The 55,719-nt window shown below is 63.4% G+C and carries 58 protein-coding genes (2 of these 58 only partly in view); 40 read left to right on the top strand and 18 right to left on the bottom strand.

Features of this window, described 5'->3' with window-relative positions; genetic code table 11:
- From NKI85_RS16300 to NKI85_RS16280, 5 genes are all read left to right on the top strand, one after another.
- Window positions 1–94: the 3' portion of an urease accessory protein UreE gene (locus NKI85_RS16300; protein ID WP_352525814.1), read on the top strand. 491 nt of this gene lie to the left of the window's left edge; the window shows 94 of its 585 coding nt (coding positions 492–585); its start codon lies beyond the left edge, outside the window; its stop codon occupies window positions 92–94.
- Window positions 81–779 (top strand): urease accessory protein UreF, encoded by a 699-nt coding sequence (locus tag NKI85_RS16295; RefSeq protein WP_502896037.1) that lies wholly within the window; start codon window positions 81–83, stop codon window positions 777–779. The genes NKI85_RS16300 and NKI85_RS16295 overlap by 14 nt, the downstream gene beginning before the upstream one ends.
- Window positions 776–1,216, top strand: coding sequence for a DUF3995 domain-containing protein (locus NKI85_RS16290; protein WP_352525817.1), 441 nt, complete (start codon window positions 776–778; stop codon window positions 1,214–1,216). Before NKI85_RS16295 ends, NKI85_RS16290 begins: the two co-directional genes overlap by 4 nt.
- Window positions 1,213–1,854 carry an urease accessory protein UreG gene (gene ureG / locus NKI85_RS16285; RefSeq protein ID WP_352525818.1) on the top strand — a complete coding sequence of 214 codons (642 nt, stop codon included), beginning with the start codon at window positions 1,213–1,215 and terminating at the stop codon, window positions 1,852–1,854. The genes NKI85_RS16290 and ureG overlap by 4 nt, the downstream gene beginning before the upstream one ends.
- Before the next feature lie 84 nt (window positions 1,855–1,938).
- Window positions 1,939–2,706: a class II aldolase and adducin N-terminal domain-containing protein gene (locus tag NKI85_RS16280; RefSeq protein ID WP_352525819.1), complete on the top strand. Its 768-nt coding sequence runs from the start codon at window positions 1,939–1,941 to the stop codon at window positions 2,704–2,706.
- Between the two features lie 21 nt (window positions 2,707–2,727).
- On the opposite strand, the gene NKI85_RS16275 is transcribed toward NKI85_RS16280, so the two are convergent.
- Complete coding sequence (locus NKI85_RS16275; RefSeq protein WP_352525820.1) at window positions 2,728–3,360, bottom strand: HAD family hydrolase; 633 nt, start codon at window positions 3,358–3,360, stop codon at window positions 2,728–2,730.
- A gap of 258 nt (window positions 3,361–3,618) precedes the next feature.
- Between NKI85_RS16275 and NKI85_RS16270 the strand changes: the two genes are divergently transcribed.
- Entirely contained in the window at window positions 3,619–4,578 is a 960-nt protein-coding gene (locus NKI85_RS16270; RefSeq protein ID WP_352525822.1) for a sugar-binding transcriptional regulator, read from the top strand.
- A gap of 106 nt (window positions 4,579–4,684) precedes the next feature.
- On the opposite strand, the gene NKI85_RS16265 is transcribed toward NKI85_RS16270, so the two are convergent.
- Entirely contained in the window at window positions 4,685–4,870 is a 186-nt protein-coding gene (locus NKI85_RS16265) for a hypothetical protein (RefSeq protein ID WP_352525824.1), read from the bottom strand.
- Between the two features lie 110 nt (window positions 4,871–4,980).
- Between NKI85_RS16265 and gcvA (NKI85_RS16260) the strand changes: the two genes are divergently transcribed.
- From gcvA (NKI85_RS16260) to NKI85_RS16220, 9 genes are all read left to right on the top strand, one after another.
- Entirely contained in the window at window positions 4,981–5,892 is a 912-nt protein-coding gene (gene gcvA, locus NKI85_RS16260; protein ID WP_352525826.1) for a transcriptional regulator GcvA, read from the top strand.
- A gap of 220 nt (window positions 5,893–6,112) precedes the next feature.
- Window positions 6,113–7,423, top strand: a complete 1,311-nt coding sequence (locus NKI85_RS16255) for an ABC transporter substrate-binding protein (RefSeq protein ID WP_352525828.1) — start codon at window positions 6,113–6,115, stop codon at window positions 7,421–7,423.
- Between the two features lie 113 nt (window positions 7,424–7,536).
- Entirely contained in the window at window positions 7,537–8,409 is an 873-nt protein-coding gene (locus tag NKI85_RS16250) for a carbohydrate ABC transporter permease (RefSeq protein WP_352525829.1), read from the top strand.
- Between the two features lie 11 nt (window positions 8,410–8,420).
- The gene (locus NKI85_RS16245; RefSeq protein ID WP_352525831.1) at window positions 8,421–9,245 is read left to right on the top strand and encodes a carbohydrate ABC transporter permease; all 825 of its coding nucleotides are present in this window, start codon (window positions 8,421–8,423) and stop codon (window positions 9,243–9,245) included.
- Window positions 9,246–9,310: 65 nt separating this feature from the next.
- Complete coding sequence (locus NKI85_RS16240; protein WP_352525832.1) at window positions 9,311–10,315, top strand: ABC transporter ATP-binding protein; 1,005 nt, start codon at window positions 9,311–9,313, stop codon at window positions 10,313–10,315.
- Window positions 10,312–11,082 carry an L-iditol 2-dehydrogenase gene (locus NKI85_RS16235; RefSeq protein ID WP_352525834.1) on the top strand — a complete coding sequence of 257 codons (771 nt, stop codon included), beginning with the start codon at window positions 10,312–10,314 and terminating at the stop codon, window positions 11,080–11,082. The genes NKI85_RS16240 and NKI85_RS16235 overlap by 4 nt, the downstream gene beginning before the upstream one ends.
- A gap of 71 nt (window positions 11,083–11,153) precedes the next feature.
- Window positions 11,154–12,632, top strand: coding sequence for a mannitol dehydrogenase family protein (locus tag NKI85_RS16230; RefSeq protein WP_352525835.1), 1,479 nt, complete (start codon window positions 11,154–11,156; stop codon window positions 12,630–12,632).
- Between the two features lie 15 nt (window positions 12,633–12,647).
- A complete protein-coding gene (locus NKI85_RS16225) occupies window positions 12,648–13,331 on the top strand; it encodes an HAD family hydrolase (RefSeq protein ID WP_352525837.1) in 684 nt (227 codons plus the stop codon).
- Window positions 13,328–14,914, top strand: a complete 1,587-nt coding sequence (locus NKI85_RS16220; protein ID WP_352525839.1) for an FGGY-family carbohydrate kinase — start codon at window positions 13,328–13,330, stop codon at window positions 14,912–14,914. Before NKI85_RS16225 ends, NKI85_RS16220 begins: the two co-directional genes overlap by 4 nt.
- Window positions 14,915–14,928: 14 nt before the next feature.
- Here the strand turns inward: NKI85_RS16220 and NKI85_RS16215 are convergent, their stop codons facing one another.
- Window positions 14,929–15,510, bottom strand: a complete 582-nt coding sequence (locus NKI85_RS16215; protein ID WP_352525963.1) for a histidine phosphatase family protein — start codon at window positions 15,508–15,510, stop codon at window positions 14,929–14,931.
- A 230-nt stretch (window positions 15,511–15,740) separates the two neighbouring features.
- On the opposite strand from NKI85_RS16215, the gene NKI85_RS16210 reads away from it, so the two are divergent.
- Complete coding sequence (locus NKI85_RS16210) at window positions 15,741–17,144, top strand: MATE family efflux transporter (RefSeq protein WP_352776963.1); 1,404 nt, start codon at window positions 15,741–15,743, stop codon at window positions 17,142–17,144.
- Between the two features lie 17 nt (window positions 17,145–17,161).
- Here NKI85_RS16210 and NKI85_RS16205 read toward each other — a convergent pair whose 3' ends face one another.
- The 4 genes from NKI85_RS16205 to speB all read right to left on the bottom strand — a co-directional run bounded on the left by NKI85_RS16205 (window position 17,162) and on the right by speB (window position 20,483).
- A complete protein-coding gene (locus tag NKI85_RS16205; RefSeq protein WP_352525843.1) occupies window positions 17,162–17,809 on the bottom strand; it encodes an amino acid ABC transporter permease in 648 nt (215 codons plus the stop codon).
- Window positions 17,806–18,474, bottom strand: coding sequence for an amino acid ABC transporter permease (locus tag NKI85_RS16200; RefSeq protein WP_352525845.1), 669 nt, complete (start codon window positions 18,472–18,474; stop codon window positions 17,806–17,808). Before NKI85_RS16200 ends, NKI85_RS16205 begins: the two co-directional genes overlap by 4 nt.
- 6 nt (window positions 18,475–18,480) lie before the next feature.
- Entirely contained in the window at window positions 18,481–19,284 is an 804-nt protein-coding gene (locus tag NKI85_RS16195) for a transporter substrate-binding domain-containing protein (protein ID WP_352525847.1), read from the bottom strand.
- A gap of 137 nt (window positions 19,285–19,421) precedes the next feature.
- Window positions 19,422–20,483, bottom strand: coding sequence for an agmatinase (gene speB / locus NKI85_RS16190; protein WP_352525965.1), 1,062 nt, complete (start codon window positions 20,481–20,483; stop codon window positions 19,422–19,424).
- A 179-nt stretch (window positions 20,484–20,662) separates the two neighbouring features.
- Between speB and gcvA (NKI85_RS16185) the strand changes: the two genes are divergently transcribed.
- From gcvA (NKI85_RS16185) to NKI85_RS16150, 8 genes are all read left to right on the top strand, one after another.
- Window positions 20,663–21,637, top strand: a complete 975-nt coding sequence (gcvA, locus tag NKI85_RS16185) for a transcriptional regulator GcvA (RefSeq protein WP_352525849.1) — start codon at window positions 20,663–20,665, stop codon at window positions 21,635–21,637.
- 131 nt (window positions 21,638–21,768) lie between these two features.
- Window positions 21,769–23,073 carry a nicotinate phosphoribosyltransferase gene (gene pncB / locus NKI85_RS16180; protein WP_352525851.1) on the top strand — a complete coding sequence of 435 codons (1,305 nt, stop codon included), beginning with the start codon at window positions 21,769–21,771 and terminating at the stop codon, window positions 23,071–23,073.
- A gap of 81 nt (window positions 23,074–23,154) precedes the next feature.
- Complete coding sequence (locus NKI85_RS16175) at window positions 23,155–24,582, top strand: hypothetical protein (RefSeq protein ID WP_502896040.1); 1,428 nt, start codon at window positions 23,155–23,157, stop codon at window positions 24,580–24,582.
- A gap of 162 nt (window positions 24,583–24,744) precedes the next feature.
- Complete coding sequence (locus NKI85_RS16170) at window positions 24,745–26,049, top strand: ABC transporter substrate-binding protein (protein WP_352525853.1); 1,305 nt, start codon at window positions 24,745–24,747, stop codon at window positions 26,047–26,049.
- Between the two features lie 166 nt (window positions 26,050–26,215).
- The gene (locus tag NKI85_RS16165) at window positions 26,216–27,097 is read left to right on the top strand and encodes a branched-chain amino acid ABC transporter permease (protein WP_352525855.1); all 882 of its coding nucleotides are present in this window, start codon (window positions 26,216–26,218) and stop codon (window positions 27,095–27,097) included.
- Window positions 27,094–28,056, top strand: coding sequence for a branched-chain amino acid ABC transporter permease (locus tag NKI85_RS16160; RefSeq protein ID WP_352776962.1), 963 nt, complete (start codon window positions 27,094–27,096; stop codon window positions 28,054–28,056). The genes NKI85_RS16165 and NKI85_RS16160 overlap by 4 nt, the downstream gene beginning before the upstream one ends.
- The gene (locus NKI85_RS16155; RefSeq protein WP_352525858.1) at window positions 28,053–28,781 is read left to right on the top strand and encodes an ABC transporter ATP-binding protein; all 729 of its coding nucleotides are present in this window, start codon (window positions 28,053–28,055) and stop codon (window positions 28,779–28,781) included. The genes NKI85_RS16160 and NKI85_RS16155 overlap by 4 nt, the downstream gene beginning before the upstream one ends.
- Window positions 28,774–29,493 (top strand): ABC transporter ATP-binding protein, encoded by a 720-nt coding sequence (locus NKI85_RS16150; protein WP_352776961.1) that lies wholly within the window; start codon window positions 28,774–28,776, stop codon window positions 29,491–29,493. Before NKI85_RS16155 ends, NKI85_RS16150 begins: the two co-directional genes overlap by 8 nt.
- Here NKI85_RS16150 and NKI85_RS16145 read toward each other — a convergent pair whose 3' ends face one another.
- Window positions 29,494–30,924: a sodium:proton antiporter gene (locus tag NKI85_RS16145; protein ID WP_352525862.1), complete on the bottom strand. Its 1,431-nt coding sequence runs from the start codon at window positions 30,922–30,924 to the stop codon at window positions 29,494–29,496.
- A 40-nt stretch (window positions 30,925–30,964) separates the two neighbouring features.
- Window positions 30,965–31,564 carry a bifunctional nicotinamidase/pyrazinamidase gene (gene pncA, locus NKI85_RS16140; RefSeq protein ID WP_352525864.1) on the bottom strand — a complete coding sequence of 200 codons (600 nt, stop codon included), beginning with the start codon at window positions 31,562–31,564 and terminating at the stop codon, window positions 30,965–30,967.
- A 271-nt stretch (window positions 31,565–31,835) separates the two neighbouring features.
- Between pncA and NKI85_RS16135 the strand changes: the two genes are divergently transcribed.
- Genes NKI85_RS16135 through NKI85_RS16110 form a run of 6 tightly spaced genes read left to right on the top strand, consistent with a single transcriptional unit; the run spans window position 31,836 to window position 38,897 of the window.
- Window positions 31,836–32,696 carry an FAD binding domain-containing protein gene (locus NKI85_RS16135; RefSeq protein ID WP_352525865.1) on the top strand — a complete coding sequence of 287 codons (861 nt, stop codon included), beginning with the start codon at window positions 31,836–31,838 and terminating at the stop codon, window positions 32,694–32,696.
- The gene (locus NKI85_RS16130; protein ID WP_352525866.1) at window positions 32,696–35,449 is read left to right on the top strand and encodes a molybdopterin-dependent oxidoreductase; all 2,754 of its coding nucleotides are present in this window, start codon (window positions 32,696–32,698) and stop codon (window positions 35,447–35,449) included. Before NKI85_RS16135 ends, NKI85_RS16130 begins: the two co-directional genes overlap by 1 nt.
- Complete coding sequence (locus tag NKI85_RS16125; RefSeq protein ID WP_352776960.1) at window positions 35,446–36,987, top strand: 6-hydroxynicotinate reductase; 1,542 nt, start codon at window positions 35,446–35,448, stop codon at window positions 36,985–36,987. The genes NKI85_RS16130 and NKI85_RS16125 overlap by 4 nt, the downstream gene beginning before the upstream one ends.
- Entirely contained in the window at window positions 36,987–37,862 is an 876-nt protein-coding gene (locus NKI85_RS16120) for a UPF0280 family protein (RefSeq protein ID WP_352525969.1), read from the top strand. Before NKI85_RS16125 ends, NKI85_RS16120 begins: the two co-directional genes overlap by 1 nt.
- Window positions 37,855–38,439: an amino acid synthesis family protein gene (locus tag NKI85_RS16115; RefSeq protein WP_352525869.1), complete on the top strand. Its 585-nt coding sequence runs from the start codon at window positions 37,855–37,857 to the stop codon at window positions 38,437–38,439. The genes NKI85_RS16120 and NKI85_RS16115 overlap by 8 nt, the downstream gene beginning before the upstream one ends.
- Entirely contained in the window at window positions 38,436–38,897 is a 462-nt protein-coding gene (locus NKI85_RS16110; RefSeq protein ID WP_023718174.1) for a MarR family winged helix-turn-helix transcriptional regulator, read from the top strand. The genes NKI85_RS16115 and NKI85_RS16110 overlap by 4 nt, the downstream gene beginning before the upstream one ends.
- 68 nt (window positions 38,898–38,965) lie before the next feature.
- Here the strand turns inward: NKI85_RS16110 and NKI85_RS16105 are convergent, their stop codons facing one another.
- The 3 genes from NKI85_RS16105 to NKI85_RS16095 are packed head-to-tail and all read right to left on the bottom strand — an operon-like array spanning window position 38,966 to window position 42,824.
- Window positions 38,966–39,934, bottom strand: coding sequence for a substrate-binding domain-containing protein (locus tag NKI85_RS16105; protein ID WP_352525870.1), 969 nt, complete (start codon window positions 39,932–39,934; stop codon window positions 38,966–38,968).
- The gene (locus NKI85_RS16100) at window positions 39,931–41,244 is read right to left on the bottom strand and encodes an ABC transporter permease (RefSeq protein WP_352525872.1); all 1,314 of its coding nucleotides are present in this window, start codon (window positions 41,242–41,244) and stop codon (window positions 39,931–39,933) included. Before NKI85_RS16100 ends, NKI85_RS16105 begins: the two co-directional genes overlap by 4 nt.
- On the bottom strand, window positions 41,241–42,824 hold the full coding sequence (locus NKI85_RS16095) for a sugar ABC transporter ATP-binding protein (protein ID WP_352776959.1): 1,584 nt from the start codon (window positions 42,822–42,824) through the stop codon (window positions 41,241–41,243). Before NKI85_RS16095 ends, NKI85_RS16100 begins: the two co-directional genes overlap by 4 nt.
- Before the next feature lie 217 nt (window positions 42,825–43,041).
- On the opposite strand from NKI85_RS16095, the gene NKI85_RS16090 reads away from it, so the two are divergent.
- Both NKI85_RS16090 and NKI85_RS16085 read left to right on the top strand, forming a co-directional pair.
- Window positions 43,042–44,061, top strand: a complete 1,020-nt coding sequence (locus tag NKI85_RS16090; protein WP_352525876.1) for a LacI family DNA-binding transcriptional regulator — start codon at window positions 43,042–43,044, stop codon at window positions 44,059–44,061.
- 319 nt (window positions 44,062–44,380) lie between these two features.
- Complete coding sequence (locus tag NKI85_RS16085) at window positions 44,381–45,004, top strand: L,D-transpeptidase (RefSeq protein WP_352525877.1); 624 nt, start codon at window positions 44,381–44,383, stop codon at window positions 45,002–45,004.
- A gap of 170 nt (window positions 45,005–45,174) precedes the next feature.
- Here the strand turns inward: NKI85_RS16085 and NKI85_RS16080 are convergent, their stop codons facing one another.
- From NKI85_RS16080 to NKI85_RS16070, 3 genes are all read right to left on the bottom strand, one after another.
- Window positions 45,175–46,176 (bottom strand): LLM class flavin-dependent oxidoreductase, encoded by a 1,002-nt coding sequence (locus NKI85_RS16080; RefSeq protein ID WP_352525878.1) that lies wholly within the window; start codon window positions 46,174–46,176, stop codon window positions 45,175–45,177.
- Between the two features lie 150 nt (window positions 46,177–46,326).
- Entirely contained in the window at window positions 46,327–47,487 is a 1,161-nt protein-coding gene (locus tag NKI85_RS16075; protein ID WP_352525880.1) for an AI-2E family transporter, read from the bottom strand.
- 136 nt (window positions 47,488–47,623) lie between these two features.
- Window positions 47,624–48,685 carry an LLM class flavin-dependent oxidoreductase gene (locus NKI85_RS16070; RefSeq protein WP_352525881.1) on the bottom strand — a complete coding sequence of 354 codons (1,062 nt, stop codon included), beginning with the start codon at window positions 48,683–48,685 and terminating at the stop codon, window positions 47,624–47,626.
- Window positions 48,686–48,915: 230 nt separating this feature from the next.
- On the opposite strand from NKI85_RS16070, the gene NKI85_RS16065 reads away from it, so the two are divergent.
- A complete protein-coding gene (locus NKI85_RS16065) occupies window positions 48,916–49,344 on the top strand; it encodes a DUF6481 family protein (protein WP_352525883.1) in 429 nt (142 codons plus the stop codon).
- An 82-nt stretch (window positions 49,345–49,426) separates the two neighbouring features.
- On the opposite strand, the gene sugE is transcribed toward NKI85_RS16065, so the two are convergent.
- Both sugE and NKI85_RS16055 read right to left on the bottom strand, forming a co-directional pair.
- Window positions 49,427–49,741: a quaternary ammonium compound efflux SMR transporter SugE gene (sugE, locus tag NKI85_RS16060; RefSeq protein WP_352484330.1), complete on the bottom strand. Its 315-nt coding sequence runs from the start codon at window positions 49,739–49,741 to the stop codon at window positions 49,427–49,429.
- Window positions 49,742–49,894: 153 nt separating this feature from the next.
- Window positions 49,895–50,020, bottom strand: a complete 126-nt coding sequence (locus tag NKI85_RS16055; RefSeq protein ID WP_013528464.1) for a hypothetical protein — start codon at window positions 50,018–50,020, stop codon at window positions 49,895–49,897.
- A 213-nt stretch (window positions 50,021–50,233) separates the two neighbouring features.
- On the opposite strand from NKI85_RS16055, the gene NKI85_RS16050 reads away from it, so the two are divergent.
- The 3 genes from NKI85_RS16050 (at window position 50,234) to NKI85_RS16040 (ending at window position 52,587) form a co-directional block, all read left to right on the top strand.
- Window positions 50,234–51,043, top strand: a complete 810-nt coding sequence (locus NKI85_RS16050; protein WP_352525885.1) for a transglutaminase-like domain-containing protein — start codon at window positions 50,234–50,236, stop codon at window positions 51,041–51,043.
- 108 nt (window positions 51,044–51,151) lie between these two features.
- On the top strand, window positions 51,152–52,117 hold the full coding sequence (locus NKI85_RS16045) for a cation diffusion facilitator family transporter (RefSeq protein WP_352525887.1): 966 nt from the start codon (window positions 51,152–51,154) through the stop codon (window positions 52,115–52,117).
- A gap of 65 nt (window positions 52,118–52,182) precedes the next feature.
- On the top strand, window positions 52,183–52,587 hold the full coding sequence (locus tag NKI85_RS16040; protein WP_352525888.1) for a GFA family protein: 405 nt from the start codon (window positions 52,183–52,185) through the stop codon (window positions 52,585–52,587).
- 46 nt (window positions 52,588–52,633) lie between these two features.
- Here NKI85_RS16040 and NKI85_RS16035 read toward each other — a convergent pair whose 3' ends face one another.
- Entirely contained in the window at window positions 52,634–53,896 is a 1,263-nt protein-coding gene (locus NKI85_RS16035) for a DNA recombination protein RmuC (RefSeq protein ID WP_352525889.1), read from the bottom strand.
- 103 nt (window positions 53,897–53,999) lie between these two features.
- On the opposite strand from NKI85_RS16035, the gene def reads away from it, so the two are divergent.
- The 4 genes from def to fmt form a co-directional block, all read left to right on the top strand.
- Window positions 54,000–54,530, top strand: coding sequence for a peptide deformylase (gene def / locus NKI85_RS16030; RefSeq protein WP_352525891.1), 531 nt, complete (start codon window positions 54,000–54,002; stop codon window positions 54,528–54,530).
- A 96-nt stretch (window positions 54,531–54,626) separates the two neighbouring features.
- Entirely contained in the window at window positions 54,627–54,914 is a 288-nt protein-coding gene (locus tag NKI85_RS16025) for a plasmid stabilization protein (protein WP_352525971.1), read from the top strand.
- Window positions 54,911–55,336, top strand: a complete 426-nt coding sequence (locus NKI85_RS16020) for a type II toxin-antitoxin system VapC family toxin (RefSeq protein WP_352525893.1) — start codon at window positions 54,911–54,913, stop codon at window positions 55,334–55,336. Before NKI85_RS16025 ends, NKI85_RS16020 begins: the two co-directional genes overlap by 4 nt.
- A gap of 46 nt (window positions 55,337–55,382) precedes the next feature.
- Window positions 55,383–55,719 carry the beginning of a methionyl-tRNA formyltransferase gene (fmt, locus tag NKI85_RS16015; protein ID WP_352777004.1) on the top strand. The gene runs 593 nt beyond the window's last position, so the window shows 337 of its 930 coding nt (coding positions 1–337); the start codon lies at window positions 55,383–55,385; the stop codon falls past the right edge of the window.

Raw genomic sequence — 55,719 nt, 5'->3', positions numbered from 1 at the left:
CGAGGCGCATGCGCACAGCCATGCCGAAGCGCATTCCCATACCCATAGCGAATCGCATTCCCACAGCCATTCGCACGACCATGACCATGACTGACCAGCCTTCCAACGTCGCCCAGCCTTCCAACATCGCATTGTTGCGGCTGATGGCGTGGCTGTCGCCTTCCTTCCCGGTCGGCGGCTTTTCCTACAGCCATGGTCTGGAACAAGCCGTTCATGCCGGGCTGGTTGCCGACAGCAAAGACCTCGCCGCATGGCTGGAGACGCTGGTCGAGATGGGTTCGGGCTGGAACGATGCCGTGCTGTTTGCCGAAAGCTGGCGGCGGGCGCGTGAAGCCGGCGATCTCACCGAAATTGCCGCACTCGCCGAGGCCTTGGCGGGCTCGCGCGAGCGCCATACCGAGACGATGCTGCAGGGCGCCGCCTTCCTGAAAGCGGCCTCGGCCTGGCCGTGCCAGGTGTTGGACCGCCGCCTGCCGCCCGAATGCGCCTATTGCGTTGTCGTCGGTGCTGTTGCCGGCGGCCACGGCATTGCGCTGCAGGACGCGCTGGCTGCCTTCCTGCAGGCCTTCTTCTCCAACCTCGTCCAGGCCGCGATCCGGCTTGGCGTCCTCGGCCAGGGCGCTGCGATGACGCTGCTCGCCGGCTTCGAGCCGCTGGCCTTGGCCACTTCAGCCCGCGCTGCCGGATCGACGCTCGACGATCTCGGCGGCTGCGCTTTTATCTCCGACATAATGGCAATGACGCACGAGACCCAGTATTCGCGACTGTTCCGCTCATGATCGTCCTCGCTTTCGCCCTCTCGCTCGTCCTGCTGCTGATCACTGCACTGCATGTCTATTGGGGCATTGGCGGCATCTGGCCGGGCAGGGACGCCGCCTCCTGCGCCCGTGCGGTCATCGGCTTTCGCGGCGTCGACGAGATGCCGGCGCCCTTCGCCTGCTTCGCCGTTGCCGCCTGCCTTGGCCTTGCGACACTGTGGCCGATGGCGCTCGAGGGCATCTTTGCCACGCCCTTTCCTAAGGCCGGGCTTGCCGCCACGTCGCTGCTCATCGCGCTGGTTTTTCTGGCGCGTGGCATTGCCGGCTTCACGCCGTGGTGGCGCCGGCTGACGCCCGAGCAGCCTTTCGAGCGGCTCGATCGGCGTTATTATTCGCCGCTGTGCCTGCTGATCGGGCTTGGCTTCGCCATTCTTGCCTTGACGGAGTTCTCCACATGACGTCCCCAAACGGTCCTCTTCGCATCGGCATCGGCGGCCCGGTCGGCTCGGGCAAGACGACGCTTACCGAGAAACTCTGCAAGGCGTTGCGCGACGAGTTCTCGATCGCCGTCGTCACCAACGACATCTACACCAAGGAAGACGCCATGATGCTGGCCCGCCTGCAGGCGCTGCCCGAGGACCGCATCATCGGCGTCGAGACCGGCGGCTGCCCGCACACCGCCATCCGCGAGGACGCCTCGATCAATCTGCAGGCAATCGCCGAGATGACCAGAAAATTCCCGGATCTCGATATCGTCTTCATCGAATCGGGCGGCGACAACCTCGCCGCCACCTTCTCGCCGGACCTGGCCGACCTGACGCTTTATGTCATCTCGGTTTGCCAAGGCGAGGAGATCCCGCGCAAGGGCGGGCCGGCAATCACGCGGTCGGATTTCCTGGTCATCAACAAGAGCGATCTTGCGCCTTACGTGAACGTTAATCTCGAAATCATGGAAAGCGACGCTGCCCGCATGCGCGGCAAGCGGCCGTTCGGCTTCACCGACCTGTCGCGCGGCAAGGGGCTGCAGGAGGTGATCGATTTCATCGTCGAGCATGGCGGGCTTCGGATCGGCACGGCCACCAGCACGGCGGCATAGTAACGGTGCTTGTCTGCACCAAACGAAACCGGTTGCGCGCGTTGCAGCCGCGCGGCATCCTTGCCTCTTTCACGGAGGTTTACGATGAGCATCGCCCGCCTGCAGAAGGAGCCGTTGACCAACCTGCCATTCTACGATGAGCGCGTCGATCTCGCTTGCGCCTTCCGCTGGACGGCGCGGCTCAATATGCACGAGGCGGTGGCCAATCATTTTTCGCTGGCCGTCAACGACGATGGCTCGCAATTCCTGATGAATCCCAACCAGGTGCATTTCTCGCGCATCAAGGCGAGCGACCTGCTTTTGATCGACGCCAACGATCCCGACACGCTGGCCGGCCCGAATGCGCCCGACCCGACGGCGTGGGGCCTGCATGGCGCCATCCATCGCAATGTGCCTCATGCGCGCTGCGTCATGCATGTCCACTCGATCCACGCCACCGTGCTTGCCTCGTTGGCCGACTCGACGCTGCCGCCGGTCGACCAGAACTCGGTGATCTTCTTCAACCGCCATGTCGTCGACGGTCATTATGGCGGGCTGGCCTTCGAGGAAGAGGGTGAGCGCTGCTCGCAGCTCCTTGTCGACCCGAAGGTCAAGGTGATGGTGATGGGCAACCATGGTGTGCTGGTCATCGGCGACAGCGTCGCCGACACTTTCAACCGCATGTTCTATTTCGAGCGCGCCGCCGAAACCTATATCAAGGCGCTGTGGACCGGCCGGCCGCTGCGGGTACTGTCGGACGAGATCGCCGAAAAGGCGGCAAGGGAACAGGAAGACTATCCCGACCAGGCCGAACGCCACCTGTCCGAACTGAAGGCGATCCTCGACGAGCAGGAGCCTGCCTACCGGAATTGAATCTCATTCAACCGGCGTGGCTTAAAGCCCGAGCTCGGCCCGCAACTCATCGGCGCTGTTGATGACAATCGCCCCCGGCGGGCCATCCATCGGCACCTCCGGCCAGAAGATCGTCTTCATTCCCGCCGCCAGTCCGGCCATGGCGCCGGTCCGGCTGTCGTCGACCGCCACGGCATCGGCGGGATCGACGCCGGCCAGCCACGCTGCGCGCAGGAATGGTTCGGCATGCGGCTTGCCCTCGCGCACGTCGTTGCGGCTGACCGTTTTCATGCCGGGATAGACGAGGCCGACGGCGCGCAGATTGGCATCGACGATCAGCCTGTCCGAATTGGACACCACCGCTTGCGCCACGCCAAGCTCTCGCAGCGCGTTGAAAATCTCGATCGCGCCGCTGCGTGGCGTCAGCGTTTCTGCCATCGGCAGATAGTGATCATATTTGCGCACGATCCAGTCGTCGAACGGCAGGTCGAGGCCGAACTCGTCGCGCAGCATCTCGTAGACCGGCCATGCGGCAATGCCGAGCACGCGCTCATGCAGGTCGGCCGGTGGTGCGATGCCGACACTGTGCAGCGCCGCAATCAGCGCCGCCTCGTGCAGTGGCTCACTGTCGACCAGCGTGCCGTCCATATCCCAGAAAACCGCTTTCGGCATCATGCAAGGCTCCATTCTCCAAAACCCCTTAAAGCGTTTAGCTCGGGAGATAAACCGCCGCGCCTGTGAGAACCGACCTAGTGCGACCGCGACTGCCCTGATTACTTCGAAGAGGCTGCATCGGCGATGGCCGCGTCGCTCGAAACACCAACTCCCGACCCTAAGCAATTGCTCTTGCAATAGACAATTGCGCGCAACTTCATTCCCTGCGAAACTGTTGTGCTCCGCCTCTTATGCTTGGCGGAGTTGGGAGGCACGAACTTGAATTCCCGGCAGGATAGCGGCGGCAACAGGCTGGACGACGCGGCGCGCGCCGGCTGGCTCTACTACGTTGCCGGCAACACCCAGGACCAGATCGCCGCCACGCTTGGCATATCACGGCAGACGGCGCAGCGGCTGGTGTCGCTCGCAGTCTCCGAAGGGCTGATCAAGGTGCGTGTCGACCATCCGATCGCCAATTGCCTCGACCTTGCGTCACGGCTGAAATCGCGCTTTGCCCTTGATCTGGTGGAGGTGGTGCCGAGCGACCCTTCTTCGTCCTCCACCATCATCGGCATCGCCGAGGCGGCGGCGGCCGAGATCGAGCGGCGGCTGCGGTCGCCGACGCCGATTGTCATGGCGATCGGCACGGGCCGCACGCTAAAGGCGGCGATCGAGCAACTGCCGCCGATGGAATGCCCGCAGCACAAGGTGGTATCGCTGACCGGCAACATCTCGCCGGACGGCTCGGCCGCCTTCTACAACGTCATCTTCACCATGGCCGACAGGGTCAAGGCGCGCTCGTTTCCGATGCCTTTGCCGGTCATCGCCTCCTCGCCCGAGGAGCGCGAGATGCTGCTCAGCCAGCCGATGATCCAGCCGACGCTGGCGCTTGCGGCCGAGGCCGACGTCACCTTTGTCGGCATCGGCGATCTCGGCCCGAAGGCGCCGCTCTATGAGGACGGCTTCATTTCCGAGGGTGAATTGAGGGCGCTGCAGAAGGCGGGTGGCGTTGCCGAGATCGTCGGCTGGGTGTTCGATCGCGACGGCCGCATGATCGAGGGCATCACCAACGATCGGGTGTCGTCGGCGTCGCTGCCGTCGCGCGAAAAGTCGCTGGTGATCGCGCTTGCCATGGGAGAACGCAAGCTGCCGGGCATCTTCGCCGCCGTCAACCGGCGGCTGGTCAACGGCCTCATCACCGACGAGCGAACGGCCGCGGCTTTGCTGGCCGGCGCATGACTCTTGGCTTAGCGAGGCTCATTCGAAATCGAATGCTGCAGCGTCCTGTTGCGGCGCCCGCAAGAACGGGCACTGCTGCATCGGATTGTCGATAAATTCGGCAAGGCTACTGTCGCCGGCCGCAAGGGTCGTTGCCGTCGAGAAAGCCCATGTCGCGCTGCAGATGTGGCGGCAGTTCCCGAACGTCGAGATAGGCCCGTTTCCGCGCCGCGTGCCTTGCAAATACATGCGCCACCCGTGAAAACCAGCCATGGGCTGGAGTAAGTAGCAGCTTTTCCTGTACCGTGGTCATGATCGTCAGCCTTCGCTATCTCTAGGCGAAATTGATCTTCAACACGGAATATCGGTCGGATCGGCCCTTGCTGCCAATCAAACGTCGATCACTGCCCATAAGGAGGGCTTATGCCGGAACTGAACTCACCGAAGCTGGCTTCGCAGCTTCCTCCGCTTCAGGCGATCCGGGTGTTCGAGGCGGTGGCGCGGCATCTCTCCTTCACCAAAGCCGCCCAGGAGCTTGGCATGACGCAGGCGGCGGCAAGCTATCAGATCAAGCTTCTGGAGGAGCGCATCGGCTCGCCCCTGTTCCTGCGCCGGCCAAAACAGATCGTGCTGACCGAAGCCGGCCAACGGCTAGCGCCGGCGGTCAGCGAGGCGTTCGCGCTGTTGGGCGGCGCCTATGCCGCTGCGCGCAGCGGCGCCGACGGCGTGCTTTGTGTCTCGACGCTGCTGACCTTTGCTTCCAACTGGCTGGCGCAGCATCTCGGCTCGTTCCAGGTCGCGCATCCATCGCTGGCGGTGCGCGTCGATACCTCCAACAGGGTGGTTGACTTTGCCCGAGAGGATATCGATATCGCCATCCGCTCCGGCGGCGGCAACTGGCCGGGCGTCGAGACGCATATGCTTTTCAGGGCCGATTTCACGCCGGTTCTCAGCCCGAAGCTCGCCGCCAGCATCGGCGGCGTGAAGGAACCGGCCGACCTGCTGCGGCTGCCGATCCTCGATCCGGGCGACATTTGGTGGCGGGACTGGTTTGCCGCCGCCGGTCTGCCGGCCGAGGAGTTGGCCAAGCGCCCCGGCACCAGCATGGGCGCGCAGGCCTACGAGGCCAATGCCGCAATCGCCGGCCAAGGCGTGGCGATCGTCACCAAGGCGCTGTTCAAGACCGAACTTGCCGACGGCCGCCTGATCCAACCCTTTGATCTGGTTGGTGACGACGGCCATGCCTATTGGCTGGTCTATCCGACGGCGCGGCGCAACGTGCCTAAGATACGCGCCTTCCGCGATTGGATACTGAGCGAGATCGCTTGCCAGTAGGCTGAGTCCAAACCAGCTCGGGCAGCGAAGCTCAGGCTTTTGGCGGACCGATGGGCCCGACCGAACCCTTCTCCACATACTGTGTGAGCGTCCCCGGTTGCCGCTGCTGAGGTCGGCGTGCTGCGCTGCAGCAACGAATCCGGCTTGACATAATTAACGGAGAGTGAGTAATTGCCCACAGCCAAGGCAAATGCTCATCTTGGTTTATGGGAGGAATTTGATGAAACTTCGCACGCTCACCCTCGGCCTGTTGTCGGCCAGCGCCCTTGCGTTCGCCGCTCATGCCGAATCCATCACCATCGCCACCGTCAACAATGCCGATATGGTCCGCATGCAGACGCTGACCGACGACTTCACCAAGGCGAACCCCGACACCACGCTCAACTGGGTCACGCTCGAAGAGAACGTGCTGCGCGAGCGCGTCACCACCGACATCGCCACCAAGGGCGGCCAGTATGACGTGATGACCATCGGCACCTATGAAGTTCCGATCTGGGCCAAGCAGAGCTGGCTGCTGCCGCTCGACAAGCTTGGCGACGACTACGACGCCAAGGACATCCTGCCGGCCATCGCCGGCGGTCTTTCGGTCGACGGCAAGCTCTATGCCGCGCCCTTCTACGGCGAGAGCTCCTTCGTCATGTACCGCAAGGATCTGATGGAGAAGGCAGGGCTCACCATGCCCAACGCACCGACCTGGGACTTCATCAAGCAGGCCGCCGACAAGATGACCGACCGCGCCAATGGCGTGAACGGCGTCTGCCTGCGCGGCAAGGCCGGCTGGGGCGAAAACATGGCCTTCCTGACCGCCATGTCGAATTCGTTCGGCGCGCGCTGGTTCGATGAGAACTGGAAGCCGCAATTCGATCAGCCCGAATGGAAGAACACGCTGCAGTTCTATGTCGACCTGATGAAGGCCGACGGCCCCGAGGGCGCCTCGTCCAACGGCTTCAACGAAAACCTGGCGCTGTTCCAGCAGGGCAAGTGCGGCATGTGGATCGATGCCACGGTCGCCGCATCCATGGTCTCCGACCCGAAGAGCTCGAAGGTCGCCGACAAGGTTGGCTATGCGCTGGCGCCTGACAACGGTCTCGGCAAGCGCGGCAACTGGCTGTGGGCCTGGTCGCTGGCCATTCCGGCCGGTACGCAGAAGACCGACGCGGCCGAGAAGTTCGTCGCCTGGGCAACCAGCAAGCATTACTCCGAGCTCGTCGCCTCCAAGCTAGGCTGGGCCAGCGCTCCTCCGGGCACGCGTACCTCGCTCTATGCCAATGCCGAGTACCAGAAGGCGGCTCCGTTCGCCAAGATGACGCTGGACTCGATCAACTCCGCCGATCCGACCCACCCGACCGTCAAGCCGGTGCCCTATGTCGGCGTCCAGTTCGTCGCCATTCCTGAGTTCCAGGGTCTCGGCACCACCGTCGGCCAGCTCTTCTCGGCCGCCCTTGCCGGCCAGTCGAGCGTCGACGATGCCCTGAAGCAGGCCCAGGACGCCGCCACCGCGACGATGACCGAGGGCGGTTATATCAAATAAAGCTCCTCCCGGTGCCGGTTGCCCATGGCGACCGGCAACGGCCGCCCGAATCCCAGTTCGGGCGGCCAGCTTCACACCGCTGAAAACTTGGCTGACCTCGAAGGGTGACCGTCATGGCTACTCAGCAGACCCGTTCGCTTGCCCGCTTCATGATGGCGCCATCCGTGGTGCTGCTGTTCGTCTGGATGATTGTGCCGCTGGTCATCACCATTTGGTTCTCCTTCCAGCAGTACAACCCACTCAACCCCATCCGCGATGGGTTCGTCGGCTTCTCGAACTACGCGCTTTTCTATTCCAACCCGGCCTTCCTGCAGTCGATCCTCAACACACTTGTCCTCGTAGGCAGCGTTCTGTTGATCACGGTGATCGGCGGCATCATGCTGGCGCTGCTGATCGATCAGCCGATGTGGGGACAAGGCATCGTCCGCATCCTCGTCATCTCGCCGTTCTTCGTCATGCCGCCGGTGGCGGCACTGGTCTGGAAGAACATGATCATGCATCCGCAATACGGCGTCTTCGCCGATATTGCGCGCTTCTTCGGCATGCAGCCGATCGACTGGTTCGGGCAGCATCCGATGCTGGCGATCATCATCATCGTCGCCTGGCAATGGCTGCCGTTTGCAACGCTGATCCTGCTTACCTCCCTGCAATCGCTTGACGCCGAGCAGAAGGAAGCCGCCGAGATGGACGGTGCCGGCTTCGTCAGCCGCTTCATCTATTTGACGCTGCCGCACATGTCGCGCGCTATAACCGTGGTCATCCTGATCCAGACGATCTTCCTGTTGTCGGTCTATGCCGAAATCCTGGTCACCACCAATGGCGGTCCGGGTTATGCCTCCACCAACCTGCCCTTCCTCGTCTACCAGAAGGCGTTGCTGGAGTTCAAAATCGGCCAAGCGTCCGCCGGCGGTGTCATTGCCGTCATTCTCGCCAACATCGTCGCCTTCTTCGCCATGCGCGCGGTCGGCAAGAACCTGGACAAATAAGGGAGGAAACGATGGCACGTGCAGTCACCACTCAGCACAAGACGATCGCGACCGCGGCCGCCTGGATCGTCGCCCTGCTGATCTTCTTCCCGATCCTTTATACGATCATCACTTCGTTCAAATCGGAGCAGGAGGCCATCCAGGGCTTCAACCTGTTCCCGTCGGGAACCATAGAGAGCTATTCCGAGGTTCAGGCGCAAAGCGGATATTTCAAATTCTTCCTCAACTCGGTGTTCCTGTCGGTCGGCTCGACCATCCTGGCTCTGCTTATCGCCATACCGGCGGCATGGTCGATGGCGTTTTCGCCGAGCAAACGCACCAAGGACATCCTGATGTGGATGCTTTCCACCAAGATGATGCCGGCGGTCGCCGTGCTGTTTCCGATCTACCTGATCTTCCGCGATACGGGACTGCTCGACAGCCGCATCGGCCTGATGGTCATGCTGATGCTGATCAACCTGCCGATCGTGGTCTGGATGCTGTACACTTACTTCCGCGAGATCCCGGGCGAGATCCTGGAAGCCGCCCGCATGGACGGCGCATCGCTCTGGAACGAGATCATCTACGTGCTGACGCCGATGGCGGTGCCGGGCATCGCCTCGACCATGTTGCTCAACATCATTCTCGCCTGGAACGAGGCGTTCTGGACGATCCGGCTGACCACCACCGAGGCCGCCCCGCTCACCGCTTTCATCAGTTCCTTCTCCAGCCCGCAGGGGCTGTTCTGGGCCAAGCTTTCGGCCGCCTCGACCCTGGCGATCGCGCCGATCCTGATCATGGGCTGGTTCAGCCAGAAGCAGCTGGTGCGCGGCTTGACATTTGGTGCCGTAAAATAATGGGCGGTGCCGCCAAATAACGGACATGACGCAAACGACGAAATAGCCCTTCGGGGGAGGAAACCATGGGAAACATTACGCTCAAGAACGTCTCCAAATCCTTCGGGGCAACGTCCATCATCCCCGGCCTCGATTTGGTCATCGAGAATGGCGAGTTCGTCGTCTTTGTCGGCCCGTCGGGCTGCGGCAAGTCCACGCTGTTGCGTCTGATTGCCGGCCTGGAGGACACTAGCGGCGGCACCATCAACATCGATGGCCGCGACGTCACCGGTGAGGCGCCGGCCAAGCGCAAGCTGGCCATGGTGTTCCAGTCCTATGCGCTCTACCCGCACATGACGGTGGCCAAGAACATAGCTTTCCCGCTGAAGATGGCGGGCGAGGACAAGGCGACCATCGACAAGAAGGTGAAGGACGCCGCGCGCATCTTGAACCTCACCAACTATCTCGATCGCCGCCCCGGCCAGCTTTCCGGCGGCCAGCGACAGCGCGTCGCCATCGGCCGCGCCATCGTGCGCCAGCCATCGGCCTTCCTGTTCGACGAACCGTTGTCCAATCTCGACGCGGCGCTGCGCGGCACCATGCGGCTGGAGATCAGCGAGCTGCATCACCAGCTCAAGACGACCATGGTCTACGTCACCCACGACCAGATCGAGGCGATGACCATGGCCGACAAGATCGTCGTGCTCAACGCCGGCAATATCGAGCAGGTCGGCTCGCCGATGGAGCTCTACAAGACGCCGAAGAACCTGTTCGTCGCCGGTTTCATCGGCTCGCCGAAGATGAATCTGCTCGAAGGCGCGCCGGCAGCCAAATATGGCGCCAAAACCGTCGGCATCCGTCCCGAGCACATGAATATCTCAAAGACATCAGGCGACTGGAAGGCGACGGTCGGCGTCGCCGAGCATCTTGGCTCCGACACATTTTTGCATGTGCAAGCCGACGGCGTCGGTCCGCTGACGGTGCGCGCCGACGGCGAACTGGCCGTCCATCACGGCGACACGATCTATTTGACGCCGGATCAGGCCAAGCTGCATCGCTTCGGCGCCGACGGAAAGGCGATGGTGCAATGAGGCTGAAGAGTAAATCGGCGCTGATCACCGGATCGGCGCGCGGCATCGGCAGGGCGTTCGCCGAAGCCTATGTGCGCGAGGGGGCGACGGTCGCGATCGGCGACATCAATCTCGAGGCTGCCGAGAAGACGGCTTCGGAAATCGGCCGCAACGCTTACGCGGTGAAGCTGGATGTCACCGACCTCGCGTCGATCGATGCGGCGGTCAAGGCGGTCGAAGCTAGGACCGGCGGCCTCGATATATTGATCAACAACGCTGCCCTGTTCGACCTGGCGCCGATCGTCGAGATCACCAAGGCAAGCTACGACAAATTGTTTTCGGTCAACGTCGCCGGCACGCTGTTTATGCTGCAGGCAGCCGCCCGTTCGATGATCGCCCGCGGCAAGGGCGGCAAGATCATCAATATGGCGAGCCAGGCCGGGCGCCGCGGCGAGGCGCTGGTTGCCGTCTATTGCGCCACCAAGGCGGCGGTCATCTCGCTCACCCAGTCGGCAGGGCTCGACCTGATCAAGCACCGCATCAATGTCAACGCGATCGCACCGGGGGTCGTCGACGGCGAGCATTGGGATCATGTCGATGCCCTGTTCGCCAAATACGAGAACCGGCCGAAGGGCGAAAAAAAGAGGCTGGTCGGCGAAGCGGTGCCTTACGGCCGCATGGGCACGGCGCAAGACCTCACCGGCATGGCGGTGTTCCTGGCCAGCGAGGATGCCGAATACATCGTCGCCCAGACCTACAATGTCGATGGCGGCCAGTGGATGAGTTGAGGGGGGCGAAGGCGCTCTTCTCCCCGTCTCCTCCACGGGGAGAAGAGCCGTCCCGCCAAAGGATAAAACAGATGACCGTGAAACTCTCGTCCTCAATCCTCGCAAACCTGCCTCCCAAAGTCGCCGGCCCAAACTACGATCGCGCCGCGCTCAAGGCCGGCATCGTGCATTTCGGCGTCGGCAATTTCCATCGGTCGCACCAGGCCGTCTATCTCGACGACCTGTTCAATTCGGGTGTCGGCCATGACTGGGCAATTGTTGGCGCCGGGGTGTTCGAGGGCGAGAAGGTCGGCCGCGACAAGTTGCAGGAGCAGGACTGGCTGACCACGGTGGTCGAGCAGGACAGCGGCCATATGAGCGCGCGCGTCACCGGCGCCATGATCGACTTCCTGATGCCGGGCGATGCAAAGGCGATCATCGAGCGGCTAGCCGATCCGGCGATCAAGATCGTTTCCCTGACCATTACCGAGGGTGGCTATTTCATCGATCCGGCTTCCGGCCTGTTCAACCCGACGCATCCCGACATCGTTGACGATGCGCAACCGGGGGCGATGCCGAAGACCGTGTTCGGCCTTATCCTCGCCGGGCTGATGCGCCGCCGCGACGACGGTATCGTGCCTTTCACCGTCATGTCCTGCGATAACATCCCCCATAACGGCCACGTCACCTCCGATGGCATCATTGGTCTTGCGCGGCTGATCGACGAGGATCTGGCAAACTGGGTGAGCGAAAACGTCGCCTTTCCCAATGGCATGGTCGACCGCATCACGCCGGCCACCACCGACCGCGAGCGCGGCATTCTCTCCGGCGAGTTCGGCCTCGATGACAATTGGCCGGTGTTTTGCGAGCCGTTCAAGCAATGGGTGCTGGAGGACCGTTTCACCGACGGAAGGCCGCCGCTGGAACAAGTCGGCGTGCAGTTCGTCAGCGATGTCGCGCCCTATGAGCTGATGAAGATCCGCATCCTCAATGGCGGCCATGCGACCATCGCCTATCCGGCCGGGCTGATGGACATCCATTTCGTCCATGAGGCGATGCAGGAGCCGCTGGTGCGCGGCTTTCTCGACAAGCTCGAGCATGACGAGATCATCCCGACGGTGCCGCCGGTGCCGGACACCGTGCTGGAGGACTATTATCAGCTCATCGAGCACCGATTCTCCAACCCGAAGATCGGCGACACCATACGCCGGCTTTGCCTCGACGGCTCCAACCGCCAGCCGAAATTCATCATTCCGACCATCGCCGACCGGCTGAAGGCCGGCAAGAGCGTCACCGGCCTGGCGCTGGAATCGGCGCTCTGGTGCCGCTACTGCTTCGGCACAACGGATTCCGGTGCCGTCACCGAGCCCAACGACCCGAACTGGGACCGGTTGCAGGCGACGGCCAAGGCGGCCAGGGGCATGCCTGCCGCCTGGCTTGCCATGGAAGACATCTATGGCGAAGTCGGCCGCTCGGCGCCGTTCGCCGAAGCGTTTGCCCATGCGCTCAAATCGCTGTGGGCGGACGGTGCGCGCGCGACACTGACGCGCTATCTCGCCGGCGAACTCTGAAGCCGATCCAGCGTGATGACGCCTGAACTGGTCATTTTCGACTGTGACGGCGTGCTGGTGGACAGCGAGATGCTCTCCGTCTCGGCATTGCTGGAGATGATCACGCTCGCCGGCGGCACCGTCAGCGAGGATGCTGCCTATGAGCATTTCCTCGGCAAGAGCATGAAGAGCGTCCGTGAAATCCTCGGAAGCGACTTCGGGCTTGAGATCACCGACCAGCATCTGACCGAGATGCGCGCCGAACTGATGCGCAGATTCCGCGAAGAGCTGAAACCGATGCCCGGCGTCGCGCTGGTCCTGCCCAGGCTCGGCGTGCCATGCTGCGTCGCCTCCTCCGGCACGCTGGAGCGCATCCGCTATGCGCTCGAGGTTACCGGCTTGCTTGGACTGCTGGAGCCGTATCTGTTCAGCGCCGCCATGGTGGCGCGGGGCAAACCGGCGCCCGACCTGTTTCTCCATGCAGCCGCTAAAATGGGAGCGGCCCCGCAAAACTGCCTCGTCGTCGAGGACAGCCCGGCCGGCATCGCGGCCGCACGGGCGGCAGGCATGCGCGTCCTTGCCTTCACCGGCGGCTCGCACACCGGCAACCCGGCACTGAAAGCGCGGCTTGCGTCGAGTGAGCCGGACTTTATATTCGCTGACATGTTGCAATTGCCCGATCTGATTGCAGGCCTGGGAGCGAGAGCAAGAACACCTTGACCAACAGTTTCGTTTGCGCGGTCGATGTCGGCACCGGGAGCGCCCGTGCGGGTATTCTCGACACCGGTGGTGCCTTGCTCGGCCGCGCCGAGCACCCGATCGCCATGAAGCAGCCGAAGGCCGATCACGCCGAGCACGATTCACAGGATATCTGGTCGGCGGTGTGCATTGCCGTGCGCGCTGCCCGTGAAAAGGCGGGCGTGAAGGCGCAGGATATCGTCGGCATCTCCTTTGACGCGACCTGCTCGCTGGTGGTGCGGGACCGGCATGGCGGCCAGCTCAGCGTGTCGGTGTCAGGCGAAAGGCGCTGGGACACCATCGTCTGGCTCGACCATCGCGCCATTGCCGAGGCCGATGAATGCACCCAAAGCGGTCATGCCGTGCTCGGCTATATCGGCGGCGTCATGTCGCCGGAAATGGAGACGCCGAAGCTGATGTGGCTGAAGCGCAACCTGCCCGGAACATGGAACGAAGCCGGCTATCTATTCGACCTCACCGACTTTCTGACATGGAAGGCGACAGGTTCGCTCGCCCGCTCGCAATGCACGCTGACAGCCAAATGGACCTATCTGGCGCACGAAAACACCGGCTGGCGGCGCGACTTCTTCGAAGCCGTGGGGCTCGGCGATATCTTTGAGCACGGCAATCTGCCGGAAAAGGGAAGCCCGGTCGGTGCCGATATCGGTCCGCTCGGCGCACAAGCCGCGGCGGAGCTTGGCCTCACCGAAAAATGCCGGGTCGGCGCCGGCGTCATCGATGCCTATGCCGGCGCGCTCGGCGTGCTCGGCGGTTTCGCCGGTGACGCGACGAACATCGGCCGCCATCTCGCCCTGATTGCCGGTACGTCGAGTTGCGTCATGGCGATGTCGACCGATCCGCAGCCTTTCGCCGGTGTCTGGGGTCCTTATTATGGCGCCGCCCTTCCCGGCCTGTGGCTGTCGGAAGGCGGCCAGTCGGCCACCGGCGCGCTGCTCGATCACATCATCCGCTGGCATGGCGCCGGCGGCGAGCCGGATGCCGCCATGCATGCCAGGATCGCCCGCCGCGTCGCCGAGCTGCGCGCCGCCGATGGCGACAATCTCGCCGCAAGGCTGCATGTACTGCCCGATTTCCACGGCAACCGCTCGCCGCTCGCCGACCCGCATGCCGTCGGCGTCATCAGCGGGCTGACGCTGGATTCCTCTTTTGACAGCCTGTGCAAGCTCTATTGGCGCACCGCCGTCAGCATCGCGCTTGGCCTGCGCCATGTGCTGGAGGCGCTGAACGAGAACGGCTATCTGATCGACACGCTGCATGTCACCGGCGGCCATACCAAGAACCCCCTTTTGATGGAGCTTTATGCCGACGCCACCGGCTGCACGGTGGTCGAGCCGCTGGCGGACGAGGCGGTGCTGCTCGGCACCGGCATGATTGCCGCCACCGCCGCCAGGCTTTTCCCCGATTTGAACGCCGCCTGCGTGGCCATGCAGCAAGGCGGCAAGACACGAGAGCCCAATCCGGCTGCCGCCGGCCGGTTCGACCGCGACTACCGCGTGTTTCTCGAAATGCACAGGCAAAGGCAGGCGCTGGACGCGATCAGATAGATCGGGATCGGCCGCTATCTCTGGTTCCAGCGCCGGACAACCGGCTCGTCAAGATCGCGCTCATAGCCGAGCACGCTTATGCTGGCGGTATCCAGCACGAAAAGCGCGCCGTCTTGCGGCGGCAGGCCGAGCCAGCGTGCGGCCAGCACCCTCAGGAAATGCGAGCTTGAAAACAGCAGGACATTGCCGTCGGCCTCGCGCAACTGGCTGACGATCCGGTCCGCCCTCGAGCCGACATCGGCGGCTGACTCGCCGCCCGGGCAGCCGTCGCGAAAAAGCCGCCAGCCGGGACGCTCGACGAGGATTTGCTTCGTGGTCAGTCCCTCATAAGCACCGTAATCCCATTCCGCCAGATCGTCCTTTTTCACGCCTGGCGAGCCGAAGCCTGCAAGCGCACAGGTGTTGAAGGCGCGCTGCGAAGGGCTCGACCACACGGCCGAGAAAGACGGGTCCTTGAGCCGATCGGCGACCCGCCTTGCCGCGTCCTCGCCGGACGGCGTCAGCGGTATGTCGGTCCGGCCGGTATGTTTTCCGGCCGCACTCCATTCCGTCTCGCCATGCCGAACCAGGTAGATTTCGGGAAACGCGCTCATCAGGGGTGCCTTTAAAATGGATCCGCCGTGACCATAGCGGCTTCCGTGGCCTCTCCAATAGCCTGCATTGAGCTGCCTGGCTTAACCCTTCCGCAAGTCAGCCTCTTGCCACCGGTGCCCATTTCATAGACAAACCCACCGTAAATGCGGGATCTGGCCGATCATGGCCGTTTCCGCGCTGAGACGCGGCTTCCGGCTCTTGCCGACGTGCCGCAATCGGATAGGCGGAAAAAATGTCTGCGATCGAAGCCGGCGCTCACGCGCCGGAAAACCTCTGGCGTCGGGAAATCAGGGCGATGCTGGCGCTCGCCTGGCCGATGGTGCTGACCAATCTCGGCCAGACCGCGATGACCGCCACCGATGTCATGATGATGGGGCGGCTCGGACCGGACACGCTGGCCAGCGGCGCGCTTGGCGCCAACCTCTATTTCATGCCGCTGATCTTCGGGCTCGGCCTGATGCTGGCGACCTCGCCGATGATGGCGACCGAGCTTGGCCGCCGCCGCCACTCGGTGCGCGACCTGCGCCGTACCGTGCGCCAAGGCCTGTGGCTGGCGATCCTCATCTGCCCTCCGATCTGGGTCTTTCTCTGGCACGGCGAGGCCGTGTTGCTGGCCATGGGTCAGGAGCCGGCGCTGGCGCATCAGGCCGGCATCTATCTGCGTTGGCTTGAATGGGCGGTGCTGCCCTTCTACGGCTACATCGTCCTGCGCTCGTTCATTTCGGCGCTGGAGCGGCCGGGCTGGGCGCTGATCATCGTCTTCGTTGCCGTCGCCTGCAATGCCTTGTTCAACTGGTTGTTCATGTTCGGCAATCTCGGCATCCCGTCGATGGGCATCGCCGGCTCCGGCCTCGCCACCACGCTGTCCAGCACGCTGATGTTCGCCGGCATGGCGGCGGTGGTGATGCTTGAGCCGAAGTTTCACCGCTATCGCCTGTTCGGGCGCTTCTGGCGCGCCGACTGGCCGCGCTTCAAGGGCCTGTTGCGGCTCGGCCTGCCGATCGCCGGCATTCTCGCCTTCGAGGTGACGATCTTCAACGCTGCGGCCTTTCTCATGGGCCTGATCGACGCGGCCTCGCTTGCCGCCCACGCGATCGCCATCCAGATCGCCTCGGTCACCTTCATGGTGCCGCTCGGCCTCAACCAGGCGGTGACGGTGCGCGTCGGCCTTGCCCATGGCGCCGGCAATCCGGAAGGTGTTTCCCGTGCCGGCTGGACCGCCTTTGTCATCGGCGTCTCCTTCATGGCGTTGATGGGGCTGGTGATGATCCTGTGGCCGCATCTCCTGATCGGCGCCTTCATCGATCTCGGCAATCCGGCCAATGCCAGGGTGATCGCGCTTGCCGTGTCATTCCTCGCCTTTGCCGCGCTGTTCCAGGTTTTCGACGGCGCGCAGGCGGTCGCCACCGGCATGCTGCGCGGCCTGCACGACACCAAGGTGCCGATGATCTATGCCGCGATCGGCTATTGGGGCATCGGCCTGCCGCTCGGCGTGCTGCTCGCGTTCCGTTTCGGCTTCAATGGCGTCGGCATCTGGATCGGCCTGTCGTCGGGACTGGCGGTGGTGGCGGCGCTGTTGCTGGGGCGCTGGCTGCGGCGCGACCATATCGCGCCGCCATTGGTATTCGGGCGTTGAAATCGATGGCGTCCCGCTCAGCGGGCCGCCGCCCGCTGTTCGAGCGAACGTGCATATTGCGTCAGCGGAAAGCACATGACGAAGAAGATCAGCGCCACCAGCCCATAGACTTTGAACGGTTCGAAGGTCGCATTGTTGATCGCGTTGGATGTCCTCACCAGCTCCTCGAAACCGATGATCGAGGTCAGCGCGGTCGACTTGATCAGCTGCACCAGGAAGCCGACCGTCGGCGCACGGGTGATCGAAAACGCCTGCGGCAGGATGATTAGCCTGAGCTCCTGCAGATAATGCAGGCCGAGGCTGGCGCCGGCGTCCCATTGGCCGCGTGGCAGCGCATCGACGCCGCTGCGCCAGATCTCGGCCAGATAGGCGCTGGCGAAGAAGGTCAGGCCAAGCACCGCCGCGGTCCACGGCTCGATGCGCAAGCCCAGCATCGGCAGGCCGAAGAACATCAGGAAGAGCTGCATCAGCAACGGCGTGCCCTGGAAAAGCGCGATATAGCCCGAGGCAAACCGCCGGGCCCATTTGTTCTTGGCGATACGGAAGAACAGCACGATCATGCCGACTACGGCGCCGCCGACAAAGGCAGCCAACGACAAGAGCACCGTCCAGCGCGCCGCGAGCAGCAGGTTGCGCAGAATATCCCAGAACGTGAATTCGATCATGACACGCCGGCTCCGAGAACCCGGCGCCCGCCGCTGACCAGCAGCCGGCGCAACCCCATCGACAAGACGAGATAGACCACCGTCACCACGAAATAGGTCTCGAAAGCCCGAAACGTGCGCGCCTGCAGCATGTCGGCCTCGTAGGTTAGCTCGCGCACCGCGATCTGCGACACCACGGCGGATTCCAGCATCATGATGACGATCTGGCTGGTCAGCGCCGGATAGATCACCTTGAGCGCCTGCGGCAGCACGATCTTGATGAAGACCTGGCGCGGCCTGAGCCCGAGGGCGAGAGCCGCTTCCGTCTGCCCGGGCGGTACCGCGTCGAGCCCGGCGCCGACGATCTCGATCGTGTAGGCCGCCATGTTGAGCGTCATCGCCAGCATGGCGGCCAGCACCGGATCGAGCCTCACGCCGATGCTGGGCAGCCCGAAGAAGATGAAGAACAGCTGCACCAGAAACGGCGTGTTGCGGATCACCTCGACATAGACACCGATCGCCCGCTTGAGCAGCAGCGGACCGTTCCGCCGCCCTGCCGCGCCGAGGATGCTGAGCAATGTTCCCGCCAGCGTGGTCACGGCGATCAACAGGATCGTCGTGGCCGCGCCGCGCGCGATCGCCCCTGTCGCCCCGGCAAGCCAGCCGAAGTCGAGGCTATAGTTCACCGGCCATCAATCCTTGAGATTGGCGGGATCGAGCGGCGTCTTCAGCCAGGCCTTCGAGCTTTCGTCCAGCTTGCCGTCGGCCAGCATCTTGGCAACCGCATCGTTGACCGCTTGCTTGAGGCGGTCTTCCTTCTTGTTGAGGCCGATATGCGAGGGCGAGGTGAGAAGCTGGAATTTCTGCTCCGGCTTCAGCGCCTCCTGACGGGCGAGCACCTGGGCGCCGACATCGTTGCCGACCACCATCAGCTGGGTCTGGCCCGAGATGAACGCCTGGATGACGGAATTGTAGTTGTCGAAGCGGCGGATGTCGGCCGAGGCGGGTGCTGCCTCGGTCAGCGACGTGTCCTCCAGCGTGCCGCGATTGACGGCGATCGACTTGTCGGCGAGGTCTTCCTTGCCTTTGACAGCAAGTGCTGCCGGGCCGATGACGGCGATGTAGTAGGGTGCGTAGGCGGCGGCGAAATCGATCACCTGCTCACGTTCCTTGGAGTAGCCGACGCTCATCAGCAGGTCGACGCGCTTGTCGGTAAGATACGGGATACGGTTCTGGCCGGTCACGCTGACCAGGTTGAGCTTGACCTTGAGCTGGTCGGCGATGAATTGCGCCACGTCGATGTCGTAGCCCTTGATGCTCATGTCGGCGCTGGCCGAGGAGAAGGGCGGGAAGTCGGAAAAGATGCCGACATTGATCGCGCCTGCCTTGGTGATGTCGTCGACGGCGTCGGCATTGGCGGCCTGGGTGAAAACGCCGGCCGCGCCGAGCATCAGCACGGCGGCGATGGTTGATTTGAGCGTCATATGAAATGTCATTGTCGTTCCCCTGCTGGAAGCTTGTTTGTTGAGCGCAACCGCCGGCTCCAGCGCGGCGGTCGCCTTTGGGATTCTCTACTGGACCATGATCTTTTCCGAAAACCGGTTCCCACTTTTCGGGATCATGGTCGAGCGCATCAGGCAGCCTTGCCGGTGATTGCCGGGCTGAAGACCATCAGGCTGAGGATCTCGAACAGCACCTGCGCGCCGGCATGCGCCGTGTTGGTGGTCGCATCATATTGCGGTGCCACCTCGACGACGTCGCCACCGACGATGTTGAGGCCCTTCAGGCCGCGCAGCAGCTCGAGCACTTCGCGCGTCGTCAGCCCGCCGACTTCCGGTGTGCCGGTACCCGGCGCGAAGGCCGGATCGACGCTGTCGATGTCGAAGGAGACATAGGTCGGGCCGTCGCCGACAATTCTGCGCGCCTTCTCGATGATGGCGGGGATGCCGAGGCCGGTCACCTCTTCGGCATGCACCACGGTCATGCCGGACTCATAGGTGAACTCCCACAGATACTCGGCCGAGCCGCGAATGCCGATCTGGATGGTGCGGCTCGGATCGAGCACGCCGTCCAGCACCGCGTTGCGGAACGGGCCGCCATGGTGGAACTTGGTCATGTCGAACAGGCCGCTGGTGTCGCAATGGGCGTCGATATGGATCATGCCGACAGGCGCCTTTTTGCCGACCGCCTTCAGGATCGGGTGGCTGATCGAATGGTCGCCGCCGACCGAAAGTGGAAGGACGCCGGCGTCGACGATCTGGTTGGTGCGGCGTTCGATGTCGTCATGGCTGGTCTCCAGCCGGTAGCGGCTCTGGAAGGGCACGTCACCGATGTCGGCCACCTTAAGCTCATGCGTCGGCGCGCATTCCAGCACATGGTTATAGGGGCCGATGCGCTCGATGGCGCGCAATGCCCTTGGCCCGAAGCGGGCGCCCGGCCGGTTGGTGACACCGAGATCCATCGGCACGCCGATCATCGCCACCTGCAGATCGCCGAAATCCGGATTGTCGGCGGCGATCTCACGGTAGGGCGCTGCGAGGAAGGTCGGGATGCCGGAATAGGGCGCCAGCCGCGTGCCGGTCTTGGAGAAGATCTTATCGGCGACACGCTGGAATTTCGGGTCGAACATTTCGCCGCCATGGCTCTCGCCATATTTGCGGCGCAACGCTTCGAGCTTGCTGCGATCATAACCCATGTCGGTCCTCCATGGCTGGTGCAGCGCGCCGACAACGACCTTCGTAGCCGTCATCCGGTCCGGCCGTTGGCTGTCTCGATGCAATGCTTGGGTAAAGTGTCTTGTAGCTGCATTGAAAAATCAATTGATATTGTTAGTGTGTTTCCTGTGAGAAAATCTCACATAAGCCCTGAGTGCGCATGGCCAAGCGTCTGCCCCCCTTAAATCCGCTGCGTGCCTTCGAGGCGACGGCACGCCACGCCTCGCTAACCAAGGCCGCGGCCGAGTTGAACGTCACCCACGGCGCCATCAGCCATCAGATCAAGGCGCTCGAGCAATCGTTGGGCGTCAAGCTGTTCGAGCGCGCCGGCCAGCGGGTGAAGCTCACGCCGCACGGCGCCGAATTGCTGCCGGCGGTGTCGACCGCCTTCGACGGCATCGCCGCCGCCACCCAGCGCATGACGAGGCCGGCCAGCACCGGCGCGCTGTCGGTATCCTGCGTGCCGGCGCTGCTGTTGCTGTGGATGATCCCGCGGCTGGGCAGCTTCACCTCGCAATACCCGGATATCAGGCTGACGCTGATCCCCTCCAACGACGCCAAGGACATCCGCGCCCCGCATATCGATATCTGCGTGCATTATGGTGACGGCAGCTGGACCGACTGCTGGATGCGCAAATGGTCGGGCCTCGAACTGTTCCCGGTGGTCAGCCCGACACTGATCAACAACCGTCCGATCCGCACCGTCCGCGACCTCGCCGATCACGTCTTCCTGCATGGCGACGACGGCCGCGAATGGCACACCTGGCTGGCCGCCGCCGACGCGCTGGACCTCGAGCGCAGCCGCCGCCATCATCTCGGCGATGCGCGCATGGCGACCGAGGCCGCGGTTCACGGTCATGGCGTGGCGCTCGGCGATACGGTGACCGCAAGCGGACTGCTCGCCAGGGGTCTGCTTGTCGCGCCATTCAGCCTTTCCGTGCCAGCAGTGGACGATTTCTACGTCGTCTGCCGCAACGAGATGAGATCGGCGCCGATCGTGCAATTGTTCATCGACTGGCTTTTTGCCGAAAAAGAGCAGGCCGACCGCCGGGCCGATGCGCCGGTGGCGGGCCGCATCGGCACTCGCCGCAAGCGTCCGGCGCTCAAGGTGGTCGGCGCCAAGACCGTATCCTGAGGTCGACACTGCCATAGACGCCGCTTGCCGCAGGGGCTTCTTTTTGTCGGGCCAGCCCGCAAAGCGGGAGGCGCTTTCAAAAATTCAATGCTAAGAGGCATTCCGCAGAGCAGCGAAGGCGGCATTCAGACATGGCTAGGACCGATATAGCGCGGCGCGTCTACAACCACACCTGGAAGCTCGACCCGATCGTCCGCAGCTTGCTCGACACCGATTTTTACAAGCTTCTGATGCTGCAGATGATCTGGGGCATGTATCCTAAGGTCGACACCACCTTCTCGCTGATCAACCGGACCACTTCGGTCCGCCTTGCCGAGGAGATCGACGAGGCAGAGCTGCGCGAGCAACTCGACCATGCCCGTACGCTGCGCTTCAGCAAGAAAGAGATGATCTGGCTCGGCGGCAACACCTTCTATGGCCGCAAGCAGATCTTCGAGCCGGAATTCCTCGCCTGGCTGGAAAATTTCCGGCTGCCCGAATACGAGCTTTCCAAGCGCGACGGCCAATACGAGCTCACCTTCAGCGGTCCGTGGATGTATACGACGCTGTGGGAGATCCCGGCGCTCGCCATCATCAACGAACTGCGCTCGCGCGCCGCCATGCGCGCGTTCGGGCCCTTCGCGCTCGACGTGCTCTATGCCCGCGCCAAGGCCAAGATGTGGGCCAAGACCGAGCGGCTGAAGGCGCTGCCCGGCATCCGCATCTCGGATTTCGGCACCCGCCGCCGTCATTCTTTCCTGTGGCAGCGCTGGTGCGTCGAAGCGTTGAAGGAAGGCATCGGTGAGGCCTTCACCGGCACCTCCAATGTGTTGCTCGCCATGGACAACGACCTCGAAGCGCTCGGCACCAACGCGCATGAACTGCCGATGGTGTTCGCCGCGCTCACCAATTCGGAAAAGGAATTGAAACAGTCGCCCTATAAGGTGCTGCAGGACTGGCAGCGCTACTACGGCGGCAACCTTCTGATCGTGCTGCCGGACACCTTCGGCACCGCGGCGTTCCTGCGCGATGCGCCGGACTGGGTCGCCGACTGGACCGGCTTCCGCCCCGACAGCGCGCCGCCGATTGAGGGCGGCGAAAAGATCATTTCCTGGTGGCGCGAAAAGGGCAAGGACCCCAAGCAGAAGCTGCTCATCTTCTCCGACGGGCTCGAGGTCGAGACCATCGAAGAGACCTACCGTCACTTCCGCGGCAAGGTGCGCATGTCCTTCGGCTGGGGCACCAACCTGACCAATGATTTCGAGGGCTGCGCGCCGACCGAAACCAACCGGCTCGACGCCATCTCGCTGGTCTGCAAGGTCACCGAAGCCAACGGCAGGCCGGCGGTCAAGCTCTCCGACAATCCGGCCAAGTCGACAGGCGACGAGAAAGAGATCGAGCGTTACCTGCGCATATTTGGCCAAAAGGATCGCGTGGAGCAGCTGGTGAAGGTGTGAGGGGTGGGGAACTCTTTGCATAATACGAGTTCCTTCGCGCCCCCCTCTGTCCTGCCGGACATCTCCCCCACTTGGGGGGAGATCGGCAGGACAGAGGGGGGCGCCGTAGAGCGCCGTCGTTACAGTTTAGCTCTCGTCATTGTTGCCTTTGCATTCTTGCCCACTCCCGCCTTCGCCCATGCCTCCGACCGCGGCCACGTACTGCTCCTTCCCACCGGCTACTACGTCGCCGGCGGCGCGCTCGCCGTTGCCGCCAGCTTCATTGTCCTGGCTCTACTCCCGCCGGACTCCCTCGACCGCTTTTGGCGCAAACGCCTGCCGCTTTTCACCTTCGGGGACGGCGCGCGGACAATCGTCAGCCGGATATCCTTTGCCGGCTTTGCAATTCTTATTGCGGCCGGCATGTTCGGCAGCCGCGACCCGCTCTCCAATCCGCTGCCGCCGACTGTCTGGACGCTGCTCTGGGTTGGGCTGGCTCTGCTGCAGGGGTTGTTTGGCGACCTCTGGTCATGGCTCAATCCCTGGTACGGGCCGTGCCGCGTCGTTTCGCACCTGTTCGGCAGGAAGGAGCCACAGCGGCTGTCCCCGTGGCTCGGCTATTGGCCGGCTTTCGTGCTGTTCTTCGCCTTCGCCTGGTTCGAGCTGATCGATCCGGCGCCCGACGACCCGGCACGGCTGGCCTGGGCGGCGGGCCTCTATTGGCTGCTAAGCTTCGTCGCCATGCTGGTCTTCGGCTACCGCGACTGGAGCCGGCGCGGCGAATTCCTGACCGTGTTCTTTTCGATGGTTGCGCGCTTCGCCGTCGTCGAACGCGGCGAAGGCGGCAGGACGAAACTCTGCTGGCCGGGCGCCAAGCTGCTCGGTGCCGCGCCGCTGCCGCTCAGCGGTATCGCTTTCCTGCTGCTGGCTCTGTCGTCGGTGTCGTTCGACGGCCTGTCGAAAACCTTCTTCTGGCTAGGCTGGTTCGGCATCAATCCGCTGGAGTTTCCTGGACGGACGGCCTTGATCGGCAGCGGCAGTTTCGGCCTCGTGCTGACCTTTGTCGTGCTTGCGGCCGCGTTCGCGCTTGCCGTCTTTCTTGGCCAGCATCTGGCCGGCAGCAAGCATTCCCTCGGCCACGCTGCCGGGCTTTTGGTCTGGTCGATCGTGCCGATCGCGCTCGCCTATCACTTGGCGCATTATCTGACGGCGCTGCTGGTCGACGGCCAATATGCCGTTGCAGCCCTCTCCGACCCGTTTGCGCTGGGCTGGAACCTGTTTGGCACCGCCGACATGCCGATCGAAGCCGGCGTCGTCGCGGGCGCCGGCTCGGCATGGTGGCTGTGGAATCTCCAGGCCGCCGTCATCATAGCCGGCCACATGCTTGCAGTGCTTGTCGCCCATGGCTTGGCCTGGCGGCTGCACCCCATTCCCGCCCGCGCCGCGCTCAGCCAGTTTCCGCTCACCCTGCTGATGATCGCCTACACCGTCTTCGGCCTGTGGCTGCTTGCCACGCCGACCGCCGGATGAATGAGGCTAGCTTGATGCCCCTGATTGAACCTCGGGGAAAGCTCGCTTGCCACGTCAGGGCTTTGGTGATTTAGTTTGTACACATGCAATTTCGGCCCTCTCCCAAGAGTGGCCCGCCTCGTTACAGCCATTGGTCAAAGCTCAAAAACAAGGGGAACTGCCGTGACTGACAAGAATGGGTTTTTCGATCTCTCCAAATCCACTCTTACCCGCCGCACGGCGCTGAAGGGGTTGGCCGCCGGCGCCGGTCTTGCGGTCGCGCCGGGCTTCGTTCGCTACAGCCAGGCGCAGAGCTCGGCGCCGATAAAGATCGGCTTCCAGTCGCACCGCACCGGCATTGGCGCCGCCTATGGCCGTTGGTACGAGAAGACCACGGCCGCGGCGATCAAGGCGATCAACGATGCCGGCGGCATCAACGGGCGGCCGGTCGAGGTCATCATCGAGGATGACGGCACCGACCCCGGCCGTGGTGCCGAAGTGGTCGGCAAGTTCGCCTCCCAGCACAAGACCGACATCGTCTACGGCACCTTGTTTTCGCATGTCGTCATCGGCTCGGCGCCGGCTGCCGGTGAGGCCAAGATGCCCTATTTCGTTGTTAGTGAAGGCCACCACGTTGCCTCGACCAAATTGAACCGCTACGTCTTCCAGCCCGGCATCACCGACGTGAAGAGTCAGATTCAGTCGATGGCGCCGTGGATTGCGGCCAATGCCGGCAAGAAGGTGACGCAGATCTTCCCCGATTTCGCCTTCGGCTACGACCATCGCGATTACCTGCCGCCGGCGTTGAAGGCGCAAGGCGCCGAGGTCATCGCCCAGATCGCCATCCCGCCGACGGAATCCTCCTTCACCAAATATTTCCCGCAGATCCCGGCCGAGACCGAGGTGATCTACCACGTCATGGTCGGCCCGGCGGTGCTGACGTTCGTCAAGGAGCTCGGCGAGTTCTACGGCTCCAACCGGCCGCAATTGTTCGGCTTCATCGATTCGCTCGAAGCCACCGACATCAACAGCCCCGGTCTTGAATTCCTTGACGGCAGCCATTTCTGGGAAGGCTCGCCGCGCTATGCGCAGCCTGATGATTCCGCCGCGCAGAAGGCTTACCGCGCCGCCGTCGGCATCGACGACAATGGTGCCGCCGTCGGCGATCCCAAGGACGTCTCCACCGCCGCGCACATGTTCGGCTGCTGGGAAACGCTCTACGTGGTCAAGAAGGCGATGGAAGACGCCGGCTACAAGGGCCCGGAAGACCGCGCCAAGCTGGTCGAGGCGACCGAGGCGTTGACCGAGTTCGCCGAGGGACCGGAGCACCCGCAGGGGCCGAAAACCTTCAACGGCAAGATCCACCAGTGTTTTGGTATCCAGAACATCTCCAAGGTCGAAGGCGGCCGGCTGAACGTCATCCACAAGACCAAGATCGAGGACGGCCTCTACGAGCCGGAAGGGAATTACACGACGCAGGCGCTGTGAGCCGCCTTACCCTCTCCCTCGTGGGGAGGGTCGGCACACAAGCTTCGCGTTCGCGAAGTTTGTGAGACGGGGTGGGGTCGTGACAGTCCGTGCCCTATTCTTCTCACCCTCACCCGACCGCTTCGCGGTCACCCTCCCCACAAGGGGGAGGGCAAGGGCGCACTGAATGCACTTCGGACCCCACCTTCTCCTCGCCGCCCTCGAAGGCCTCGTCACCTCCGCCGTGCTGGCGCTGACGGCGCTCGGCCTGTCGCTGGTGTTCGGTGTCATGCGCGTCGTCAATGTCGCGCATGGCGAATTCTTCATGTTGGGCGCCGTGCTTGCCTGGGCGATCTCTACGGCGATATCGGGCCATCCGGCGCTCGGCTTCCTGGTCGCCCTGGTGCTGGCGCCGCTGATCGTCGGCCTGATCGCACTGGTCGCCGAACGGCTGGTGCTGCGCCGGCTGAACTACAATCCGGAAGCCACCATCGTCGCCACCATCGGCATGCTCTACATCATCCAGCAATTGGCGCTGACCTTCTATGGTCCGGAGGCGCGGCCGGTGGAGCCGCCCTTCAGCTACCGCATTCTTCTGCCGTGGTTCGGCTATTCCGGCTACAAGCTGTCGATCATCGCAGCGTCTGCGCTGCTGCTGATCGCAACCTGGCTGGTGCTGACGCGCACGAAAATCGGCCTTGTTATGCGCGCCACCCAGTATGACAGCGAGACGGCGCAGGCCTTCGGCATTCCGGTCGATCGCGTCTATGCCTGCGTCTTCGCGCTCGGCGCCTTGCTGGCTTCTATCGCCGCGGTGTTGATCGTGCCGATCAGCCAGGCGCATTATCTGATGGGACAAGACCCGCTGCTGCTCTCGTTCATCGTCGTCATCATCGGCGGCCTCGGCTCGTTGCGCGGCACGGTGGTCGCGGCGGTGCTGATCGGCCTTTCCGACGGCATCATCTCGGTGTTCTTCTCGCCGACGCTGGCCAAGATCATCGCCACCTTGCTGGTCGCCATGGTGCTGGTGTTCCGGCCGCAGGGCCTGTTCGGGACGGCATCGCGATGAAGGATGCTTCGCCGGCAAAGCCCTATGCACTGCATCTCGGCGTCATCGCCCTGCTTTTCGCACTTAGCTTTGTCCTGCCGGAATACCATCACGGGCTGCTCGCCCGTATCATGGTGCTGGCGGTCTTCGCCATGGGCTATAACTTGCTGTTCGGCTATGTCGGGCTGCTCAGCCTCGGCCACGCCATGTTCTTTTCAGCCGGGCTCTATGGCGCCGGCCTTGCCATCATCCATCTCGGCTGGAGCGTGCCGGCGGCCTTCGCAACCGGGCTTGCCTGCGGCGCGCTGCTTGCGCTGGTGATCGGGCTCCTGGCACTGCGCACCTCCGGCGTCGCCTTCATGATCGTCACCATGATGTTCGCGCAGGTATTCTACCTCGTCATCCTCTATTTCGCCGCCTGGACCGGCGGCGACCAGGGCATGGTCGTGCCGCAGCCGATGCGTGTCCTTGTCCTCGGCGGCGCGTCGTTCGACCTCACCAACCCGACCGTGCGCTACATGAGCGCGCTGGCGCTGTTCTCGATCGTGCTGCTCATAAGCCTGGCTATAGTCCGCTCCAGCTACGGTCGTGTGCTGGTCGCCATCCGCGAGAACGAGGAGCGGACAAAAATGCTCGGCTACAACACGTTCTCCAACAAGCTCGCCGCCGTCGTCGTCTCCGGCACCATCTGCGCGGCTTCGGGTGCCGCCTATGCGCTGCTGTTCGGCTATGTCGGCTCGAGCTTCGCTTCCGTGCAGTATTCCATCCTGCCGCTGCTCTGGGTGCTGCTGGGCGCCGCCGCTACCACGCTCGGGCCGCTGATCGGCACGCTGTTCATGTATTATGTCATCGACGTCGCCAGCGGCTACACCTCCGCCTATCTGCTGATCGTCGGCATCGCGCTCATCCTGCTGGTGCTATTCTTCCCCAAGGGCATCCTCGGCAGCATCCGCCAGCGCTGGCTGGGGTGGCTGCCATGATGCCGCTGCTGACCACCAAAGGCCTGTCCCGCAGTTTCGGCGGCCTGCGTGCCGTCGACGGCGTCGACTTCGCGCTGATGCCGGGCGAGGTCCGCGCTGTCATCGGCCCCAACGGTGCCGGCAAGTCCACCTTCGTCAGCCTGGTCAGCGGCCGTATCCAGCCCTCGTCGGGCATGATCGTCTTCGACGGCGCGGACATCACCAATCTGCCGGCCTACGCCAGGGTTCGCCTGGGCGTCGCCTACACTTTCCAGATCACCAGCGTCTTTGCCAATCTCAGCGCCTACGACAATGTCGCCCTGCCGGTGCAGCGCACGCTGACCGATGGCCGTTCGAAGGGCGCGGTTCACAGCGGCGTCATGGCGGCTCTCGAGCGTACCGGCCTTGCTGATCGCGCTCAAATGCCGGCCGGGCAATTGTCCTACGGTCACCAGCGCCTGCTGGAAGTGGCGATGGGGCTGGCGCTGAAGCCACGCCTGCTGATCCTCGACGAACCGACGCAAGGGCTGGCCGACAGCGAGATCGACAATTTCATCGAGCTGGTGCGCGAGATCGCCGATAGCGCCACAGTGCTTTTGATCGAGCACAACATGCCGGTGGTCATGCAACTCGCCGACCGCATCACCGTCTTCAACGCCGGCAGGATTCTGGCCGAAGGTACGCCCGAACAGATCCGCGCCAATGCCGCGGTGCAGGACGCTTATCTGGGGACCACGCATGGCTGAGGTCCAGTCCAAGGCACTGACCGTTTCCGGGCTCGATTGCTTCTACGGCGAGGTCCAGGTGCTCTATGGCCTGGATCTGGTGCTGAACGAGGGCGAGGTGCTTTGCCTGTTCGGCCGCAACGGCGCCGGCAAGACGACAACGCTGAAGGCGATCATGGGCCTGGTGCCGGCAGCCGCCGGCTCGATCAGGCTCGAAGGGCGGGAATTGACCGGCCTGCCGGCACATGAGGTGCCCAAGGCCGGCGTCGCCTATGTGCCGCAGGGCCGGCGGCTATTCGCCGAGATGACGGTGGCGGAGAACATCGAGATCGGTCTGATGGCCCGCAACAGGGGCAAGGCGACGCGCGAAAACGTGCTCGATCTTTTCCCGCTGCTGCGCCAGCGTCTCAGGCAGCGTTCCGGCACGCTGTCCGGCGGCGAGCAGCAGATGCTGGCCATGGCGCGGGCGTTGTGTCTGGAGCCGCGGGTGCTGCTGCTCGACGAGCCGACAGAAGGGCTGATGCCGTCGATGATCGCCAAGATCCGCGAAACCGTGTCGAAGCTGCGCGCGCTTGGCGTGTCGACAATCCTCGTCGAGCAGCGCGTCGATGCCGTGCTGTCGGTCGCCGACCGTATTTGCTTCATTGAAAACGGCCGCAACCGCGAGACGGTCGACGTCGAGGAACTGCGTGCCGATCCCTCGGCCGTCCGTCGCTATGTCGGCGTTGGCTGATCAGCGAAAGAACAGGAAGCCGGCGAGCAGGAAAGTCGGGATCAGCACGGCACCCGACCATACCATGTAGCCAAAGAAGCTCGGCATCTTGATGCCGCGATGCCTGGCGATGGCATAGACCATGAAATTCGGTGCATTGCCGATATAGGTGTTGGCACCCATGAACACCGCGCCGGCCGAGATCGCCGCCAGCGTCGAGGCGAGCTCGGTCATCAGATGCTGCGGGTCGCCGCCGGCGAGTTCGAAGAACACCAGATAGGTCGGCGCATTGTCGAGGAAGGACGACAGCGCCCCGGTCAGCCAGAAATAGGCGAGATTGTCAGGCGCGCCGGTCGGCGAGCTGACCAGCAGCACCAACGGCGCCAGCGCGCCGTCGAGGCCGGCCCGCAATATGGCGACCACCGGCACGATGCAGATGAAGATGCTGGCGAACAGCTTCGCCACCTCGGCGATCGGCCCCCAGCTGAAGGCGTTTGCACCGCGAAACTCCTTCGGCGAGACGACAAGCGAAGTGAAGGCCAGTATCATGATGGCGGCGTCGCGCACCAGGTTCTGCAGCTCGAGGCTGACGCCCTGAAAAGAGAAGCTCACTCCCGGCTTCCAGGCAGCAGAAATCAGGATCGCAGCGATCACCCCTGCCAGCAGCGGTATGTTGGCCAGGCCGCGAATGCGCACCTTGGCGTCAGGCGTCGGATCCTTGATCTTCGGCGCACCTTCCTCGCGGTGATGCAGGATGATGTCGATCGCCAGGAAAACGGCCAGCACCACGCCGGCGACGAACAGCGTCTCCGGCAGCAGGTGAACGGTCGTCCAGAAGAAATCCACGCCGCGCAGGAAGCCGACGAACAGCGGCGGATCGCCGAGCGGCGTCAGAGACCCGCCGATGTTGGACACCAGGAAAATGAAGAAAATGACGACATGGGCGTTGAAGCGCCGGTTGTCGTTGGCGCGGATGAGCGGCCGGATCAGGATCATCGAGGCGCCGGTTGTGCCGATGACCGAAGCAAGCACTGCGCCGCCCAGCAACAGCCCGGCATTGACCAGCGGGGTGCCATGGATGTTGCCGGCAACGAAGATGCCGCCCGAAATGGTGAACAGCGCAAACAGCAGGATGATGAACGACATGTACTCGGTGAGCAGCGCGTGCAGCACCGCCTGCGTCGCCGACGGGATGCCGAAGGCGATTGCCAGCGGCCCGATCACCAATGCTGCCCAGAACGCGGCAATCTTGCCGTAATGGTGCTCCCAGGCATGATGGAAGAGCAACGGCCCGGTCGCGATGCAAAGCAAGAGCCCGGCAAACGGCAGCACCCACCACAGCGACATGGCGGCACCCGGCAGTTCGTGCGCTTCGGCCGCAAGAGCCGTTCCCGGAGAAAGGATTGCGGCAATAAGTGCAGCACCTGCCGTCAACGCCGCCGCAAACCGCATGAAGCCCCTCAAAAATCTGTCAGGTTCGGCTCGGTGACGTTCAAATCAGTATCACGCCGGCATCGCGCATCCGGCCCAGCATCGTCTCCATGGAGCCGTTGAGATCGATGCCGCGGCAGGCGTCGAGCCGGACGGACGTCGTAAAGCCGAGCTTGACCGCGTCGACTGCCGAAAACGCGACGCAGAAATCGGTCGCCAGGCCGACCAGCGTCAGCGTATCGATGCCGCGCTCCCGGAGATAGCCGGCAAGGCCGGTCGGCGTCGTGCGGTCGTTCTCGAAGAATGCCGAATAGCTGTCGATTGCAGGCCGGAATCCCTTGCGGATCACCAGCTCGGCCTTGCTCCAGGCGAGGCCCGAGTGGAAATCCGAACCCAGGCTGCCCTGGATGCAGTGGTCAGGCCACAGCGTTTGCTCGCCATATGGCATATCGATCGTTTCGAACGGTTGCTTGCCGGGATAGCTGGAGGCAAAGCTCGAATGGCCGGCAGGGTGCCAGTCCTGCGTCAGCAGGACGTGCTCGAACCGCCGGATCAGGTCGTTGACCAACGGCACGATCTCGTCGCCGCCGGCCACCGCCAGCGCGCCGCCCGGGCAGAAATCGTTCTGCAGGTCGATGACAACAAGCGCTTCGTCGGCCATGGAGCCTCCTGTCTTCTTGGTCTTGAGCTTAGGCTCCATTGAAAATGCGACCGGACGCAGAAACTCGACCAGATGGCCGGCTGCGTCAACCTCTCATGGCATACAAATGCGTTCCGGGACGTGCTGGTGCGAATGGCAGAGCAAGTCTGGCTTTGACAATTCCCGCTGGCTTGATATCATTTGCATACGAATGAATTTCCTGCCTTGCATGCTCGGGAAAATCTTTCGGCAAGATCCCCTCTCGGGAGGGCCCATTCTGGGAAGGCAAAGCGTGATCCGTTACGCAAAACCCACCACGGTCGACGATGCCCTCGCTCTGCTGGGCGAAGGCCAATGGCGCATCCTTGCCGGTGGCACCGATTTCTATCCGGCACAGGGCAGCAAGCCTTTCCGCGACAATGTCCTCGACATCAATGGCTTGGCGGCATTGCGCGGCATAGCCGAAGCCGAGAACCATTGGCTCATCGGCGCCCGCACCACCTGGACCGATCTCGTCCGCCATCCGCTGCCTGCGGCTTTCGACGCGCTGAAGCAGGCGGCGCGGGAAATCGGCTCGGTGCAGATCCAGAATGTCGCCTCGATTGCAGGCAATCTCTGCAATGCCTCGCCGGCCGCCGACGGTGTGCCGGCGCTGCTGGTGCTCGATGCAGAAATCGAACTGCGGTCAGCGGCAGCGATCCGGCATTTGCCCCTTGCAGAATTCATCCTCGGCAACCGCCGCACCGCTCTGCAGCCCGGCGAAATGGTCACGGCAATCCGCATTCCCAAACCCGCGACCGCCGGCAGCTCTGCCTTCGTGAAGCTCGGCGCACGCCGTTATCTCGTCATCTCCATCGCCATGGCGGCCGCCCGCCTGGTCGTCGAAGATGGCATCGTCAGGAACGCGGCCGTCGCCGTCGGTTCCTGCTCGGTTGTCGCCAGGCGCCTGGCGAGCGTCGAGGCGGCGCTGCGCGGCCTGCCGGTCGGCCACGCGCTGGCCGCTGCAATCCGGTCCGCGCCGATGGACGAGCTTTCGCCGATCGGCGACGTGCGCGGCAGCGCCGAATACCGGCTGGATGCCGCGCGCGAGATCGTCGCCCGTGCTGTGCTTGGTGCTGTGGGCGCTATTCCCGGCGAAAGGGCGGCAGCCTGATGGGCATGGAGCGCGCCGAGATTGCCTTCGAAGTCAACGGCGCCGCCGTCAGGCTGTCGGTGCCGCCGGTGCGACGCCTGTCGGCGGTGCTGCGCGACGAGCTGCGGCTGACCGGCACCAAGATCGGCTGCGATGCCGGCGATTGCGGTGCCTGCACGGTGCTGGTTGATGGCGAGCCGGTCTGCGCCTGCCTGATGCCGGCGGCTTCCGCTTCCGGCACCGTGGTGACGACCGTCGAAGGTCTTGGCAACGGCAGGCTGTCGGCGCTGCAGGCCTCGTTCCTCAGCCACGGCGCAGCACAATGCGGCGCCTGCACGCCCGGCCTGCTCGTCGCGGCAACGGCTCTTCTTAACAGGACGCCTTGCCCCACCGAGGTTGAGACGCAGGACGCGCTCGGCGGTGTGCTGTGCCGCTGCACCGGCTACCGCAAGATCGTCGCCGCGGTGATGGATGCTTCGCGCCATGCCGACGGCCTCGATCGGCGCATGCCACGATCCGGCCATGCCGTCGGCTCCTCCCCGATCCGCCTCGACGGCGTGCCGAAAGTCACCGGCGGCGAAAAATTCGGCGGCGATTCCTTCCCGGCCGATGCGCTATCGGTGCTGGTGGTCCGCTCGCCGCACTATCATGCCGCCTTCAGCTTCGGCGATCTCGACGCCTGGGTGAAATCCTGCCCCGGCATTGCCGGAGTCTTTACCGCCGCCGACATCCCGGGAAGAAATTGTTTCGGCGTCATTACGCCCTTTGCCGACCAGCCGGCCCTGGCCGAAGGGTTTTCGCGCTTTCGCGGCGAGGCGGTGGCGCTGGTTGCCGGCGAACGCGAGGCTATCCTCGATCTCGACCTTGCCGATTTCCCTATCCGCTGGACTGAATTGCCGCATTTTCTGGAAACTTACGAAGCGCAGGCCGGCGGCGCGCAGCTGATCCATGAAAACCGGCCGTCGAACCTGCTCACCTCCGGCTTCGTCGAGCGTGGCGATCCCGAAACCGCACTTGCGGATGCGGCTTTCGTCGTTTCCGGCGCTATCGACACGTCCTATGTCGAGCACGCCTATATTGAACCGGAAGCCGGCTATGCCTTCATGGACGGCGATACGCTGGTCGTCGTCGCCTGCACGCAGGCGCCCTATATGGACCGCGACGACACGGCAAAAGTGCTCGGCCTTGCCGTCGACAAGGTGCGCATCGTTCCAACTGCCACCGGCGGCGGCTTCGGCTCCAAGCTCGACGTCTCGCTGCAACCGCTCATCGGCCTCGTCGCCATGAAAACCGGCCGGCCGGCGGCCCTCGCCTACAGCCGCAACGAATCGATGATCTCGACCACCAAGCGTCATCCCGCTCGGATGAGAGCGAGCATCGGCGCCGATGCCGACGGCCGGGTCACCGGCATGGTCTTCACGGGCGATTTCAACACAGGCGCCTATGCCAGCTGGGGGCCGACGGTCGCCAACCGCGTGCCGGTGCATGCCTCCGGTCCCTATGCAACACCGAACTATCGCGCCGAAGGCCGCGCCATCCACACCAATGGCCCGATCGCCGGCGCCTTTCGCGGCTTCGGCGTGCCGCAGGCGACGATCATGCAGGAGACCCTCTACGATGAGCTGGCGGAAAAGCTCGGCATGGATCGGCTCGACTTTCGCGTGAATAACTGCCTTCGGAACGGATCCGAAACGGTTACGGGTCAGCGACTCGAATCCGGTGTCGGCATCGCCGACTGCCTGGAGGCCCTTCGCTCGCATTGGCAGCGCGCGCTAACTGACGCCGAGGCGTTCAACGCCGGCAACAACGCAAGAAAACGCGGCGTCGGCATCGCCTCCTGCTGGTACGGCTGCGGCAACACCTCGCTGCCCAATCCGTCGACCATCAAGGTCGGCATCTCGGCTTCGGGCGAAATCGTTCTGCATCAGGGTGCCGTCGATATCGGGCAGGGCTCGAACACCGTCATCGCGCAGATCTGCGCCGACGCGTTGGGTCTTCCGCTCGAAAAGTTGCGGCTGAAAGGCGCCGACACGGCGATCACCCCCGACGCCGGCAAGACCTCGGCCTCGCGCCAGACCTTCGTCACCGGCAAGGCCGCCGAAAAGGCCGGCCGCGCCTTGCGCGAGACCATACTGCGCTTCGCTAATGTCTCGGAAAAGGCGGCGATTGCGCTGGACGGCACAAGCCTGAGCATCAGGGAAGGCGAAGCGATGCGCCGCATCGATCTTTCGGCACTGAAGGCGGACGCCGACGGCTTCGTCTTCCGTGCCGAGGAAAGCTATGATCCGCCGACGCTGCCGCTCGATGCCAAGGGCCAGGGCAAGCCTTACGCCGTCTACGGCTATGGCGCCCAGATTGCCGAGCTCGAGGTCGATCTCAAGCTTGGCACAGTGAAGCTTGTAAAGATCACCGCCGCGCACGATGTCGGCAAGGCCATCAACCCCTTGCTTGCCGAAGGCCAGATCGAGGGTGGCATCGCCCAGGGCATCGGCATGGCGCTGATGGAGGAATACATCCCCGGCCGCACCGAAAACCTGCACGATTACCTGATCCCGACCATTGGCGACGTGCCGCCGATCGAGACTATCCTGGTAGAAGTTCCGGATCCGGAAGGACCCTTTGGCGCCAAGGGTTTGGGCGAGCATGTGCTGATCCCGACGGCGCCGGCGATCCTCAACGCCATCCGCCACGCCACCGGCGTGCTTGTCACCAAAATTCCGGCGACGCCGAGCCGCATTCGCGCCGCGATCCGCGACAAGGAGGCGCGCCGATGAGCGAGCTTGCCGAACGCTTCGAGACGCATGATCCCGGCGAGAAGCTGGTGGCGGAGAAGATCCGCTGCGATGCCTGTCCGGTCATGTGCTACATCGCCGATGGCCGCACCGGCGCCTGCGACCGCTACGGCAATGTCGGCGGCAGGATCGTGCGGATGGATCCGCTGACCATCCTCGACCATGCGGCGGAGACCGGCGCCGCAATCGTGCCCTTTGCCGGAGAAGGCGAGGCCTGGGGCGGCGAACTGGTCAACACCGGCCGCCGCTTCGTCACCGCGATCGGCGCCGGTACCACCTATCCCGACTATAAGCCGGCGCCTTTCATCGTCAGCCAGGAGGTCGAAGGCGTCGATCTGGTCACTGTCGTCACCGAGGGCATCTTCTCCTATTGCGGCGTCAAGGTGAAGATCGACACCGACCGTCATATCGGCCCCGAAACGGCAACGGTTCGTGCCGAAGGCGAGGCGATCGGCCATGTCACCACCGGCGAATACGGCTCGCAGATGCTGTCGCTGGGCGGCGTGCATCATTTGACCGGCGGCTCGAAAGCTGAAGGGCGCGCCACCTGTGACGCGATGCTCAGCCTGTGCAACCGCAAGCCGGTCGAGCTCGTCATCGACGGCGGCGCCACCGTCATCGTCGAAGCTGGCAAGCCGCCGGTCATTGACGGGAAGCTCGAGCAGCGCATGCGCGTTGGCTGCGGTTCGGCGACGATCGGCATGTTCGCCACCCAGTGGCGCGGCCTTGTCGACGAGGTGGTGGTGGTCGACGACCACATCACCGGCGTCGTCTCGGAGCATCAGGCCGGCAAGGTGCTTGGCTGGCAGGATACCGGCATCAAGATCATCGGCCGCCGTTCGACGCCGGGCCGCTATTTCAAGGTGTCGGAGCCCGGTCTCGGTTGGGGCGGCACCAGCATCTCCGACCCGCTGTCGATCCTTGGTGAGTGGAATGCTAAAAAGGGTGCGCGCCCCGGCCTGTCGCTGCTGATGGTCTCGACCACCGGCGAGCAGTTTGCCTATTACGAACTCGACGACGACTTGAAGCCGGTGCGGAAACCGTTCCCGGAGCGGCTGCAGAAATCGGTCGAATTGATCGAGGACAATTGCGAGCCGGCGCTCTGCACCGTGCTGTTCGTCGTCGGCGCCGGCGGCTCGCTGCGCGCCGGCGTCACCGAGAACCCGGTCAATTTGACCCGCTCGGTGCAAGGCCTGAAGACTTATGTGACCGTCGGTGGTGCGCCGGTCTATGTCTGGCCGGGCGGCGGCATCACGCTGATGGTCGACGTCACCCGCGTGCCGGAAGGTGCCTTCGGCTATGTGCCGACCCCGGCGCTGGTGGCGCCGATCGAATTCACCATGCGTCGCGACGATTATGTCAGGCTCGGCGGCTATGAGGCCGAAATCCGCAGCGTCGACGATATACTGGCCAAGGGCGGCCAATATCTCAATCCGCGCCGCGACACGGCCGCAGCCAGCGACAATCCGTGGCCGCCGCTGGCGCAGTTGCGGCGCGCGACGACAAATGGGGCGGGGTGATGAAGGGCCCACAGGCGCATTGGCTCGAGGACGGCCGAAGGCTTCACCTCAATCATGGGCCGATCGATCTGATCGTCGAGGCATTCGGCGAGGCGAGTGAATGCAGCGCCGCCTATCGCCAGGCAGTGGCGCGCTTCCAGACAATCCTGCCCGAACTGGTCGAAGAGTTGTCCGAGCTGCGTCGCCCGGCGTCGCTGCGCCCCCGCATGTTTGTCGGCCCGACGGCGCGTCGAATGGAAGCGGCGGTCGTTCCGCTGGCGAAACAATTCATCACGCCAATGGCTGCCGTCGCCGGTTCGGTAGCCGACGAGATACTTGGCGCGCTGCTGGCCGGGCGCCGGCTCGAGCGCGCCTATGTCAACAATGGCGGCGACATCGCGATCCATCTCGGCAGCGATCAGTCGATGACGCTGGCTATTGCCGGCAGCGGTCACGGTCTTTCCGACCGCATCATGGTTCACGCGGGGGACGAGGTTCGCGGTGTTGCGACCAGCGGCTGGCGCGGCCGGTCGTTTTCGCTCGGCATTGCCGATGCCGTCACCGTGCTGGCGCGGACGGGTGCTGAAGCCGACGCCGCCGCGACGCTGATCGCCAATGCCGTCGAGCTACCCGGCCATCCGGCCGTCACACGCGTGCCGGCGCGCGATCTCGCACCGGACAATGATCTCGGCGATCGCCTGGTAACGCAAGGCGTAGGGCCGCTCTCCGCCGCCGAAATCGCTGTTGCGCTGGACTGCGGGTTTGCCGTCGCCGAGGACTTCCGGCAGCGCGGCCTGATTGTCGCCTCGGCGCTTTTCCTTGGCGGTCAGGCGCGCATCGCAAGTCCGATGGCGCTCGCCAATAAAGCTTTAGAGAGGGAAATCGCCCATGCCTGAGTTTCCGATCCGCAAGATCGCGGTGCTGACCGAAGAGATATTTCACGAAGGCGGACCGGTGGCGAAGGTGCCGCGGCGCCGCGCCGCGGCCATGGCACTGGTCAAGAATCCGTTCGCCGGCCGATACGTGGAAGAGCTGCAGAGCGCCATGGAAGATTTGAAGCCGCTCGGGCTGCTGCTCTCCGACAGGCTCATCGCCGCGTTGGGCGGCGACGTGAAACAGATCGACGGCTACGGCAAGGGCGCCATTGTCGGCATGGCGGGCGAGCTGGAACATGGCGCGCTTTGGCATGTGCCGGGCGGCTATGCCATGCGCGAACGGCTCGGCGACGCCAAGGCGATCGTGCCCTCGGCAAAAAAGGTCGGCGCCTTCGGTGCGCGGCTCGATGTGCCGCTCGGCCACATCAACGCCGCCTATGTCCGCAGCCATTTCGATGCCATGGAAATTGGCATCAGCGACGGCCCGCGTCCCGACGAGATCCTGTTCTGCCTCGCCATGACCTGCGGTCCGCGCGTACACGATCGGATGGGCGGCCTAGCGGCCAAGGACATCAAGGCATGGGACGGGCTGCGGTGAGCGCCGAAGACAATCTGCTCAAGCTGGTCGAGGCCGAGGAGCCTGACGAAAATGACTATCGCTTACAGGAGCAGGTCGGCTTCATCCTGCGCAAGGCGCACCAGCGCCATGTCTCGATCTTCGCCGCACACATCGCCGATCTGACGCCGCCGCAATTTGCCGCTTTGGCCAAATTGCGCGACGTCGGCGAGACCTCGCAGAACCAGCTTGGCAGCCTGATCGCCATGGATGCGGCGACGGTGAAGGGTGTCATCGACCGGCTGAAAGCGCGTGGCTTTGTCGAACTTAGCAAACACGAAGTCGACAAACGACGCCTGCTGGTCAATCTGACCGCCGAAGGCCGTGACGCAATCGAGCGGCTGATTCCGCTTGCCCGCGAGATTACGCAGGAAACGCTGGCACCGCTTTCCGCCAAGGAGGCGGCCATATTCATGAAGCTGCTTGCCAAGCTGGCTTGAGCTGCCACCTGCCGACCGTTTAGTTGTTATTCCTGCCGGGCGCAGAACGCCCGGCAGGAAGCCTTGTCTCAGAGGCCGTTGTCCTTCAGGACCTGGGCGGAGTTTTCCTTGGTGATCTTCTCCGTCGGCAAGGTGATGGTCTTTTCCACCTTCTCGCCGTTCAGGAACTTGATCGCCTGCCGCAGTCCTTCGGCGCCGGGCGTCACATAGGTGAAGGTCGCCGTCAGTTCGCCATTGTTGACCAGCGTTACGCCTTCATTGGGCAGACCATCGATCCCGATGAACTTGATGTCCTTCTCGCGTCCGGCATCCTTGGCGGCAAGATAGGCGCCATACGCCATCGGATCATTATGACCATAGACGAGGTCGATCTTCTCGTTGTTGCGCAGTGCCGTGGCCATGATGTTGTAGGCCTGGTCCTGTTTCCAGTCGCCCGACTGCTGGTCGAGCAGGTTTTTGATGCCCGGCTCCTTGTCGGTGAACTCATGGAAGCCATCGTGGCGGTCGTGCGCCGGCTGGGTGCCCATGCCGCCCCAGATTTCGACGACGTTGCCGGCGGCCTTGCCCTTGCCGCCGAGCAGCTCCACGGCATATTCGCCCGCAGCCCGGCCGATCAGCTTGTTGTCACCGCCGACGAACTGCGTGTAGTCGTTGGTTTCGACGTTGCGGTCGAGCACGAAGACCGGGATTTTGGCATCGATCGCCTGCTGCACGACGCCGGTCAGGCCGGCGGATTCCTTCGGTGATACCAGCAGCGCATCGACCTCCTGACGGATCAGGTTCTCGACATCGGCGACCTGCTTCTCAGTCTTGTCCTCGCCGTCGGTGACGATCAGCTCGACTTCCGGATGCTTGGCCGCTTCGGCCAGGATGTCCTTGTTGAACTGGGCGCGCCAGGGTTCGATCGTCGTCACCTGCGAGAAGCCGATCTTCCACTTCTTGTCCTGTGCGTGGGCGCTACCGCCGGCAAGCATGGCGGTCGTGGTCAGGAGTGCCGCTGTCAGCGCGGCAAGCTTCAACAATTCACGTCGTTTCATTTCTTGTTTCCTCCAACATTTAGAGACGCGGTCTCTTGCGACGGCCGCTTTGCCGCGGCCGTTTCCTTGTGCGCTTGCCCACCGGGCAAGCGCAGATAGAAGAGAAGATCGCCGGCGTTGCGCTCCTGCACGAGCACCGTGCCGATGATGATCATCCCCTTCAGCACCAGCTGAAGGTTCGAATTGATATTGTGCAGCTGCAGGATGTTCGAGAGCAGGCCGAAGATCAGCACGCCGCAGAATGTCCCGATCAAGCTGCCGCGCCCGCCCATCAGGCTGGTGCCGCCGATGACCACGGCGGCAATCGCGTCGAGCTCCAGCCCGGCGCCGGCGTCCGGCTTGCCTTGCCGGTACTGCGCGACATAGAGCACAGCCGCGATGCCGGCCAGCAGCCCCGAAACCGCGTAGGTGGCGATCTTCACGCGGCCGGCGGCGATGCCGGACAGCCGTGCCGCCTCTTCATTGCCGCCGATTGCATAGACATAGCGGCCGAACGGCGTGAAGCGCAGCACGGCGCCGTAGATCAGGATGGCGCCGAGGAAGAACAGGCCCGGCATCGGGATCACGCCGAACACCAGCGAGCGCAGCATTTCGAAATCGGCGGTGGCGTTCGACCCGGTATAGACCGGCAGCACCGCGTTGTTCTGGCCGGCGGTCAGCCGGGCGATACCGAGCGCCGTGACCATCATTGCCAGCGTGACGATGAAGGGCTGCAGCCGCCCGGCGACGATGATGAAGCCGTTGAGCGCGCCGAACAGCAGGCCAACGCAAGGCGCCACCAGCAACACGCCGAGCACGCCGAATTTTGAGCCTACCTGCGGCAGCAGGAACCACAGCACCAGACTGCACAGGATCACCCCGACAATGCCGGGCGTGACCAGCCCACGAACGCTATCCAACCTGATGTCGTGCGTGGCCTGCGGGCCGGCGCGGGATTTTTCGATGTTCAGCAGGATGAAACGAGTGACGAGAATGCCGAGGCAAAGGGCTGCCACGGCAACTGTCGGCACCCCCACCACCACCGCCGGCGTCACGCCGGGGACCGTCAGCAGCATGGCACAGACCACCGTGCAGATCGCCATCAGCGAGCCGACGGAAAGGTCGATACCGCCGGTGATGATCACCGCCGTCATGCCGGTGGCAATCAGGCCGGTGGTCGACACCTGGCGGAGCACATCGAGCAGATTGCCGTAGGACAGGAAGATGTTGTTGCCCTTGGAACTGATCGGCGAGCCGAGCACGCCGATCAGGAAGATGGCGATCAGGCCCCAATAGAGCTTCGTCCGGGACAGGATATGCAAAATGGTCATGCGGCAGGCCTCGTCATGGTCCGTCGCGGCGCTGCAAGCCGCATGATGGCCTCCTCGCTGGCTTGCGCGCGGGACAGGATTCCCGTCTGGCGGCCGTCGGCCATGACCAGGATACGGTCAGAAAGATGCAGCAGCTCCGGCAATTCCGAGCTGATGACGGCGATCGCCAGCCCGTCTCGCGCCAGCTTGAAGATGAGATCGTAGATTTCCCGCTTGGCGCCGACATCGATGCCGCGGGTCGGCTCGTCGAGCAGCAGCACCCGCGGCCTCGTCGCCAGCCACTTGCCGATGACGACCTTCTGCTGGTTGCCGCCGGACAGCGTGCCGGCCGGCTGCTCGATGGTCTCGCAGCGAATGCCGAGCGCCTTGACGGCGTCCCGTGCCAGCCCTTGCTCGCCGGCCAGCGAGCGGAGGCCGAACCGCGCCAGCGCGCCGACCAGCGGCAGCGCGACATTGTCGGTGATCGAGGCCTCGAGGTGCAGGCCTTGCGTCTTGCGGTCTTCTGTGACCAGGGCGATGCCGAGCCGGCGTGCATCGCGCGGCGAACGGATTTCTACTGCCTCGCCATCGAGCCTGATCTCACCGCCGGCACGTCCGCCACTGGACCCGAAGATCGTTTCCAGGATTTCGGTACGGCCCGAGCCCAGCAACCCGCCGATACCGAGGATTTCTCCGGCGGCAAGGTCGAAGCTGACGCCGTCGAGCACGGTGCGCCAGCCATGGCGATTGGGCTTTGACAGCGACAGCTCGCTTACGGAAAGGACGGTGTTGCCATCCGGGATGCGGTGCTCCTGGGAGGAAGCAAGCAGGTTTCGCCCGACCATCGCCGAAATTATGGCGTCTTCGTCGAGCTTGTCCATCGCCTGCGTCAGGACGTGGCGTCCATCGCGAAACACGGTGACGCGGCTGGCCAGATGCATGACCTCGTCGATGCGGTGCGAAATGTAGATGATCGCCACGCCGCTATTGGCGAGCTGGCGGATGATGCGGAACAGCCGCTGGCATTCGGCTGGCGAAAGGGCGGAGGTCGGCTCGTCCATGATCAGAATGCGTGCCGACATCGACAGCGCCTTGGCGATCTCGACCAGTTGCTGTTCGCCGACGCGCAAGGCCCCGACGCGCGCATCCGGGTCGAGCTCGATGCCGAGCCTCTGCAAGAGCGTGCCGGCGGCGCGGCTGCTCGCCTTGCGGTCGACGATCAGTCCGGCAATCAGCTTCTCGCGGCCGAGAAAAATGTTATCGGCGACGCTCAGTTCGGGGACGAGGTTCAGCTCCTGGTGGATGATGGCGATGCCGGCACGCTCGGCTTCGCGGACGCCGGTAAAGCGCACCGGGTGGCCATCGATACTGACCGTGCCGTTATAATCCGTGTAGACGCCGGACAGGATTTTCATCAGCGTCGACTTGCCGGCGCCGTTCTCCCCCATCAGGGCATGGACCTCGCCGCGCCGCAGCTCGAAGCCGACATCGACAAGCGCGGCGATACCGCCGAAGGACTTGGAGATGCGCTCGGCGCTCAGCACGACAGCCGAGCCGTCCGCCATAGCGCCTTCCGCAGGGATGGAATTGCCGTGCTGCATGACAAGGACGGCCTCCCTCCGTCGTCACCGAACGCCCCAAACGCTAATCTAAACGTTTCGATCATGTCAAGCCAATATCTGGAACCTAAGATTGTTCCATTTCAATTCTTGCGCAAAATCATAAGATTCCGTACGTATTGCTGCCGCGGAGTGGTGAAACGTTTCGAAAATGACAGCGTCAGGACGAAAAAAGCAGCGCAAATCCACTGCACCGACCATGCTTCATGTGGCCGAAGCGGCCCGTGTTTCCGTGGCCACCGTATCGGCGCTGATCAACCGCACCGCGACCGTCAGCCCCGAGCTCAGCCGCCGCATCGAGCAGGCGATCCGCGACATCGGCTATAAGCGCAACGCCATCGCCCGCAGCCTGAAGATGGGCACCACCCGCACCATTGGGCTTACCGTCCCCCATATCACCAATCCGTTCTTTACCGACGTGGTTTCGGTGATCCAGCAGGCTTTCGACAGGGCCGGCTACGCCGTCATGCTGTGCTGCACCGACGAGCATCTGAACACCCAGGACGACCAGATCAGGCTGTTGCTCGACCGGATGGTCGACGGGCTGATCGTCGCGCGTGTCGGCGACGGCGCGATCCTCAAAGAGATTGTCGACGACGCCAACGTGCCGGTCGTGCTGCTCGACCGTGTTTGCCAGGGAGTCGACACCGATACCGTCGTTCTCGACAATCAGCGCGCGGTGTTCGACGCCATCACCTATCTGATCGATCTCGGCCATCGGCGCATCGGCTACATCTCCGGCTCGTTCGATATCTCGCCGATGCATGACCGCATGGCGGGATATCGGGAAGCCCTCCAGGCCGCCGGCCTGCCGGCCGAGCCCGAGCTCGTCCGCTTCGGCAATTTCCACGAAGTCGATGGCTACAACGCCACCATGCAGCTGCTTTCGCTGCACGACCGGCCGAGCGCCATCTTTTCGGCCAACAACCCGATGGTGATCGGCACGATGAAGGCCATTCGCGATATCGGCCTATCCTGTCCGGAGGATATTTCCGTCGCCTGCTTCGACGATTTTCCATGGTCGGATGTGTTCCGGCCACAATTGACCACGGTCGCACAGCCCGTGCAGGCGATCGGCGAACAGACGGCCAATCTGCTGCTCGACCGGCTCGCCGGAAACAGAGATGCGCCGCCGCGCAAGCTGACACTCAAGGGACGCCTGATGATCCGCAATTCATGCCGGCCACTTGGCGCGATCGCACAAAGCGTCAGCGTGTAGCGCTTGGGCTCCTCTGTTCAGAAACTTTCAGATGCCGGCGGCACAGCGCGCCCTCTGTCCCACCGGACCCGGCCCTTCGCTGCCGCCCGCACGAGGGTGGCCGTCATCGCATTGCGGCAAAGCGGGTCGCATATGGCCGGTGAGGAATGAGGCGTTGTGTGCGGGCTATTTGCTACTTTTAGTTAAGGCGCGGCGCCGACCGAGCGAAGCGGCCAACAATCAGTCGACCGACAAGACGGAAAGCTTGGCAATCGAGGCATACCGGATTAGGAATATAATGAGATGCGGCTGATCACCGATATAGGCGCAGGCTTGAGTCATGCGCGTGAAATCGATCCTAATCGGGCTGGGACTTGCTGGGATGGTCGCATTCTCCGGCTGCACCACCGGCGGAGCATTACAGACCTTTCCCTCGGCCTATGGCGGCCTCACCGACGCCGGTTTCCGCATTCCGCCGGTTCCGATCTACAAGGTCGACCAAAAGTTCCATCGGCAGACAGTGCCTTATGCAACTGACGAGGAGCCTGGCACCATCATTGTCGATACAGGAGCGAAGTTCCTCTACTACGTGCTGGGAGACGGTCAGGCACTGCGCTACGGCATCGGCGTCGGCAAGGCGGGCTTCGAGTGGCATGGCACTGCTCACGTTGCGAGGAAGCGCGAATGGCCGGATTGGAGCGCGCCGTCCGCCATGATTGTGCGCGAGCAGAAGCGAGGCCGCATCATACCGGCCCATATGGAGGGCGGACTCGTGAACCCGCTCGGTGCACGGGCGCTTTATCTTTTCAACGAGAAGGGTGACACTGGATATCGCCTGCACGGTAGCCCCGAATGGTGGTCCATCGGCAAAGCCGTGTCTGCGGGCTGCATTCGCCTCATGAACCAGGACATCATCGATCTCTATGACCGCTCCACAATCGGCACCAAGGTGATTGTTATTTAGACGCCGCGTTCGCGATGTCCCCGAGTCCAAGAAAGGGGAGATTGGCCCTCGTCGCGGCTTGGTCAATCACCACGTCGCAGGCGGAGGGGAGCGCGAAGGATCGCCGCAGAACGGCTCTTGGGCCGCTCCGCGAGCGTCGGCAAAAATGCCGAGCGGCAAGGAGCAAAATTTCAGGCTGCTTGCGATAGCGATTTGTGAGCCTCGGCCAGGATCTCGAACGAGCGCACCCGCGCCGCATGGTCGAAAATCTGCGCTGTGACCATCAGTTCGTCGGCGCCTGTACGGCGCACGAACGCCTCGATGCCTTGCCTGACCGTTTCGGGGGAGCCGACGACGGCGCAGGAAAGCGCCTGGCCGAGCATGGTCTTGGCCATTGCGTCGAGGTCGCGCTCATATCCTTCGACCGGCGGCGGCAATCGGCCGGGCCGGCCGGTGCGCAAATTGACGAAAGCCTGCTGCAGCGAGGTGAACAACAGCCGCGCTTCGGCATCGGAAGGGGCGGCAAAGACATTGAGGCCGAGCATTACATAAGGCTGGTCGAGCTGCTCCGACGGCTGGAAGCGCGAGCGGTAGATCTCCAGCGCATGATCGAGCTCGGCCGGCGCAAAATGCGAAGCGAAGGCGTAGGGGAGGCCGAGCATGGCAGCAAGCTGCGCGCCGTAGAGGCTGGAGCCCAGGATCCAGATCGGCACCTTTTCGCCTTCGCCGGGCACCGCGCGGATGCGTTGGCTCTCCTCGGCCGGCTGGAAATAACCCATCAGTTCCACGACATCTTGCGGGAAATTGTCGGCGCCGGCCTCGAGGTTGCGGCGCAGCGCCCGCGCCGTCGCCATGTCGGTGCCCGGCGCCCGGCCGAGGCCGAGGTCGATGCGACCGGGATGCAGAGCGTTAAGCGTGCCGAACTGCTCGGCGATGACAAGCGGCGAATGATTGGGCAGCATGATGCCGCCGGCGCCGACGCGTATCGTCTTGGTGCCGCCGGCAACGTGAGCGATGACGACCGAGGTGGCGGCGCTGGCGATGCCGGGCATATTGTGGTGCTCTGCCAGCCAATACCGCTGGTAACCCAGCCGCTCGGCATGGCGGGCAAGGTCGAGTGAGTTGGCGAGCGACTGCGAAGCGCTGCTGCCTTCGACGATCGGCGACAGGTCGAGAACGGAAAGAGCGGTCATCGGCGCGGGATTCCTGTGGACCGGACGGATGTAGGAAGCCATTGCCGAAGCGGCAAATTCAAAATGTTGATGGCGCCCAACGGACGCGCAACCGATGCAAGGTCGTTGATCTGCACACCAATCAGTGGACGCTTTTGGCCTCTTAAGCCGCTACTTTTTTGCCTCGGAAATCTCCTCATCCTCGATCACCGCCGTATGCTGCGCCGCCAGGAAATTGCCGACATGGCTGAGGCCGTCGAAATGATCGCAGAACACCTTGATGACGACCAGCAGCGGCACCGCCAGCAGCGCGCCGACGAAACCCCACAGCCAGGACCAGAAGGCGATGGCGATGAGGATCGCCACGGCATTGATCTCGAGGCGGCGGCCGACCACCGTCGGCGTCACGAACTGGCCTTCGATGATGTCGCATAGAATGACGAAGGCCGGCGCCAGCAGCGCGTAGGAGATCGTCTCGAAGCTGATCAGCGCGATGACGGTGACCAGCGTGATGGTGATCAACGCTCCGATATAGGGCAGGAAATTGAGCAGAGCCGCTGCCGCGCCCCAGACCTGCGCGTTGGGCACGCCGAGTGCCCACAGGCCGAGCCCGATGACCACGCCCAGACATGTATTGATGACCGTGACAGTAAGCAGATAGTGCGAGATTTCACGTTCGACGTCATAGACGACACGCAGTGCCCGCTTCTTTTCGCTGAGACTGGGGAAGGACTGTACGATCTTTTCATAGAACATCGTGCCGGAGGCGAGCAGGAACAGCGACAGCACGAAGACGATGGTGACGCTGGTGCCGGCCGACAGTACATTGCCGGCGGCCTGCGAGAGAATACCGGATGGCGCCATCGCCACCCTCTGAACGCCCGGCTCTTGGGATGTCTGCGTCAGTCCCTCTATCTGACGTGAAATCTCCACGATCCTTTCGAACGGACGGCGCAGTTGTGCCAGACGTTCGGTAAGCTGCTGGCCGATCGACGAGGTGTTGTTGATGACGTCGATAACCGGGCCACTGAGCAGATATCCCGCGACGGCTACGAGGCAGAACGAAAGCAGCACCAGCAATGTCGCCGACATGACATCGGGCATGCCATGCTTGCGCAGGAAGCGAACGATCGGCGTCAGCGTCAGCGCCAGCAGGAAAGCCAGAATGACCGGCATGAAGAAGGCACGGGCGAAGTAGAGTGCGAAGATCGCCATAAGGATGAAGATGCCGACGAGCAGCGAACGCATCAGACGCGTATCCGTCCGCGCCTCGACGCGCGGATCCGGGCTTTCGGTAGCGCTTGCGCCCGAAGCGGCGGGTTCGGCTTTCATTCTGACCCTCGGCGGCACACCGCGATTGGTATTGGTGTTGACCGTTGGCGAAAACGCCTTCGTGGCTTCAAAGTTCCGTTAGCCGGCGTCACCGGCAAGGCCGTGCGGCCTTGCCAATGAATCAGGTGACTGGGAATCAGGCGACCGGCGCCGCCACGGCAGGAACGGCCTTCGCCGTTTCCTTGCGCACGATCGGCGCCACCTTGGTGCCGTAGAGCTCGATAGCCTTCATGATCTTGGCGTGCGGCATGATGCCGATCGCCATCTGCAGCAGGAAGCGGTCGTTACCGAAAAGCCTGTGCTGGGCGATGATCTTTTCGGCCACCTGTTCCGGATTGCCGACGAACAGCGCGCCGTTCGGGCCGCGCGATTGGTCGAAATGCGCCCGCGATGTCGGCCCCCAGCCACGCTCGCGGCCGATGCGGTTCATTACCTCGGCCTGTGGACCGTAGAAATCGTTGGCTGCCTGATCGGTGGTCTCGGCGATGAAGCCGTGCACGTTGAGGCTGGTGGCAAGGCTCGCCGGATCGCTGCCGGCCCGCCTGGCTGCATCCCTATAGGTGTCGAACAGCGGTGCGAACCGCGCCGGCTCGCCGCCGATGATCGCCAGCGCCAGCGGCAGCCCGAGCACGCCCGCCCGCGCCGCCGATTGCGGCGTGCCGCCGATCGCGATCCAGATCGGCAATTGGTCCTGTAAGGGCCGGGGATATACGCCGCGATCGTTGATCGGCGCGCGCAGACTGCCCGACCAGGTCACCTTGACGCTGTCGCGGATGGCGAGCAGCAGGTCGAGCTTCTCGGCAAAGAGCTCGTCATAATCTTCGAGATTGTAGCCGAACAGCGGAAAGGATTCGATGAATGAGCCACGCCCGGCCATGATCTCGGCCCGGCCGCCGGACAGAAGGTCGAGGGTCGCAAACTGCTGGAAGACACGGACCGGATCGTCGGAGGACAGCACGGTGACCGCGCTGGTCAGCCTTATGCGCTCGGTTCGTTCGGCAGCCGCCGCCAACGCCACCACCGGAGCGGAGGCAGCGTAGTCGGGACGGTGGTGCTCGCCGAGACCAAAGACGTCCAGCCCGACCTGATCGGCGAGCTCGATCTCCTCAATCAGGTTGCGCAGCCGCTCATGCGCACCAATCGCACCGGGACCCGGCTCCGGGCTGACGTCGGCGAAGGTGTAGAGACCGAGTTCCATAGTATGTCATCCCAGCGTTTTGTCTTCGCGCTACAGGTAGCGGTCAGTCCGTCGCACCGCCAGAGGCCTGGATGGTGAACAGTGCAGGTGGCTTTCAGCCGAATTCAATCGAAAAGGCGTCTCCCGGCTGCAACAGATCAGAATTTCATGGCTGGCATACCGTTTTGGCGCTTGAACTCTCGGTTTTCACGCGTATGTAAGCCTCGCAAATTGACTCCAGGGAAGTGGACTTGGCTATCTACAGGGAAAAAGACGTTTTCGAGCGGCGCAATGCCGCAAATGAGGCAAAGAAGGCGCTTCTGGAGCGCTTCAAGTCAAAGCCGGCGGCAGATGATCCTGCGGTGCTGGCACGACAGGCCGAGCGCAAGGCGATCCTCGAGGCCCGCGCTATACGCGAGGCCGAAAAGGCGAGGCTGAAGCAGGAAAAACTGGCGCGCGAAGCGGCCGAAAAGGCCGAGCGCGAGGCAGCTGCCGAAGCAGCACGCATCGCCGCGGAAGAAGCCGCACAGGCCGAAGCGAAGATCCGGGAAGCTGAAGAGAACGAGCGCATCGCCCGTTTTCTTGCCGACGAGGCCGAACGCAAGGCCAAGCGTGACGCACGCTATGCGGCGCGCAAGCAGCGCACCGGCAGGACGCCGCCTGGCTTCTCCGCGCGATAGCGCCTTCCGGCGCTGATCAGCTGAAAGCAAGAATCAGGGCCGCCTTGCAGCGGCCCCGAACGCGTTGGTCTGTCGGAATCGACTAAGCCGCGAGCTTCAGTCCCATAATGCCGCAGACGATAAGCGCGATGCAGGCCAGCCTGATCGCGGTCGCCGGCTCGCCGAGCAGCCATATCCCGAGCAGTGCCGTGCCGACGGTGCCGATGCCGGTCCACACCGCATAGGCGGTGCCGACCGGCAGTGCCTTCAGCGCCAGGCCGAGCAAGGTCAGGCTGACGATCATCGAGGCTACCGTCAGGACGGTCGGCAGCGGCTTCGAGAATCCGTCGGTGTATTTGAGGCCGATCGCCCAGCCGATTTCGAACAGGCCGGCGAAGAACAGGAAAATCCACGACATCGGATCGCTCCGTTTCGATGGCTCCCGGCCGATTTCTTGAGAAGCGCAAAAACTATCTTCGCTGCATCCATATGGGATGCTCGTGCGCTTAATGAACAATAACACCGGCCGCATTTTCGGCCGGTGGAAATAAGCCAAAACGATAGCGCGGCCCTACTTGTCCTTGAGCTTCATCGCCTTCACCGGCGGTGCCTTCAGGGCCGGCGCCGGAGCGGGTTTCTTCGCGTCCTTCTTCGGTTTGCGGGCTTCCTTGCCTGCCTTCATCGCACCTTTAGCCATGATTCGTTCCTCCGGTTGACGTCTGGCGAAGTGAAACAAGAGAAACGTTCGACTGCAAGAGGCCGTTGCCATGCGAGCGCCTTGGCCGATGGCTGTCAACCGGTTTCTAATTCCCTCGCAAACCGCGGCGGTCCGTGCGATGGTCTTCTTCGCACTGCAGCATCAGCCCTGCGTTTCGCCGGCTGATGATCGGGCAGGCCGGTCAGGACGACAATGCGGATCCACATCGGTTGCCAGATGAGCTTCGACTTCCCGCAGGAAACACCGCTGATCGCGATGCTAAACGTCCATTATTCGCGCGCATCCGATCTCGAGCGGCCGGACTTCCTGACGTCGAACCCGCCGGTGCCGATCGAAAGCTACCGCGACAGTTTCGGCAATTGGTGCAACCGTCTTGTTGCGCCGGCCGGGCGCTTTGCGTTCGGCACGGACGCGGTGATCCGCGACCCCGGTTCCTTCGAGACGCGCGACCTGACGGCCTGGCAGCACGAGGTGCGCGATCTGCCGTCGGAGACGCTGCTGTTCTTGCTGCCCAGCCGCTACTGCGAAAGCGATGTGCTGGCGAGCGAAGCGTGGCGGCTGTTCGGCAACACCCCGCTCGGTATTCCGCGCGTCCAGGCGGTCTGCGACTTCGTCCATAACCATATCGTCTTCAACTATTTCAATGCACGGCCGACACGCACCGCCGCCGAAGCCTATCGCGAGCAGAGTGGTGTGTGCCGCGACTTTGCCCACCTCGCCGTCGCCTTCTGCCGCGCCCTGAACATTCCGACCCGCTACTGCACCGGGTATATCAGCGATATCGGCCTGCCAAAGCCGTGGTCGGAGATGGATTTCGCCGCCTGGATGGAGGTTTATCTCGGCGGCCGCTGGCACGCGTTCGACCCGCGCAATAACGCGCCGCGCATCGGCCGCATCCTGATTGCCTCCGGACGCGATGCCGCCGATGTGCCGCTCACCCACATTTTTGGACCGGGCGCGCTGGCTGACTTCAAGGTCTGGACGGAGGAGGTCGTGGAATAGCCCCTCGCGCTGCCCTTTTGAACAACTCGACGCTTCGGGCGTTGTGACAGCTGTGGAGCTTGGGCGGATGCTCCGCTAATCTCGGTGCATCAACCAAGGCAGCACACCATGGCGGCGCATGGCGGGTCGAAAAAAGTGATCTACGCGGCGCTCGCCGGCAATCTCGCGATCGCACTGACCAAATTCGCCGCTGCCTTGTTCACCGGCAGCTCGGCGATGCTCTCGGAAGGCGTCCACTCGCTCGTCGATACCGGCAATGGCAGCCTGCTGCTTTACGGCATGCACCGTGCCGCCCGCCCGGCCGATCGCACGCATCCGCTCGGCCATGGCCGCGAGCTGTATTTCTGGAGCTTCATCGTCGCGCTCCTCGTCTTTGCGCTGGGCGCCGGTATATCGTTCTACGAAGGCGTGATGCACATCATGGCGCCAGAGCCGATCGCCAGCGCCAAGGTGAACTATTTTGTACTTGGCCTTTCCTTTCTGTTCGAAGGAAGCACCTGGCTGGTGGCGCTGAAGGAATTCCGCCGGCAAAAGGGCAGCCACGGCTGGCTCGAGGCGGTGCAGCTCAGCAAGGATCCGAGTGTCTACACCGTGCTTTTCGAGGACAGTGCGGCACTTCTCGGGCTTGTTGTTGCCTTCGCCGGCATATCGGCGGCGGAGCTGCTGGAGATGCCGGAGCTCGACGGCGCCGCGTCGATCGGCATCGCGCTGATCCTGGGCGCGACCGCGATCTTCCTGGCGCGCGAAAGCAAGAGCCTGCTGCTGGGCGAGCCGGCCTCGCCCGAGGTGCAGACAAAGGTGCTGGCCATCGTCCAGCTGGATCCGGCGGTGCAGCGGGCCAACGGCGTGCTGACGCTGCATATGGGTCCGCAGGAGATCGTCGCCGCCCTGAGCGTCGAATTCGAGGACCATCTATCGGCGCCCGAAATCGAAAACTGCGTCGAGCGCATGGAGGCGCGGCTGCAAACGGAAATGCCGGAGATCACGCGGCTGTTCGTCAAGCCGCAGACCAGCGGCACCTGGGAACAGCGGAGCAAGGCCATGGCGGCGGCGTCCGGAGAAGAACCGGGCTGACGAAACGGATGCGCCACCGGACGCTCCCAGCTATAATCAGCAGGAACAGCTCGGGAGGAACGAAGATGAAAATCGACGGCGGGTGCCATTGCGGCGCCATCACTTACGAGGCCGAGGTCGATCCGGAAAAGACCAGCATTTGCCACTGCATCGATTGTCAGCAATTAACCGGAACGGCCTTTCGCGTGACCGTGCCGGCGTCCGAGGACAATTACAGGATCATCAAGGGCACGCCGAAGATCTACATCAAGACCGCTTCGAGCGGCGCCAAGCGTGCCCAGGCTTTTTGCGGCGAGTGCGGTTCGCACCTCTACGCCACCTCGGTGGGTGACGGACCGAAGGTTTACGGCATCAGGGTCGGCACAGCGCGGCAACGTGATCAACTGGTGCCGAGAAAGCAGATCTGGCACCGCTCGGCACTGCATTGGCTGCCGGAATTCGAAGGCACGACCGTCATCGAGGAGCAGTAGCGCCGGAGCCGGGCCAGGCTCTCGTCTCCGGGTTCCAGCATAGCTCTCAATCGTCGCCTTCGACGACCCTCAGTCTCAATTGCCCGGTTTTCGAATCGGCGACACGCGGGCTGCTTTCCGCTTTTGCTCCGCCGCCATTCGAACCAGCGGTGTCCTCCGCCGGTTGCGCGCCAAACTCCAGTGCCTCGATCTTTTGCCCGCGCCTGGTCACCTTGGATGTCGAGACGAGGATGTCATCGATGTCCTTGGCCGATTGGCCGAAATGCGTCTGCAATTTGCGCACCCGCTCATCGAGCCGTGAGACGTCTTCCATCAGCCGGATGACTTCGCCCTGGATCAGGTGCGCCTGCTCGCGCATGCGAGCATCCTTGAGGATTGCCTGGATGACCTGGATCGACAGCATCAAAAGCGACGGCGAGACGATGACGATGCGGGCGCGGTGCGCCTTGTGGACAACCGCTTCGAAGTTCTCATGGATCTCGGCGAATACCGATTCCGAGGGTACAAACATGAAGGCGGTGTCCTGCGTCTCACCTTGGATCAGGTATTTTTCGGAAATATCACGGACATGTACCTCGATGTCGCGGCGGAAAGCCTGTGCGGCGGACTTCTGCAGGTCGGCGCCTTCGGCGGCACGGATGGCATTCCAGGCTTCGAGCGGAAACTTTGCGTCGATGGCAAGTGCGGGCGCGCCATTCGGCATTTTCACCAGGCAGTCGGGCCGGCTGCCATTCGACAAGGTCGCTTGGAATTCATAGGCACCGTGCGGCAGGCCGTCGGCGACGATCGCCTCCATGCGCGACTGGCCGAAGGCGCCGCGCGTTTGCTTGTTGGAGAGGATCGCCTGAAGTTGCACGACCTGGCTAGCGAGCGACTGGATGTTGCCTTGCGCGGTATCGATGACCGCGAGCCGCTCCTGCAGCTTGGCAAGGCTCTCATGCGTCGATCTCGTCTGCTCGGTCATGGTCTGGCCAAGACGGCCGGTCATGGCGTCGAGGCGCTGGCCGATCGACTGCGTGAGTTCCGCCTGCCGCGCCCCGAACACTTCGGCGATGGCACCCATGCGGCCCTGCATTTCCGCCTGGCTTGCCAAGATGCCGGCCATCCGCGCCTCGGCGTCGCGGGCGTGGTCGGCGGATTCCGCGGCCGCCACCGCACGCGCCTTGGCCGATCGCCACAGCGCGACGACAAGCGCCACGAACAGCCCGAGGAACAGCATTGCGCCGAACGCCAGGGCATGGCCGAGCGTGATCGTGGTGGCGCCGAGCCGGGCGACAGGTTCGGACAGGATGGCGGCCAGTTCGTTCATGCCGACAGCATAGATGATTCGGGACGCCGGCACAGATCAAAACGTGAACGGCCCGGAGGCGCCCCGGTTGACGCTTTTCGTGCGACGTCTTAGGTGAGACGCCATGTCGATCAAGCCGCTTATCATCCTTCCCGATCCCGTCCTGCGTCAGGTTTCGAAACCGGTCGAGCGTGTCGACGGCGATCTGCGCAAACTGGCCGGCGACATGCTGGACACCATGTATGACGCGCCCGGTATCGGACTGGCGGCGATCCAGGTCGGCGAACCTTTGCGCGTGCTGGTGATCGACCTGGCCAAGGAGGACGAGACGCCGGCGCCGCACGTCTTCATCAATCCAGAAATCCTCGAAAGCTCCGACCAGCGTTCGGTCTACGAGGAAGGCTGCCTGTCGATCCCGGACTACTATGCCGAGGTCGAGCGCCCCGCGGCGGTGCGGGTGAAATATCTCGATCGCGACGGCAAGCTGCAGGAGATCGAGGCCGAGGGGCTGATGGCGACTTGCCTGCAGCATGAGATCGACCATCTCAATGGCGTGCTGTTCATCGATTATATCTCCAAGCTGAAGCGCGACATGGTGGTCAAGAAGTTCAAGAAGCTCGCCAAGGATAAGATGCCGGGCAAGATGGTGGGGTAGCTCACTCGATAATCCGCCAAACGTTACAGCCAGACTTTAATTCTCCTTGAGCAACTCTCTTCGCGATGATATCATTGATATCAAATGGAGGCGGCGATGGGCGATATGCTGATCAGAAATATTCCCGAACCGTTGAAGCATGAAATCGAACAGGCGGCGCAGAGGGGCGGCCAGAGCTTGTCACGCAAGGCGATCGACCTTTTGCGGAAAGGTATGATCGCCGAAAAAGAGAGCAGGCCGGAGCCGGGCGTTTCCGCGTGGGACGCCATCCGCGGAGCATTCGCTGCCGAAAACGCAATTGGCGACGAATTCGCAGAAATAATGGACGAAATCGAAGCGGAACGGAAACGCGACTTCGGTCGCCCGGTCAAGGATTTCGAGTGATTGTCCTCGATACCAACATTGTCTCGGAAGCCAGCAAACCCGCGCCCGATTCGAATGTCTCCGCATGGTTTCGCAAACAGAATTTTCTTGAGCTCTACATGTGTGGCCCCGTCATCATGGAGCAGTCTTTGGGCGCGGAAAAATTTTTGAACAGGACAGGATCGGACCGTTATGTTCGCGTGCTCGACCACCTGATTTCGCAGCAGTTTGCCGGCCGCGTCGTGGATTTTTCCGGCTCGGTCCCTCGCCTGGCCGGAAAGCTTCGCGCCGCACGGGAGCAACATGGCCGCCCGATCAGCCTCCCTGACGCGATGATCGCCGCAATCTGCCTGGCGCATGACGCCACGCTTGCGACCCGCAACGTCCGCGACTTCGACGGGCTTGACCTGAAGCTCGTAAACCCGTTTGAAGCGGGTGCCTGAGCCGATTTAGCGGCCCGATCAAGACGGATCCCGGAACAAAATGCCCCTGCGCGTCATCTTCATGGGTACGCCTGAATTCTCGGTGCCGACGCTGCGGGCGATTGCCGAGGCCGGGCATGAATTGGCAGCCGTCTACACGCAGCCGCCGCGCGCCGCGGGCAGGCGCGGGCTTGAGCTGACGCCGTCGCCGGTGCAGCGCGAGGCCGAGCGGCTGGGCGTCGACGTGCGGTCGCCGGTGTCGCTGAAAGGCGAGGCGGAGCAGGACGCGTTCCGCGCTTTGCGCGCCGACGTCGCCGTGGTGGTCGCCTACGGGCTGCTTCTACCCAAACCCATTCTCGAGGCGCCGCGGCTCGGTTGCCTCAACGGCCACGCATCGCTGTTGC

The organism is Mesorhizobium sp. M0571, assembly GCF_040320985.1.
In the GTDB taxonomy this organism is placed as follows: Bacteria; Pseudomonadota; Alphaproteobacteria; order Rhizobiales; family Rhizobiaceae; genus Mesorhizobium.
Note: the sequence above shows the minus strand (reverse complement) of the source record. Positions and strands in the feature narration are given on the sequence as shown.

Bases quoted from the DNA above. Each gene is read 5' to 3' on its own strand.
- NKI85_RS16295 (WP_502896037.1), top strand. From the start codon at position 81: ATGACCATGACTGACCAGCCTTCCAACGTCGCCCAGCCTTCCAACATC.
- NKI85_RS16290 (WP_352525817.1), top strand. From the start codon at position 776: ATGATCGTCCTCGCTTTCGCCCTCTCGCTCGTCCTGCTGCTGATCACT.
- ureG (WP_352525818.1), top strand. From the start codon at position 1,213: ATGACGTCCCCAAACGGTCCTCTTCGCATCGGCATCGGCGGCCCGGTC.
- NKI85_RS16280 (WP_352525819.1), top strand. From the start codon at position 1,939: ATGAGCATCGCCCGCCTGCAGAAGGAGCCGTTGACCAACCTGCCATTC.
- NKI85_RS16275 (WP_352525820.1), bottom strand. From the start codon at position 3,360: ATGATGCCGAAAGCGGTTTTCTGGGATATGGACGGCACGCTGGTCGAC.
- NKI85_RS16265 (WP_352525824.1), bottom strand. From the start codon at position 4,870: ATGACCACGGTACAGGAAAAGCTGCTACTTACTCCAGCCCATGGCTGG.
- gcvA (WP_352525826.1), top strand. From the start codon at position 4,981: ATGCCGGAACTGAACTCACCGAAGCTGGCTTCGCAGCTTCCTCCGCTT.
- NKI85_RS16255 (WP_352525828.1), top strand. From the start codon at position 6,113: ATGAAACTTCGCACGCTCACCCTCGGCCTGTTGTCGGCCAGCGCCCTT.
- NKI85_RS16250 (WP_352525829.1), top strand. From the start codon at position 7,537: ATGGCTACTCAGCAGACCCGTTCGCTTGCCCGCTTCATGATGGCGCCA.
- NKI85_RS16245 (WP_352525831.1), top strand. From the start codon at position 8,421: ATGGCACGTGCAGTCACCACTCAGCACAAGACGATCGCGACCGCGGCC.
- NKI85_RS16240 (WP_352525832.1), top strand. From the start codon at position 9,311: ATGGGAAACATTACGCTCAAGAACGTCTCCAAATCCTTCGGGGCAACG.
- NKI85_RS16235 (WP_352525834.1), top strand. From the start codon at position 10,312: ATGAGGCTGAAGAGTAAATCGGCGCTGATCACCGGATCGGCGCGCGGC.
- NKI85_RS16230 (WP_352525835.1), top strand. From the start codon at position 11,154: ATGACCGTGAAACTCTCGTCCTCAATCCTCGCAAACCTGCCTCCCAAA.
- NKI85_RS16225 (WP_352525837.1), top strand. From the start codon at position 12,648: ATGACGCCTGAACTGGTCATTTTCGACTGTGACGGCGTGCTGGTGGAC.
- NKI85_RS16210 (WP_352776963.1), top strand. From the start codon at position 15,741: ATGTCTGCGATCGAAGCCGGCGCTCACGCGCCGGAAAACCTCTGGCGT.
- NKI85_RS16205 (WP_352525843.1), bottom strand. From the start codon at position 17,809: ATGATCGAATTCACGTTCTGGGATATTCTGCGCAACCTGCTGCTCGCG.
- NKI85_RS16195 (WP_352525847.1), bottom strand. From the start codon at position 19,284: ATGACATTTCATATGACGCTCAAATCAACCATCGCCGCCGTGCTGATG.
- speB (WP_352525965.1), bottom strand. From the start codon at position 20,483: ATGGGTTATGATCGCAGCAAGCTCGAAGCGTTGCGCCGCAAATATGGC.
- gcvA (WP_352525849.1), top strand. From the start codon at position 20,663: ATGGCCAAGCGTCTGCCCCCCTTAAATCCGCTGCGTGCCTTCGAGGCG.
- pncB (WP_352525851.1), top strand. From the start codon at position 21,769: ATGGCTAGGACCGATATAGCGCGGCGCGTCTACAACCACACCTGGAAG.
- NKI85_RS16165 (WP_352525855.1), top strand. From the start codon at position 26,216: ATGCACTTCGGACCCCACCTTCTCCTCGCCGCCCTCGAAGGCCTCGTC.
- NKI85_RS16160 (WP_352776962.1), top strand. From the start codon at position 27,094: ATGAAGGATGCTTCGCCGGCAAAGCCCTATGCACTGCATCTCGGCGTC.
- NKI85_RS16155 (WP_352525858.1), top strand. From the start codon at position 28,053: ATGATGCCGCTGCTGACCACCAAAGGCCTGTCCCGCAGTTTCGGCGGC.
- NKI85_RS16150 (WP_352776961.1), top strand. From the start codon at position 28,774: ATGGCTGAGGTCCAGTCCAAGGCACTGACCGTTTCCGGGCTCGATTGC.
- NKI85_RS16145 (WP_352525862.1), bottom strand. From the start codon at position 30,924: ATGCGGTTTGCGGCGGCGTTGACGGCAGGTGCTGCACTTATTGCCGCA.
- pncA (WP_352525864.1), bottom strand. From the start codon at position 31,564: ATGGCCGACGAAGCGCTTGTTGTCATCGACCTGCAGAACGATTTCTGC.
- NKI85_RS16130 (WP_352525866.1), top strand. From the start codon at position 32,696: ATGGGCATGGAGCGCGCCGAGATTGCCTTCGAAGTCAACGGCGCCGCC.
- NKI85_RS16125 (WP_352776960.1), top strand. From the start codon at position 35,446: ATGAGCGAGCTTGCCGAACGCTTCGAGACGCATGATCCCGGCGAGAAG.
- NKI85_RS16120 (WP_352525969.1), top strand. From the start codon at position 36,987: ATGAAGGGCCCACAGGCGCATTGGCTCGAGGACGGCCGAAGGCTTCAC.
- NKI85_RS16115 (WP_352525869.1), top strand. From the start codon at position 37,855: ATGCCTGAGTTTCCGATCCGCAAGATCGCGGTGCTGACCGAAGAGATA.
- NKI85_RS16105 (WP_352525870.1), bottom strand. From the start codon at position 39,934: ATGAAACGACGTGAATTGTTGAAGCTTGCCGCGCTGACAGCGGCACTC.
- NKI85_RS16100 (WP_352525872.1), bottom strand. From the start codon at position 41,244: ATGACCATTTTGCATATCCTGTCCCGGACGAAGCTCTATTGGGGCCTG.
- NKI85_RS16095 (WP_352776959.1), bottom strand. From the start codon at position 42,824: ATGCAGCACGGCAATTCCATCCCTGCGGAAGGCGCTATGGCGGACGGC.
- NKI85_RS16090 (WP_352525876.1), top strand. From the start codon at position 43,042: ATGCTTCATGTGGCCGAAGCGGCCCGTGTTTCCGTGGCCACCGTATCG.
- NKI85_RS16085 (WP_352525877.1), top strand. From the start codon at position 44,381: ATGCGCGTGAAATCGATCCTAATCGGGCTGGGACTTGCTGGGATGGTC.
- NKI85_RS16080 (WP_352525878.1), bottom strand. From the start codon at position 46,176: ATGACCGCTCTTTCCGTTCTCGACCTGTCGCCGATCGTCGAAGGCAGC.
- NKI85_RS16075 (WP_352525880.1), bottom strand. From the start codon at position 47,487: ATGAAAGCCGAACCCGCCGCTTCGGGCGCAAGCGCTACCGAAAGCCCG.
- NKI85_RS16070 (WP_352525881.1), bottom strand. From the start codon at position 48,685: ATGGAACTCGGTCTCTACACCTTCGCCGACGTCAGCCCGGAGCCGGGT.
- sugE (WP_352484330.1), bottom strand. From the start codon at position 49,741: ATGTCGTGGATTTTCCTGTTCTTCGCCGGCCTGTTCGAAATCGGCTGG.
- NKI85_RS16055 (WP_013528464.1), bottom strand. From the start codon at position 50,020: ATGGCTAAAGGTGCGATGAAGGCAGGCAAGGAAGCCCGCAAACCGAAG.
- NKI85_RS16050 (WP_352525885.1), top strand. From the start codon at position 50,234: ATGCGGATCCACATCGGTTGCCAGATGAGCTTCGACTTCCCGCAGGAA.
- NKI85_RS16045 (WP_352525887.1), top strand. From the start codon at position 51,152: ATGGCGGCGCATGGCGGGTCGAAAAAAGTGATCTACGCGGCGCTCGCC.
- NKI85_RS16040 (WP_352525888.1), top strand. From the start codon at position 52,183: ATGAAAATCGACGGCGGGTGCCATTGCGGCGCCATCACTTACGAGGCC.
- NKI85_RS16035 (WP_352525889.1), bottom strand. From the start codon at position 53,896: ATGAACGAACTGGCCGCCATCCTGTCCGAACCTGTCGCCCGGCTCGGC.
- def (WP_352525891.1), top strand. From the start codon at position 54,000: ATGTCGATCAAGCCGCTTATCATCCTTCCCGATCCCGTCCTGCGTCAG.
- NKI85_RS16025 (WP_352525971.1), top strand. From the start codon at position 54,627: ATGGGCGATATGCTGATCAGAAATATTCCCGAACCGTTGAAGCATGAA.